Annotated in this window: 42 protein-coding genes (1 of these 42 only partly in view); 27 read left to right on the forward strand and 15 right to left on the reverse strand. The window is 48.3% G+C overall.

Going from position 1 to position 57,671, the window contains the following annotated elements; genetic code table 11:
• Window positions 1–100 precede the first annotated feature (100 nt).
• From I6E40_RS01490 to I6E40_RS01535, 10 genes are all read right to left on the reverse strand, one after another.
• Window positions 101–7,774, reverse strand: coding sequence for a hypothetical protein (locus I6E40_RS01490; protein ID WP_235385080.1), 7,674 nt, complete (start codon window positions 7,772–7,774; stop codon window positions 101–103).
• Window positions 7,775–8,306: 532 nt separating this feature from the next.
• Entirely contained in the window at window positions 8,307–9,317 is a 1,011-nt protein-coding gene (locus tag I6E40_RS01495) for a class II fructose-bisphosphate aldolase (RefSeq protein WP_235385081.1), read from the reverse strand.
• Between the two features lie 286 nt (window positions 9,318–9,603).
• On the reverse strand, window positions 9,604–11,271 hold the full coding sequence (gene asnB, locus I6E40_RS01500; protein WP_235385082.1) for an asparagine synthase B: 1,668 nt from the start codon (window positions 11,269–11,271) through the stop codon (window positions 9,604–9,606).
• 608 nt (window positions 11,272–11,879) lie between these two features.
• Window positions 11,880–12,548 (reverse strand): MBL fold metallo-hydrolase, encoded by a 669-nt coding sequence (locus I6E40_RS01505; protein ID WP_235385083.1) that lies wholly within the window; start codon window positions 12,546–12,548, stop codon window positions 11,880–11,882.
• Window positions 12,549–12,578: 30 nt separating this feature from the next.
• A complete protein-coding gene (rsmG, locus tag I6E40_RS01510; protein ID WP_235385084.1) occupies window positions 12,579–13,238 on the reverse strand; it encodes a 16S rRNA (guanine(527)-N(7))-methyltransferase RsmG in 660 nt (219 codons plus the stop codon).
• Window positions 13,239–13,278: 40 nt separating this feature from the next.
• Window positions 13,279–13,617: an L-rhamnose mutarotase gene (locus I6E40_RS01515; RefSeq protein ID WP_235385085.1), complete on the reverse strand. Its 339-nt coding sequence runs from the start codon at window positions 13,615–13,617 to the stop codon at window positions 13,279–13,281.
• 74 nt (window positions 13,618–13,691) lie between these two features.
• On the reverse strand, window positions 13,692–14,828 hold the full coding sequence (gene glf / locus I6E40_RS01520) for a UDP-galactopyranose mutase (RefSeq protein WP_235385086.1): 1,137 nt from the start codon (window positions 14,826–14,828) through the stop codon (window positions 13,692–13,694).
• 101 nt (window positions 14,829–14,929) lie between these two features.
• Window positions 14,930–15,718, reverse strand: a complete 789-nt coding sequence (locus I6E40_RS01525; protein WP_235385087.1) for an MBL fold metallo-hydrolase — start codon at window positions 15,716–15,718, stop codon at window positions 14,930–14,932.
• 47 nt (window positions 15,719–15,765) lie between these two features.
• Window positions 15,766–18,090: a BamA/TamA family outer membrane protein gene (locus I6E40_RS01530; RefSeq protein ID WP_235385088.1), complete on the reverse strand. Its 2,325-nt coding sequence runs from the start codon at window positions 18,088–18,090 to the stop codon at window positions 15,766–15,768.
• Between the two features lie 268 nt (window positions 18,091–18,358).
• A complete protein-coding gene (locus I6E40_RS01535) occupies window positions 18,359–19,810 on the reverse strand; it encodes a Do family serine endopeptidase (RefSeq protein WP_235385089.1) in 1,452 nt (483 codons plus the stop codon).
• A gap of 500 nt (window positions 19,811–20,310) precedes the next feature.
• Between I6E40_RS01535 and ispE the strand changes: the two genes are divergently transcribed.
• The 8 genes from ispE (at window position 20,311) to I6E40_RS01575 (ending at window position 28,740) form a co-directional block, all read left to right on the forward strand.
• Window positions 20,311–21,153 carry a 4-(cytidine 5'-diphospho)-2-C-methyl-D-erythritol kinase gene (gene ispE / locus I6E40_RS01540; RefSeq protein ID WP_235385090.1) on the forward strand — a complete coding sequence of 281 codons (843 nt, stop codon included), beginning with the start codon at window positions 20,311–20,313 and terminating at the stop codon, window positions 21,151–21,153.
• Between the two features lie 84 nt (window positions 21,154–21,237).
• Window positions 21,238–22,017, forward strand: a complete 780-nt coding sequence (locus tag I6E40_RS01545) for an EFR1 family ferrodoxin (RefSeq protein WP_235385091.1) — start codon at window positions 21,238–21,240, stop codon at window positions 22,015–22,017.
• Between the two features lie 299 nt (window positions 22,018–22,316).
• Complete coding sequence (locus tag I6E40_RS01550) at window positions 22,317–22,763, forward strand: DUF4494 domain-containing protein (protein ID WP_262910820.1); 447 nt, start codon at window positions 22,317–22,319, stop codon at window positions 22,761–22,763.
• Entirely contained in the window at window positions 22,760–23,431 is a 672-nt protein-coding gene (locus I6E40_RS01555; RefSeq protein ID WP_410897021.1) for a YggS family pyridoxal phosphate-dependent enzyme, read from the forward strand. The genes I6E40_RS01550 and I6E40_RS01555 overlap by 4 nt, the downstream gene beginning before the upstream one ends.
• A 294-nt stretch (window positions 23,432–23,725) precedes the next feature.
• On the forward strand, window positions 23,726–25,756 hold the full coding sequence (locus I6E40_RS01560; RefSeq protein WP_235385093.1) for a transketolase family protein: 2,031 nt from the start codon (window positions 23,726–23,728) through the stop codon (window positions 25,754–25,756).
• A complete protein-coding gene (rpiB, locus tag I6E40_RS01565; RefSeq protein ID WP_235385094.1) occupies window positions 25,753–26,199 on the forward strand; it encodes a ribose 5-phosphate isomerase B in 447 nt (148 codons plus the stop codon). The genes I6E40_RS01560 and rpiB overlap by 4 nt, the downstream gene beginning before the upstream one ends.
• A 126-nt stretch (window positions 26,200–26,325) precedes the next feature.
• The gene (locus tag I6E40_RS01570) at window positions 26,326–26,601 is read left to right on the forward strand and encodes an HU family DNA-binding protein (protein WP_235385095.1); all 276 of its coding nucleotides are present in this window, start codon (window positions 26,326–26,328) and stop codon (window positions 26,599–26,601) included.
• 513 nt (window positions 26,602–27,114) lie between these two features.
• Complete coding sequence (locus tag I6E40_RS01575; protein ID WP_235385096.1) at window positions 27,115–28,740, forward strand: ribonuclease E/G; 1,626 nt, start codon at window positions 27,115–27,117, stop codon at window positions 28,738–28,740.
• A 421-nt stretch (window positions 28,741–29,161) separates the two neighbouring features.
• Here I6E40_RS01575 and I6E40_RS01580 read toward each other — a convergent pair whose 3' ends face one another.
• The 5 genes from I6E40_RS01580 to I6E40_RS01600 form a co-directional block, all read right to left on the reverse strand.
• Entirely contained in the window at window positions 29,162–29,503 is a 342-nt protein-coding gene (locus tag I6E40_RS01580; RefSeq protein ID WP_235385097.1) for a hypothetical protein, read from the reverse strand.
• A 10-nt stretch (window positions 29,504–29,513) separates the two neighbouring features.
• The gene (locus I6E40_RS01585) at window positions 29,514–30,434 is read right to left on the reverse strand and encodes a DUF4268 domain-containing protein (RefSeq protein WP_235385098.1); all 921 of its coding nucleotides are present in this window, start codon (window positions 30,432–30,434) and stop codon (window positions 29,514–29,516) included.
• Between the two features lie 5 nt (window positions 30,435–30,439).
• Window positions 30,440–31,159 carry an NgoBV family restriction endonuclease gene (locus tag I6E40_RS01590; RefSeq protein WP_235385099.1) on the reverse strand — a complete coding sequence of 240 codons (720 nt, stop codon included), beginning with the start codon at window positions 31,157–31,159 and terminating at the stop codon, window positions 30,440–30,442.
• Window positions 31,160–31,171: 12 nt separating this feature from the next.
• Window positions 31,172–32,971, reverse strand: a complete 1,800-nt coding sequence (dcm, locus tag I6E40_RS01595; protein ID WP_235385100.1) for a DNA (cytosine-5-)-methyltransferase — start codon at window positions 32,969–32,971, stop codon at window positions 31,172–31,174.
• 449 nt (window positions 32,972–33,420) lie between these two features.
• Entirely contained in the window at window positions 33,421–35,106 is a 1,686-nt protein-coding gene (locus I6E40_RS01600) for a VapE domain-containing protein (protein WP_235385101.1), read from the reverse strand.
• Between the two features lie 2,701 nt (window positions 35,107–37,807).
• Here I6E40_RS01600 and I6E40_RS01605 point away from each other — a divergent pair.
• The 19 genes from I6E40_RS01605 to I6E40_RS01695 form a co-directional block, all read left to right on the forward strand.
• On the forward strand, window positions 37,808–38,368 hold the full coding sequence (locus tag I6E40_RS01605) for a UpxY family transcription antiterminator (protein ID WP_235385102.1): 561 nt from the start codon (window positions 37,808–37,810) through the stop codon (window positions 38,366–38,368).
• A gap of 20 nt (window positions 38,369–38,388) precedes the next feature.
• Window positions 38,389–39,480: a polysaccharide biosynthesis protein gene (locus I6E40_RS01610; protein ID WP_235385103.1), complete on the forward strand. Its 1,092-nt coding sequence runs from the start codon at window positions 38,389–38,391 to the stop codon at window positions 39,478–39,480.
• A gap of 171 nt (window positions 39,481–39,651) precedes the next feature.
• A complete protein-coding gene (locus I6E40_RS11000; RefSeq protein ID WP_235385104.1) occupies window positions 39,652–41,292 on the forward strand; it encodes a DUF559 domain-containing protein in 1,641 nt (546 codons plus the stop codon).
• A gap of 52 nt (window positions 41,293–41,344) precedes the next feature.
• The gene (locus tag I6E40_RS01620; RefSeq protein ID WP_235385105.1) at window positions 41,345–41,812 is read left to right on the forward strand and encodes a GxxExxY protein; all 468 of its coding nucleotides are present in this window, start codon (window positions 41,345–41,347) and stop codon (window positions 41,810–41,812) included.
• Between the two features lie 54 nt (window positions 41,813–41,866).
• Window positions 41,867–43,057 carry a non-hydrolyzing UDP-N-acetylglucosamine 2-epimerase gene (gene wecB / locus I6E40_RS01625; protein ID WP_235385106.1) on the forward strand — a complete coding sequence of 397 codons (1,191 nt, stop codon included), beginning with the start codon at window positions 41,867–41,869 and terminating at the stop codon, window positions 43,055–43,057.
• Window positions 43,058–43,154: 97 nt separating this feature from the next.
• Window positions 43,155–44,492 carry a UDP binding domain-containing protein gene (locus I6E40_RS01630; RefSeq protein ID WP_235385107.1) on the forward strand — a complete coding sequence of 446 codons (1,338 nt, stop codon included), beginning with the start codon at window positions 43,155–43,157 and terminating at the stop codon, window positions 44,490–44,492.
• 25 nt (window positions 44,493–44,517) lie between these two features.
• Window positions 44,518–45,543, forward strand: a complete 1,026-nt coding sequence (locus I6E40_RS01635; RefSeq protein WP_235385142.1) for an NAD-dependent epimerase/dehydratase family protein — start codon at window positions 44,518–44,520, stop codon at window positions 45,541–45,543.
• Between the two features lies 1 nt (window position 45,544).
• A complete protein-coding gene (locus tag I6E40_RS01640) occupies window positions 45,545–47,053 on the forward strand; it encodes a P-loop ATPase, Sll1717 family (protein ID WP_235385108.1) in 1,509 nt (502 codons plus the stop codon).
• 475 nt (window positions 47,054–47,528) lie between these two features.
• A complete protein-coding gene (locus I6E40_RS01645) occupies window positions 47,529–47,819 on the forward strand; it encodes a hypothetical protein (protein WP_235385109.1) in 291 nt (96 codons plus the stop codon).
• A gap of 2 nt (window positions 47,820–47,821) precedes the next feature.
• Complete coding sequence (locus I6E40_RS01650; protein ID WP_235385110.1) at window positions 47,822–48,370, forward strand: hypothetical protein; 549 nt, start codon at window positions 47,822–47,824, stop codon at window positions 48,368–48,370.
• Window positions 48,371–48,495: 125 nt separating this feature from the next.
• Window positions 48,496–49,107 carry a hypothetical protein gene (locus I6E40_RS01655; protein WP_235385111.1) on the forward strand — a complete coding sequence of 204 codons (612 nt, stop codon included), beginning with the start codon at window positions 48,496–48,498 and terminating at the stop codon, window positions 49,105–49,107.
• Window positions 49,108–49,121: 14 nt separating this feature from the next.
• Window positions 49,122–50,471 (forward strand): lipopolysaccharide biosynthesis protein, encoded by a 1,350-nt coding sequence (locus tag I6E40_RS01660; protein WP_235385112.1) that lies wholly within the window; start codon window positions 49,122–49,124, stop codon window positions 50,469–50,471.
• Between the two features lie 9 nt (window positions 50,472–50,480).
• On the forward strand, window positions 50,481–51,755 hold the full coding sequence (locus I6E40_RS01665) for a glycosyltransferase family 4 protein (RefSeq protein ID WP_235385113.1): 1,275 nt from the start codon (window positions 50,481–50,483) through the stop codon (window positions 51,753–51,755).
• Window positions 51,748–53,058, forward strand: coding sequence for a hypothetical protein (locus I6E40_RS01670; RefSeq protein ID WP_235385114.1), 1,311 nt, complete (start codon window positions 51,748–51,750; stop codon window positions 53,056–53,058). Before I6E40_RS01665 ends, I6E40_RS01670 begins: the two co-directional genes overlap by 8 nt.
• A gap of 11 nt (window positions 53,059–53,069) precedes the next feature.
• The gene (locus I6E40_RS01675; protein ID WP_235385115.1) at window positions 53,070–54,212 is read left to right on the forward strand and encodes a glycosyltransferase; all 1,143 of its coding nucleotides are present in this window, start codon (window positions 53,070–53,072) and stop codon (window positions 54,210–54,212) included.
• On the forward strand, window positions 54,209–55,117 hold the full coding sequence (locus tag I6E40_RS01680) for an ATP-grasp fold amidoligase family protein (RefSeq protein WP_235385116.1): 909 nt from the start codon (window positions 54,209–54,211) through the stop codon (window positions 55,115–55,117). Before I6E40_RS01675 ends, I6E40_RS01680 begins: the two co-directional genes overlap by 4 nt.
• Window positions 55,110–55,691 carry a serine O-acetyltransferase gene (locus I6E40_RS01685; protein WP_235385117.1) on the forward strand — a complete coding sequence of 194 codons (582 nt, stop codon included), beginning with the start codon at window positions 55,110–55,112 and terminating at the stop codon, window positions 55,689–55,691. The genes I6E40_RS01680 and I6E40_RS01685 overlap by 8 nt, the downstream gene beginning before the upstream one ends.
• 8 nt (window positions 55,692–55,699) lie before the next feature.
• Window positions 55,700–56,821, forward strand: coding sequence for a glycosyltransferase family 4 protein (locus I6E40_RS01690; protein ID WP_235385118.1), 1,122 nt, complete (start codon window positions 55,700–55,702; stop codon window positions 56,819–56,821).
• 12 nt (window positions 56,822–56,833) lie between these two features.
• Window positions 56,834–57,671, forward strand: partial view of a glycosyltransferase family 4 protein gene (locus tag I6E40_RS01695; protein WP_235385119.1) — the 5' portion only. 308 nt of this gene lie beyond the right edge of the window; the window shows 838 of its 1,146 coding nt (coding positions 1–838); the start codon lies at window positions 56,834–56,836; its stop codon lies beyond the right edge, outside the window.

Genomic DNA, 57,671 nt, shown 5'->3' on the forward strand with positions numbered 1-57,671 from the left:
CTTTTTGTCTCTTTGACTCTTAGTCTTTTTGACTCTTAGTCTTTTTGACTCTTAGTCTCTTTGACTCTTAGTCTCTTTGACTCTTAGTCTCTTTGACTTCTTATTTAACGAGTTTCTTTCCGTCCTTGATGAAGATGCCGCTGCGGGGTTCTTCGGCGAGGCGGCGACCCTGGAGGTCGTAGATGCCTTGGCGCGGAGCGGAGGTGACGATGCGGATGTCTTCGATGCCCGTGACTTCGCCTTCGCCAATCACGCTGACGCTGATTTTCCACGGAGCGATGTTGGGTCTTTCTTCTTTAATGATGTCGTCGAGTGCCGTCACGGTGAGGAACCAGCGCTGGGGTTTGAGCGCACCTTCGGGGTGATAGAGGGTACCGCCCGTCATGGTGTAGTCGTTGTCAGCGTTGAAGTCGCTCTTCTCGGAGTAGATGCCGGTGAAAGTGTAGAGGCGTGTGATGCTGGAGCATTTGATGGATTTGCTTTCGGGGTCCTGGAGTGCGACTTCGGTGAGCGTGATGCTCTTTTCGCCGACTTCGAGGGCTCGGATGAGGTAGGGCGTGTTGGGAAGGAGTGTTCCCGTGGTCACCTTTCTCACTTCGAGCACTAGCTTCGAGCTTCCGTCGGCTTCCTCATATTCGTGGAAGTTGTTGATGCACGCCACTTCCAGACCCTGCGGCTTCCAGTCTGCGCTCGACATGGAGAAGGGCACGTAGAGCGGTTGCCAGTTGGTGTGGGTGAAATTGCGGACGTAGGTGAACGTTTTCACATCCTGCGGGGTGGTGTATTCCTCGCCGTCTGTCAGTGTCAGCGTTTCCTTAGTGCTCCAGCTGGCAGTAATGCGGAGGGAGTAGTCTTCATCGATGGCTTGTCCGTCGTATGCACGCACACCGATATAGTAAACCGTGCCTTTTGTGACGGTATAGGTGAATTCAAAGTCTTTGAAAGAACTGCCATCGTGGGTCAGTAAGGTCATGCCGTCACTGCTCCACAGCGAACCGTAGGTGTCGGATGAGCCCCAAGCGCTCACTCCGATGGTGCCGTCGCCGGATGCCACGAAGCGATAGACGTTGTATCCTTCGATTTTAGTATATGTGTCCGGTTCTTTCACGGCACCGATTCGGATGTCGTGCCAGCCGGTGACGATGGTCGGGATGGCTCCTCCGCAGATGGTGCAGACGCCGTTTTCATAGTCAAAGACGTGACCGTTGCCGGGAATCACGGGATCTTTGATTTCCGTGGTCAAGGCTGCATCGGAGAAATAGCGGTGGCAGAGTTCACATTCCCAATGCTCCACATTGCCTTCGGTGCAGGTGGCAGGCTTGGCAGGGTGGTGGATGCCGATGCCGTGGCTGAGGGTGACGCTTCCTTCAGTTTCGGGTTGCGTGTTGGTGAAACCTCCGCCACGAACTCCGCCCTGGCAGTCGATGATGATGGCGCCCTCGGCATAGACCGTGTGGACGGAGCCGAGTTGCGGATAGGTGTCCGTGCCCACTTGCTGTCCCCAGGTTCCCTCGGGTGCGGCGGTTTGGAGGAGATAGGTCACCATGCCGCTTTGGAAATGTGTGGTGTCGTAGCCCACGGCTTCTCCGGTGACGTTGCCGTTTTCAGACTCGTCCACATATCCGATGGCTCGTGCTTCCAACTCTGTTGCGAGGCTTTTCAGGATGGCGTCACTGCGGAACACCATACACTCTGAGAAGACGAGCCCGCCTTGCACGACTCCAACCAACAGACCGTTGGTGCCGGTTACGACTCTTTCGGTCACATTGCCTGTTGAAATCACGTTCGAGAGGTTGGTGGCTTCACCGTAAATTGCTCCGACAATGCCACCCACATGGTAACTGGCTTCCACATTTCCATGGTTGGCGCAGTTGGAGATGTGGCCTCCCTTTTGAGTGCCCGTAATGCCGCCTACACAGTAGCCGGTGCTTTTTACCGTTGCGTAGTTCGTGCAGTTTTCAATAATACCGTCTGAACTGGCACAGATGCTGCCCACGTACTCTTTGCCGGTTATTGTTCCATCTGCCACCGTCACGTTTTTCACGGTGCCGTATAGATTTCGGACAAGTCCCGTGAACATGTCACCCGTGATGTTGACGCCGGTGAACGTGATGTTCTTGATGCAACAATTTCCGGTCTGGTCAAACATGCCTGAATTCTGATAGGTGCTGTTGACGTAGAGGTTTGAAATGGTGTGTCCGTCGCCGTCGAAGGTGCCCTCCCAATTCACGGAGCCCAGTGAAGGCGAGATGGAAATCCAGTTGCCGACGGTTTTGGAGCAGACGCTGCTCATGTCGATGTCGTCGATGAGTTTGGCACAGGCAGTCTTATGTTTTTGGGTAGTCTCGCCGTTGGCGGGCGTGTAGGTTCCGTTCACCCAGTCTCGGAACCATGCCAGTTGCGCGGCATTGGCAAGCAAGAAAGGAGTCTCTGACGAGCCGTCGCCGTCAATGCTCATGAAATTGATGGTGAGAGCGCAGTCGCCGCTGATGGCTTCGCCGCTGCTTTTTCTCACACCGAGGTAGTAAACCGTGCCGTTTGTGACGGGATATTTGAATTTGAAGTCTTTCTTGTTGCTGCTGCTGTTGTCGTCCTCAGTCAGTTTGGTCGTTCCGTCGCCGCTCCAAAGAGCTCCGTAGGTGTCGTCAGAGCCCGTGGCTTCCACCGTGATTTCACCGTTGGAAGGTGCTTCGAAGCGATAGAGGTTGTAGCCATTGGTGGCAGTGTTGTCGTTGAACACGGCAGCAATCTGAATGGTGTGGGTGCCAGCCTCCAGAACCGGAATGGTCTCTCCGCAGACGGTGCAGGAACCGTTGATGAAGTCGTAGGTGTGACCGACGGCGTGCAGCACGGGGTCAGCAATCTCCGCACTCAGGTCAGTGTCGGTGTAGAAGCGGTGGCAGTAACTGCATTCCCAGTATTCCACATTGCCATCGGTGGTGCAGGTCTTCTCCACGGCGTCGTGGTGGATGAGAGTGGCAACGGTGACGGTGCCCTCCGTTTCGGGTTGCGTGTTGGTGAGCGTTCCGCCAATCATCTCGCCTGTACATTCGATGGTGATGTCGCCCTGGGCATAGACGAGGTGGGCAGAGCCGAGTTGCGGATAGGGGTCCGTGCCCAGTTGCTGTCCCCAAGTGGCTTCGGGTACTGCGGTCTGGAGCAGACAGGTCACCATGCCGCTTTGGAGTTGGGCAGTGGTGAATCCTTGGGGTCTGCCGCTGAGATTGCCGCCATTGGCTGTGTCAATCAGACCAATGGCTCGGGCTGTCTGTGCCGTTTCGCCAATGGAGAGGGTGGCGTCGCTGCGGAACACGGCATGGTCTGACAAAGTGAGTTCGGCTTGCACGTTGCCTACCAGCAGACCGGCGGTTTCGTCATTGTTCTTCTTGGTCACATTGCCGGTCGAAATGACGTTAGAGATGCTTACGGCACCCGTAACCAATCCGACAATGCCGCCCACGTTTCCTGCGTCGGCGACTCCTCCCTCAACTGTTCCATGGTTGGCACAGTGGGAGATGCTGCCGCCGTTTTGTTGTCCGACAATGCCGCCCGCACCTAATCGATAGCTTTCCACTGCAGCGAAGTTGGAGCAGAATTCAACAATGCCAGAAGAGTTACCGCAGATGCCGCCTCCATGGTTTCTTACAGCAAGGAGTTTCGCGCGGTTGGTGCAATGGGACACTTTTCCGCCGTTGCTCAGACTGCCGCAGATGCCGCCCACGTCATTCATGCCTGAAATCGATCCATCAGCCACAGTCACGTTGGTCGCAGAACCGGATAGTGTTCCAATAATACCCGCGTGGTCGAATCTTCCCGTGATGCTTGTGGCTGTGAACGTGATGTTTTTGATTTGGCAATTTCCGGTCTGTCCGAACATGCCGAAGTGGTCGGCAGAAGAATTGACATAGAGGTTTGAGATGGTGTGGCCGTCGCCGTCAAAGGTTCCGGACCAGAGAACGTTCAAATCGGCGCGCGAGATGGGTTGCCAACTGCCGTTGGTCTCGTTGCAGACGAAATTCATGTCGATGTCGGCGGTGAGTTTGGCGCAGGCATCCTCGTGTTTTGTGGCAGTCTCGCCGTCAGCGGGTGTGTAGGTTCCGTTCACCCAGTCGCGGAACCAGGCAAGTTGTCCGGAATAGGAGATTAGATAGGGGTTCTCGGGTGTGCCGTCGCCTGCAGGTTTGACATCTTCTTCATACCAGTTTGCGCTGAAGACAACAGGTTGCCTTTGGATGATTTTTCCAAAATAGTCACGCATGCCAAAGAAGTAAACCGTGCCTTTGGTGACGGTGTAGGTGATTTTAAAGTTCTTTTCCTCTCCGCCGTCGTCATTATTGACCAGCAGGGTTGTTCCGTCGCCGCTCCAGAGCGTGGCGTAGGTGTCGTTGGTCCAGCCGTGGCTCTCCACCGTGATTTCACCGTTGGCGGGAGCCACGATGCGGAAGAGGGTGTAGCTGTTGATGTCAGAGAGTTCGCGGGACGTGGCATCCAGCAGATAATTCTTTTCACCGACCTCCAGTGTCGGGAAGACCTGTCTGCAGATTGTGCAGTGGTCGAGGTCATAGTGATAGGCGTGACCGGTGGAGTAGAGCACGGGGTCTGCAATCTCGTTGGTCATGGCTGCGTCGGTGAAGTAGCGTCGGCAAAGCCCACATTTCCAGTATTCCACATTGCCATCGACGACGCAGGTTTTCTCTTGGGCAGGGTAGTGGATGCTGTAGCCGTGGCCGAGGGTGACGGTGCCTTCCTCGTTGGGACGCGTGTTGGTGAAACTGCCGCCAGTCATTCCGTTCTGGCAGTCGATGATGATTTCGCCCTCGGCATAGACCTTCTGGTCAGAACCGAGTTGCGGATAGTCGTCCGTTCCTAGTTGCTGTCCCCAAGTTCCCTCAGGCACTGCGGTTTGCAGTAGGTAGGTCGCCATGCCGCTTTGAAGTTGGGTGGTGGTGTAGCCCGTGGTTTTTCCGATGACTGTGCCGCCGTTGGCGGAGTCAATGCGTCCGATGCCTTGGTCAGTCAGTGTCGTTCCTCCGCTGGTCAGAGTGGCGTCGCTGCGGAACATGGCATGGTCCGGCAAAGTGAGTGCGGCGCGCACGTCTCCCACCACAAAACCGGCGAATCCACTGTTGCCCGTTTCGGTCACATTGCCCGTTGAAATCACATCAGAGATGCTTCCGGCAGCAGAAACAGAGCCGACAATGCCGCCCACACATGCTGCAGCAGTCACATTCCCACGGTTGTCGCAGCGGGAGATGCAGCCTCCTTCTTGAGCACCGACGATGCCGCCCGCATGGTTGCTCGTGGCAATCACTTGTGCGTGGTTGATGCAAAGGGTGACAGTTCCGGTGCTTCCCAAACCGCCGCAGATGCTGCCCACGTGGTTCTTGCCGGTTATCGTGCCATCTGCCACGGTCACGTTTGTTGCAGAACCGTTGAGAAAGGCAACAATGCCCGTATATGCTTCTCCTCCATAGATTCTCACACCGCTGAACGTGATGTTCTTGATGGTGCAATTTCCTGTCTTTCCAAACATGCCGAAATGGGTGGCAGTGGTATTGACATAGAGGTTCGAGATGGTGTGGCCGTCGCCGTCAAAGGTGCCGGACCAGTTCACGTTTTTCGATTGAGAAGAGATGGGAATCCAACTGCCGACGCTGCCGGAGCAGACGGGAGCCATGTCGATGTCGGCGGTGAGTTTGGCACAGGCATCGGCATGGCTTGTGGCAGTCTCGTCCTCATCGGGCGTGTAGGTTCCGTTCACCCAGTTTCGGAACCACGCAAGTTGCGCGGCATTGGTGATTTGGTAGGGATTGGCAGATGTGCCGTCGCCCTGAGGTTTTGCGCCGTCATCATACGCGGTGACAGTGATGGTGAGGGCGTAGTCGCCGCTGATGGCGTAGCCACTGTATTGACGCACACCGATGTAGTAAACCGTTCCTTTCGTGACGGCAATGGTGAATTTGAAGTTGTTTCCATCTCCGCTGCTGTTGTCAGAGGCAAGTTGGGTTGTTCCGTCGCCGCTCCACAGCGAACCGTAGGTGTTGTCTGACCCGACGGTCTGCACCGTGATTTCGCCGTCAACGGGTGCCACAAAGCGGAAGAGGTTATAGCCGTTGATGACTGTGTTTTGTTTGGTCACGGCTGCAATCTGAATGGTGTTCGTGCCTTTCTTCACGGTCGGGATGGTCTCTTCGCAGGTGGTGCAACTGCCGGACGCATAGTCATAATTGTGACCGGTGGCGTGAAGCACGGGGTCTGCAATGTCGGTGGTCAAGGCTTCATCCGTGAAGAAGAGGTGGCAAAGGTCGCATTCCCAGTATTCCACATTTCCATCTGTGGTGCAGGTTCCCGCCACGGCGTCGTGGTGGATGCCGATGCCGTGGCTGAGGGTGACGGTGCCTTCCTCGTTGGGACGCGTGTTGGTGAAACTGCCGCCAGTCATTCCGTTCTGGCAGTCGATGATGATTTCGCCCTCGGCATAGACCTTCTGGTCAGAACCGAGTTGCGGATAGTCGTCCGTTCCTAGTTGCTGTCCCCAAGTTCCCTCAGGCACTGCGGTTTGCAGTAGGTAGGTCGCCATGCCGCTTTGAAGTTGGGTGGTGGTGTAGCCCGTGGTTTTTCCGATGACTGTGCCGCCGTTGGCGGAGTCAATGCGTCCGATGCCTTGGGCAGTCAGTGTCGTTCCTCCGCTGGTCAGAGTGGCGTCGCTGCGGAACATGGCATGGTCCGGCAAAGTGAGTGCGGCGCGCACGTCTCCCACCACAAAACCGGCGAATCCACTGTTGCCCGTTTCGGTCACATTGCCCGTTGAAATCACATCAGAGATGCTTCCGGCAGCAGAAACAGAGCCGACAATGCCGCCCACACATGCTGCAGCAGTCACATTCCCACGGTTGTCGCAGCGGGAGATGCAGCCTCCTTCTTGAGCACCGACGATGCCGCCCGCATGGTTGCTCGTGGCAATCACTTGTGCGTGGTTGATGCAATGGGTGACGTTATTGTTGGAAGTTTGGTTTGAGGCAATGCCGCCCGCATAAGCGCCTTTGCTCAGCACTTTGCCGTAGTTCGTGCAGTATTCGATGTCGCCTATAGCGTCAGCACAGATGCCGCCTGCACCATACTCGGTGGCGGTCACTTGTGCGTGGTTGATGCAATGGGAAATGACACCCGGACCGCCTAACATTTTGCCACAGATGCTGCCCACGAAATACTTGCCGGAAATCGTGCCGCTTGCCACCGTCACGTTTCTCACCGTACAGTTCATTCCGATTCCCACAAGACCGGTGAAATTTTCTTGCCCCGTGATGTTGACATTGGTGAACGTGATGTTTTGGATTATCCCCGAACTTGAACATCCAAACATACCGGTGAAACGGGCAGTGGAGTTGATGTAGAGGTTCGAGATGGTGTGGCCGTCGCCGTCGAAGGTGCCACTCCATCTCACGCCATCCTGAAAGGGCGAGATGAACTGCCAACTGCCGATGCTCTCGGAGCAGACGGTGCTCATGTCGATGTCGGCGATGAGTTTGGCGCAGGCATTCTCGTGTTTTGTGGCTGTCTCGCTGTCAGCGGGTGTGTAGGTGCCGTTCACCCAGTCGCGGAACCACGCCAGTTGCGTGGCATTGGCAATCCGGTAAGGGTCGGCGCTTGAGCCGGTGCCCGCAGCGGGTTGCTCCGTGACAACACTCTGTGCCCACACCGAAGCGGGCAAGACCATGGTCGCCACAAGCAGCAATGTCGTGAGCAACCAACTCTTTCGTAATGATTGAATCATAGGGGTTTGAAGCAATATATATGGATAATAATGTTTGTTCTTATGCGACTAATTACTTATTTCTAATTAGAAGATGTGTTTCCTAGGTAGAAATTAATGTAATAATGCGTTGCAAAGTTATGATTTTACAATTATTCGCTCCGCAGATTCTTTAATTTTTTATTTCGGTATATATTCTTTGAGAACGCTTTGAGGGCGCGGTTTTTCCGCGTCAAGCGGATTCATCCATTGTTTGAGCAGTTACGTTTTGCGGACGCCGTGGCAACGTCTTTTCCTTGGGAGTTGTCATTTTTTTCTTGGGAGTTGTCATTTTTTTCTTGGGAGTCGTTAGTGTTCGCCGTAACGGTGAACACCAACGGGAATAAGGATAGGAATAACAAATCGGCGGACAGGAATGTTGCCACGCCGTCAGCGAACGAGTTTTTTCTGAAAAATGTTTGTTGAAACGGTCGGCAACAAAAAACGCCTCCCGAGGTTCGGGAGGCGTGGAGGAAAAACGAGTGGCGCACGGTGGCGCTACGTCGTGACTTGATTAGTCGAGGTTGGCGAGTTTGTTCTCAGAACCGAGGACTTCAACAATCTTGTGCTCGTAGAGCTTCTTCATGTTGTCGCGAGCGGGACCGAGATACTTGCGCGGGTCAAATTCACCGGGTTTTTCAGCGAAGGTCTGACGGATGGCAGCGGTCATAGCCAAGCGAGAGTCAGAGTCGATGTTGATTTTGCAAACTGCGCTGGCAGCAGCCTTGCGGAGTTGCTCTTCGGGAATTCCGACAGCGTTGGGGAGTTTGCCACCGAACTTGTTGATGGTGTCCACTTCGTCCTGAGGAACGGAAGAAGAACCGTGGAGCACGATGGGGAAGCCGGGGAGTTGCTTCATGATGGCGTCGAGCACGTCGAAAGCGAGGGGAGGAGGCACGAGGCGTCCGGTCTTCGGGTCACGGGTGCACTGTTCGGGAGTGAACTTGTAGGCGCCGTGGCTTGTGCCGATGGAGATGGCTAGGCTGTCGCATCCGGTGCGGGTGGCGAATTCAACCACTTCTTCGGGTTTGGTGTAGTGGCTTTCAGCGTGGCTCACTTCGTCTTCAACGCCTGCGAGTACACCGAGTTCACCTTCAACGGTTACGTCGAACTGGTGAGCATAGTCCACCACCTTCTTGGTGAGTGCGATGTTTTCTTCGAAAGGAAGTCCGGAGCCGTCAATCATGACAGAGCTGAAGCCCATGTCGATGCAGCTCTTGCAGGTTTCAAAGCTGTCACCGTGGTCAAGGTGCAACACGATTTCGGGGTGGTTGCAGCCGAGTTCTTTGGCGTATGCCACAGCACCTTCAGCCATGTAGCGGAGGAGAGTTTGGTTGGCGTAGGCACGTGCGCCTTTGGAAACTTGGAGAATCACAGGGCTTTTCTTTTCGGCAGAAGCCTGGATGATTGCCTGGAGTTGCTCCATGTTGTTGAAGTTGAAGGCGGGAATGGCATAGCCACCGTCAATGGCTCTTGCAAACATGTCGCGGGTGTTTACGAGGCCGAGGTCTTTGTAGTTAATCATAATTGTGTGATAAAATTTAGGGATTGTTCTACGGTCTGCAAAGTTACGCGTTGCAGTCCGAATCTCCAAACGAGCGGGACGGTTTTTGCGCACCACTGTTCTTGATGTGCCAATTTTAGGGATGTTCTATAAATTACGGGATAAGGAACGCTCAAAAGAAAGTGCTTACGTTTTGGTCGCTTTTCGTTTCTTAGCGCGCCCTTTTGTAAGTTTCGTCAGTCAAAATATCATCTCTAAGAAATCCAAAACCAACTCAACCTAATTCCTAGAACATCCTTTTGGTGTCTCAATAGGCTTGTTCGTGAACGCCTGCCACGGCGCGACCGCTGGGGTCGTTGAGGTTTTTGAAGGCGCTGTCCCAGGCAAGCGCTTCGGCGGTGGAGCAGGCAACGGAGGGTACGGAGGGCACGCTGCGGGCAGCACTTTCGCTGGGGAAGTGTTCCTCAAAGATACAGCGATAGTAGTATTCTTCCTTGTTTCTCGGCGGATTGATGGGGAAGCGTTCGGCGGCGTGTTCCATCTGCTCGTCGCTGACGGCGGCGGCAGTGATTTCTTTCAGTGTGTCAATCCAAGAATAGCCGACGCCGTCGGAGAACTGTTCTTTCTGTCTCCAAGCCACGCTTTCGGGAAGATAGTCTGCAAAGGCTTCGCGGAGAATCTTCTTTTCGATGGTTTGTCCCGGGCACATTTTGGCTTCGGGGTTGAGCCGCATGGCGACGTCAAGGAATTCTTTGTCCAGGAAGGGCACGCGTCCTTCCACGCCCCACGCCGAGAGGCTCTTGTTGGCGCGCAGACAGTCGTAGAGGTGGAGTTTTGAAATCTTGCGCACCGTTTCTTCGTGGAAGGCACGTGCGTCGGGCGCTTTGTGGAAGTAGAGATAACCGCCGAAGACTTCGTCGGCTCCCTCGCCGGAGAGCACCATCTTGATTCCCATGGATTTGATGACGCGAGCGAGGAGATACATCGGCGTAGAGGCGCGCACGGTCGTCACATCGTAGGTTTCGATGTGTCGGATGACGTCGTGGATGGCGTCCAAGCCTTCTTGGATGGTGTAGTGAATTTCGTGGTGAACCGTTCCGATGTGGTCGGCGACTTCTCTTGCTTTGGCAAGGTCGGGTGCTCCTTCGAGTCCGACGGCGAAGGAGTGGAGGCGGGGCCACCATGCGTCCTGGCTGTCTCCGCTTTCCACGCGTCGTGCGGCAAATTTGCGTGCGACGGCAGAGATGATGGAACTGTCGAGACCGCCGGAGAGGAGGACGCCGTAGGGCACGTCGCTCATGAGTTGTCTCTTGACCGAAGCCTCGAGTGCTTCGCGCAGTTCGCTGACGGAGGCGGGGTTGTTGGCGACGGCTTCATAGTTTTCCCAGTCGCGTTTGTACCAACGTTCCATGCGTCCCTTGCTTCCGAGATAGTAGTGTCCCGGGAGGAAGGGTTCGTAGCGTTCGCAGAGTCCTTCAAGTGCTTTGAGTTCGCTGGCGCAATAGACTTTTCCGTCCGCGTCAAATCCGATGTAGAGAGGAATCACGCCGATGGGGTCGCGTGCGATGAGGAAGTCGTCCTTTTCTTCGTCGTAGAGCGCGAAGGCAAAGATGCCGTTGAGGTCTTCGAGGAAGTTGATGCCCTTTTCGCGATAGAGGGCGAGGATGACTTCGCAGTCCGAGCCTGTGGCGAAGGGATAGGTGTCGCGGAAGCGGTTGCGGATGTCTTGGTGATTATAGATTTCTCCATTGACGGCAAGCACTTGTTTGCGGTCGGGGGCGAAGAGAGGTTGTCCGCCGCTTTCGGGGTCCACAATGGAGAGTCGCTCGTGGCAGAGGATGGCACTTTTTCCGCAGTGAATGCCGCTCCAGTCGGGACCGCGGTGGCGCAGACGACGACTCATGGTGAGGGCTTTGTTGCGCAAGGCAGAGGGTTCTTCACTTCGGATGTTGAAAATGCAGGCAATTCCACACATGTCAGTTTTCTTGTTTTAGGGGATAGGAAATGTTTTGTAAGTCTTGAACGTCACAGGCGTTCTTTTTGTTAGCATTTGCTGTGTTTTCGCAAACGCGGCGCAAAGATAAGAAGAATTTTTCTGACAAATTGTATAAATCAGACAGAGATTTTAGTAATCCTCAAAAAATAACCTGCATCCTCTTTGAAAATCTTTTCGGTCCATATTTCCTCCCTCATCAGTCACATAGTTACGGCTATGCTGCTTCTTCGGGTGAAAATCTGACCTCGAAAATCTCATTCAAATCTGACGCAACTTATTATTTTCATATTAGGGGTGTTCTATAAATTACGGGGTAAGGAACGTTCAAAAGAAAGTGCTAACATTTTGGTCGCTTTTTGTTTCTTAGCGCGTCCTTTTGTAAGTTTCGTCAGTCACATAGCCCGCTATGCTCCTTCCTCAACTGACAAAAGTTCATCTCTAAGAAATCAAAAATCAACTCAACCTAATTTTTAGAACACCCCATTACTAAAAAAACAGTGGCGGCTTTGGCTACCCGCCGTGACTACCCGCTGACGAAATCGGCGGAAACGGTGGCTTTTTGCAGAAAGACTACGCCCCGACGAGCGTCAGACGTAGGGATTGAAGCGGCGTTCGTGGTCGATGGTCGTGGTGGGACCGTGTCCCGGGAGCACCTCCGTGTCGGGTGGGAGGGAGAGGATTCTTTCTTGCAGGCTCTTCACCAGCAGCGGTCCGTCGCCGCCGGGCAGGTCGCAGCGTCCGATGCTTTCCAAGAAGAGGCTGTCGCCGCTCAGGAGCACCTTCTCTTCGGCGCAGTAGAAACAGATGCCGCCGGGCGTGTGTCCCGGAGTGGCGAGCACTTGGAAGACGTGGTTTCCGCAGGAGAGCGTGTCGCCGTGGCTCACGGTTCGGGCGGCTTGTGGCACCTCCACTCCGAGGTCGCGGTGAAGGAAGAGCGCGGCTTGGCGGGAGGCAGCCTCGAGCGTGGGCAGTTCGTCGGAGGCAATGACGAGCGGTGCACCAAACTTTTCGGCAGCCCATTGCGTTCCCCAGATGTGGTCGAAGTGACCGTGGGTGTTCCACTGTGCGGTGAGGTGCAGGTTTTGGGCTTCGATGCGTTCGGCAATGGCGGCGTGTTCTTCTTCGCTTCGTGCGCCGCAGTCGATGAGGACGGCGTCGCGGGTGTGGGCGTCAAACAGCAGATAGGTGTTTTCCTCAATCATGTTGACGACAAAGCGTTCAATGCAGAGGTTTCCGTTTCGGAGTGTGGTGTTCATAATGTGGATGAATGAAGGGTGGAAAGGGTTTCAACGGGGGAGGTTGGTGGCAGCGGGCACGTAGAGCAGTTTCTTGGTTTCAAAGAAAGGGTGGGCGATGTGGTCGGCGAGCGAGAACTCTTGGATGTTCTTTAGCCCCTGAGTCTCTTCGGTGAGGTCGCCGCCCTTGAGGCAGAGCATGCCGTTGGGCATGGAGGACGCTTTGCCCTTTGCGTCGATTCTTTTGGCGACGAGGGCGTAGAGTTCATCGGCTCGCATGACGGCACGGCTGATGACGAAGTCAAAGCGGCGGCGTTCCTCGGTGACGTTCTCGTGGAGCACCTCCACGTTCTGCAGTCCGACCCCTTCCGCCACGGCGGCTGCGACCTTTGTCTTCTTCCCGATGCGGTCAATGAGGGTGAAGCGGCAGTCCGGAAAGAGCACGGCAAGCGGGATGCCGGGAAATCCTCCGCCGGTGCCGACGTCCAACAGACGGGTGTCGGGTGCGAAGTGGACGAAGCGGGCGATGGCGAGCGAGTGGAGCACGTGGTGAATCATCAGGTTGTCGATGTCCTTTCGCGAAACGACATTGATGCGTGCGTTCCATTCTCTGTAGATCGGTTCGAGGGCAGCGAGGTGTGCGGCGCGTTCGGCGTCAAGTTCGGGGAAGAGCGCGGAGAGAAGTTCGGAGAAGTTTGGAGCGTTGTCCATATAGGGGTGTTCTAAAATATAATAGGGGTGTTCTGAGAAGTTAGTAGAGTCGGAAGATTTGTTCCATGCGTTGCCACTTCTCGGCAGATGAGGCATTTTCGGCGGCTTGTTGGAATTTGGCGGTGAGTGCTTCCCATTCGGTTTGTCGGGGCATGGTTCCCATTTTCGCCATGACCTCGTCGAAGTCTGCGTCGTCGGGCAGTTCGACAATCATGAAGAGGCGTGTTCCTCGCAGCCAGATTTCCATTTCTTGGACTCCGGCGTCACGGATGCCCTGCAGAATCTCCGGCCAGATGCCTTGCGGACTGTGGAGTTCACGGTATTGGCGAATCAGTTCCGGGTCTTCGCGCAGGTCAAGGGTTTGACAGTAGCGTTTCATGCGTATATATATAAATAAGGAGTATATATAAATAAGGAGTATATCTTAAAGTATATCTTAAAAGAGTGTTCTCGTCATTGCGCTTCTTTGCGTGCGGCGTCAAGGGCACAGCGGATGGTCGGTGCCATGTCATAGTAGCGATAGTCCGCGAGTCGTCCGCCGAAGATGACGCGGTCTTGTTGCGCGGCGAGTTGTTTGTAGCGTTCGTGACAGGCGTTTGCCTCCGGTGTGTTGATGGGGTAGAAAGGTTCTGCGCCGGGCGTCCATGCTGCGGGATATTCTTTTGTGATGAGCGTGTGGGGCAGGCGATAGACATCTTCGCCGAAACTCTCGAAGTGTTTGTGTTCAATGATGCGGGTGTAGGGCACGTCGGCTTCCGTGTAGTTCACGACTGCGTTGCCTTGGAAGTTGCTCTCCTCCACTTCGAGATGTTCAAAGCGCAGGGAGCGGTAGGGAAGGTGTCCGAAGCAGTAGTCAAAGAAACGGTCGATGGGACCGCTGAAGACCACTTTCTTCGCCACTTTCATCCATTCCTCGCGCCCTTCAAAGAAGTCTTCGGAAAGTCTGACCTCAATGCCGTTGAGCAGGGAGTCCGTCAGCACGTTGTAGCCTCCCTCGGGGATGCCTTGGAAGGAGTCGTTGAAGTAGTTGTTGTCAAACACGAACCTCACGGGCAGTCGTCGGATGATTTCCGGCGGCAGGGTGTTGGCGGTGCAGCCCCACTGCTTTTCGGTGTAGCCTTTGATGAGTGTGTGGTAGATGTCCTTTCCGACCAGCAGGAGTGCCTGTTGCTCCAAGTTCTGCGGTTGGCTGAGTCCGAGTCGTTGCAGTTCGGCGCGTGCTTCTCGGCGTTGTTCTTCCAACATGGCTTGCGCTTCGGCAGGCGTTTTGACGCCCCACATTTGGTGGAAGGTGTTCATGTTGAACGGCAGGTTGAAGAGTTTACCGCGGTGGATGGCAATGGGCGAGTTGGTGTAGCGGTTGAAGTGGGCGTGTTGGCAGACGAAGTCAATCACCTCGGGGTCGGAGGTGTGGAAGATGTGAGCGCCGTAGTCATGACGGTGAATGCCTCGGATGCAGGGAGAATAAGTGTTTCCCCCGACGTGCGGACGTTTGTCGATGACCAGGCATCGTTTGCCTTGCTGTTTCATCAGATGAGCGAAGACGGAGCCGAAGAGCCCGGCACCCACAATGAGATAGTCGTAGTTCACGGTGAAAAAAGATTTAGATTGGCTTTGGCTTTGGCTTTGGCTTGCCCGTCGACGGAATCGGCGGGAACGGTGGCAATGATGAAATTCCGCCCCGACGAGCGTCAGAGTTCAAAAAGCGGGGTCGGTTCACGTCGCGGCAGCGTGTCCACTTTTGTGTTGAAGCCCTTTTCGGAGAGTGATTCGGAGACGATGCGCCGCGCCAGTTCCGGCAGGTTGTTCTCTGCGCTGAGGTGGCAGAGCCACACCTGTTTCAAGAGAGACGGGTTGGCGTGTTTTGCCACGAAGTCCGCCGTTTCCGTGTTTGCCGAGTGTCCCTTGGGACTCGTGATTCGGTGTTTCAGTCGGGCGGGGTAGGGACCTACTCGCAGCATCTCCGGGTCATAGTTAGCCTCCACGATGAGGTGAGTAGCCCGTTCGATGAAAGGAGCCATTTCGTCGGTGAAGTGTCCGATGTCCGTGAGGAGCACGACACATTTGTCTTCCGTTTCGATGCAGAAGCCGTTGTTGTCTGCGCTGTCGTGTGGCACGTGGATGACGGTGATGCGGAAAGGTCCGAGTTTGAAGCAGTCTCCCTTTTCAAATTCTTTCCGTTGTGCAGCAGGCACTTTTTTGCAGATGTGGTGGTTCACGGCGACCGAGTCGTGGACGGCGGCGGTGGCATAGACCGGCACTTGGAACGCCTCGCTGATGGCTCCGACGCTCTTGGAGTGGTCCGTGTGGTCATGCGTCAGCAGGATGGCTTGGAGGCAGGAGAGTGTCAGTCCATAGTTTGAGAAGAATCGTTTGGTGGTTCTGAAACTCAGCCCGGCATCAAGCAGGATGCCGAAGTTCTCATGAATCAGATAAGCCGAATTTCCGGAACTTCCGGAACCGAAGGAAATATATTCCATGAAAGAATCTGTTCGTTAAGGGGGGTCTCTTCGTCGGCGTCGGTGTCTCAGAACGGCAGTCCGACGGCGAAGTGGAAGGTGAAGTCACGTTTCATTTGCGGATGAATCAGCGGATAGTGTCCTCGTCCGTGAAGTTCGGCGGGGTTCACCGCCTTCATGCCGCCGTCGAAGCGCAGGATGAAATAGTCAAAGTTCAGGCGAAGTCCCAAGCCGTAGGAGACGGCAATCTGTCGGTAGAACGTGTTCCAGTGGAAGAGTCCGTCCTCCATGCCGGCGTAGGAGCGAGTGTTCCAGATGTTGCCCGCGTCAATGAAGAATGCGCCGTGGAGTTTCCAGAAAAGGAAGGTGCGCCACTCTGCGCTGAGGTCCAGTTTGAGGTTGCCCGTTTGGTTGATGAAGTCCACTCTGCCACCTTGTCCGCTGTAGGACCCCGGACCAAGTTCGCGCACGCTCCATCCTCGGACACTGTTTGCGCCGCCCGAGAAGTAGCGTTTCTCGTAGGGCAGAATGTTTGAGTTGCCGTAGGGCAGTCCCAGTCCGAAGGCGGCGTGGAAGGCGAAGGAGTTTCGGGAGTTCAGTCGGAAACTTTTGACGAAGTCGAGGTCAAATTTGACGTATTGTGAGAAATTGATTCCCAAGAAATTGTAGCATCCTTGCGCATCGCGCTCCTTTCCCGAGAGTCGCATGGCGGCGTAGAGGAGATTTCCCGCCGCTTCGACGCCGCCTTTCAACTGAAATCCGTTGGTTTGGTAGAGTCCGCTCGGTCGGTCGGCAGCGTTGCGCATGGAGTTGTAGAGGAAGTTATAGCCTATCTTCATGATGAAGAGGTTCTCGTAACTGTAGCGCAGGACGGCGTAGTGCGGGTCGTCACCTTCGAGATATTGGTTGCGGAACGTTCCCGAAATCCAGGGCATATAGACATAGTCCACGGAGAGCAGGTCCAATTTGTGTTGCAGTCGCGAGTCTGCCGTCTTGAGCCATTTGTAACCCCAGGAAGCGGTGAGCACGCGGCGGTGAAACTCGGGTCGGTCTTGGGAGTCATACATGAGTTTTGCTTCTGACTCCGCTTTCAAGGCTTTGTGAATGCGATATTTGACGAATGGAGCGAGCAGTGTCGGGAAGCGCAGCGAAGCCTCCGCGCTCCATTCGATGAAGTTTTCGTTGGCATAGCCCTCCAAGCCCGTGATGGCTTCAAATGCTCCTCTCAGTTTCAGCGAGAGCAGTTCCGAGCCGCGGAACATGTTTCGGTTGGAGAAGGTCAGCGACGCTGCCGCGCCGAGGTCGCCCGCCGTGTTGGTTCCTTCGAGTTCCAGTCCCACCATGTTAGGCTTCTTTCGTTCGACTCGGATGTCGCAGTCCAGCGCACTGCTGTCGGTCGGCACGGGCGAGATTTTGAAGGTGGCGTGGGCGATGGCAGGGAGTGTGGAAAGGTTGGCATAGGAGTTTCTCACAGCCGAGGCGCGCATCGTGTCGCCCTTTTGCAGATTGATGTGGGAAGCGTAGAGGCGGCTTTTCAGTCGTTGCTTCCCGCTGCTGAAGAGCGTCAGTCCGCGGTAGGTGGTAGAATCCCGCTCCGGCGTTTCGGGCGAGATGTCTTCCCAAATCCTCACTTCGCGCAGATGTTGCACCGTGGTGCTTCGGACGCTGTCGGTTCCCATCGGTACTTCGCAAACCAACGTCAGTGCCACGCCGCGACTGCCTCTCAGCGTGTCAATGTCGAAGGTGACGAACCCATCGTGGATTCCGTAGAATCCTCGGTCGCCCAGTGCTTTCACGATTCTGTTGCGTTCCTCTGCGAGACGGTTCAGGTTCAAGCGCATTCCGCGGCGCAGCAGCGTCTGTGCGGAGTCCTGGCGGAAAGCCTCTCGGTGGGCGGGATTGGTGAAGACGTAGTGCAGATGCTCCACGTAGAAAGGTTCGCCCGGTGTCAACTGATATTCCACCTTCGTCTTGTGTTTCTTTCTGACGACCACCGTGTCGGTGCGAGCGTGGAGATAGCCGTCATTTCGCATGGCACGCGTCAGGTTTTGGGCGGAGAGTGCCGTCAGAGCCTTGTCATAGACCACGGGTGCTTCGCCCATTCTCCGCCAGAAACGCGAAACGCCTTTCTTTGCTTTGACTGAGTCGGCAGAAGAAAGGCAGTAGAGACCAAGCGGCACTTTCCAGAGAGAGAACCACTTCGTGTTGGGCTGTTGACGAACGTAGGGAGAATAGTGTTTCGCAGGAAAATTCTTCTCTGCGGAGGTGAGTTTGATTTCCGACAGAACCGTCTCTCCCTTTGCCAGGAACTTCTTGCTGGAGCAGGAAGTCAGGATGCAGAAGGAGAGAAATGCAAGAAATAGGGTGATGCTATGGAACGTCTGTCGATACATTTCGACCGCAAAGTTAATCTTTTCGCGCCAACCTCGCTTCGTTTTTCGCCCAAACCTCTTCGATGCGCCTCAAAATGGAAGCGAAAGAAGCCAAGTGGCAGTCATTTGACACTCTCTCTTGAACGCTCCTTATTCCATAAGTTATTCTACAGAAAAACAACTGCCCCCAAACCCGGGCGGGCTTGGAGGCAGCGAAGAAAAACTGTATGTTTCAAGTAGAGAAAACACTGTATGTTTCAAGCGAAATCTTTCATCGCGTCGTGTCGTCTCACTTTGAGTTCTTCGTTTCGGGGTCGGAGAGTTCGACGGCGAAAGAGCGTGTGATGCCGCTGAGTGTTTTGGCACGAATCCAGAGCACGCGTTCGGAGCTGAGGTTCGCTTGTTTCACGACGTCTTCGAAGTCCTCGACGGTCTTCATCTCGCGGTCGTTGATTTTGACGATGATGAGTCCCTTGGTCAGTCCGGCTTCCTTGAACTTACCGTCGCGGATGGCGGTGATGAGGAGACCGGAAGAAAGGTTGAGTTCTTCTTTTTCTTTGTCAGTCAGCGGACGCAGGGCGGCTCCCATGGCTTCCGTGTCGAGGTTTTTGAGTGCTGTGGTTGTTCCCTGTGCGTTTCTCAGCGTGAGGGTGACGGTGTGTTCCTTCTTGTCGCGGAGATAGGTCACTTTCACTTTGTCTCCGGGGCGGTGGTTCACGATGGACTCTTGGAGTTCGCCGAATTTCTGGATTTCCTTTCCGTCGATGGCGGTGATGACGTCCCCTTTGCGGAGTCCGGCTTCCTCGGCAGCACCGTCGGCGGTGACTTCGGTGACGTAGATGCCATTGACTGTGCCGTAGTCCGGTGTGCGTCCTTGTTCTTTTTCGGCGTCAATCTGGTTTCTCACTTCGGTTCCTCGGATGCCGATGAGGGCACGCTGCACGGTGCCGTAGGTTTTGAGGTCTTCAATCACCTTGTTCATGATGGAAGTTGGGATGGCAAAACCGTAGCCGCTGTAGGAGCCGGTCTGGGACATAATCATTGTGTTGATTCCGACCAGTTCGCCTTCTGCATTGACCAATGCTCCTCCCGAGTTTCCGGGGTTGATGGCAGCGTCCGTCTGGATGAAACTTTCGATGCTTCCCGCTTTGGCACCGAGGGTGCGCGCTTTGGCGCTGACGATGCCGGCGGTGACGGTGGAGGTGAGGCTGAAGGGATTACCGATGGCGAGCACCCATTCTCCAAGTTTCAGTTTATCCGAACTTCCGACGGTGATGGGTGAGAGGTTTTTGGCTTCGACTTTGATGAGTGCGAGGTCGGTGGTGGCGTCGGTGCCGATGATGCGTGCTTTGTACTCTTGGTTGTCGTTGAGTTTCACGGTGAGTTCGTCGGCGTTTTCAACGACGTGGTTGTTGGTGACGATGTATCCGTCAGCGGTGAGAATGACGCCGGAGCCTGTGCCGGTGCGTTTGGGTGTTTCGATTTTTCTTTCCCGAGTGCCTCCTCCGCGTCCGAAGAAGTCTCCGAATCCGAAGAAGTCTTCGAATGGGTCACGATAGGGCACGGTTTGCATGCGGCTGTTGGTCACGGCTTTGATATAGACCACAGAATTCACGGCACGCTCGGCAGCCACGGTCAGATCAACGTTTCCTGCCACGGGAACGGAGGCTGCCGTTGCCGTGAAAGTGGCAGGTGTCAGAGTGAGAACGAAAGCGGAAAGAATCAGCAGAGTTCGTTTCATGGTGAAAAGTTTTATGTGTTACGGTTGTTTTGAGATTTATGTATTCAAATGATTTATATATTCAAATGATATGTCACTGGCAGGATTTGCGGAGGCAGACAAAAACGCAGAGACAGCCGATGCCCTCCTCAGCGTCAAATCCGCCGCAAAAGTACGATTTCCGTCGCAATGACACTTCAAACCTTGGGTTTACGTCCCCTCGTTTTTTTTCAAAATTAACAGCAGCGCCGTCTGAGATGCTTGCATTGTTAATTATCTGCCGTATTTTCTGTGCTTCTGATGCTTCATTTTCGCTTCGCAGCAGCAAGCGAGAAGGGGCAGGGTGGGGCATATCTCAAAAACAAATACTAATTTTGCGGTCGAATTACACTTGCGAAAGGATTTTCGCGGCTGATGATTCCTATGTCGTTAAGGGGTGTTCTAAAAAATAGGTTGAAAACGTAAACACTTTCTTTTGAACACTCCTTATTCCAATAAGTTTATAGCACACGTCTCAAACCATGCTCACCCTCCCCAACTGCAAAATCAATGTCGGACTGCACGTGGTGGCAAAGCGCCCCGATGGCTTTCATGACCTCGAAACTCTGTTCTATCCCGTGCCCTGGTGTGACGCGCTTGAACTGACACCCGTCATGACCGGAGGGAAGGTGGAGCGCGACAGTGCCATCGAAGGAATCTTTACCCTCAGCGGGCGACGCATCGAGGGGGCGAAAGAGGACAATCTCGTCATGAAAGTCTATCGCGCCATGAGAGAAGAGTTCTCCCTGCCTGCCACCGACATCGTTTTGACGAAGAACCTGCCGACCGGTGCAGGACTCGGCGGAGGGAGCAGCGATGCGGCGTTTACCATGACTGCCCTGAACGAACTCTACGACCTCGGACTTTCGCCCGACGACATGGAACAACGCATGAGCCGTTTCGGTGCCGACTGCGCTTTCTTCGTGAGGAACAAGCCCGCTTTCGCCACCGGCATCGGTGACCAACTCGAGCCGAGTCCTGTTTCGCTGAAGGGAATGTGGATTTTGTTGGTCAAACCCTCCGTGTCCGTCTCCACCGCTGAGGCTTATCGCGGAGTGACGCCTCGTCGTCGCGAGTTCGGACTTCGCGAAGCCCTCTCGCAACCCATTGAAACTTGGTGCGACACCGTCACCAACGACTTTGAAGAACCCGTCTTTGCTGCCCATCCCGAACTTGCAGCCATCAAACAAACCCTCCTCGACATGGGCGCCGCCTACGCCGCCATGAGCGGTAGTGGCAGCACCATCTACGGACTTTTCCGCCGCCCCGTCGAAGAAGCCGAGCGCGTCTTCAAGGACTGCCTCGTGCATGTGGCAAAGTTGTGAGAGAGGGAACCCCCGGTTCCGTCCCTTATATATATAATAATGTGTGGCATGTAAAAATAAATCCCACTTCCTTGACACTCAAACATGATTTTCTATTTCTCCGGCACAGGTAATTCTTTCCGCATCGCCCGCTCGCTGAGCACTGCTCTCGGTGAACGTCTCGCCGACATGACCCGCGTTTCGTTGGAGAATATGTGCGACGACAAGGTCGGTTTTGTTTTTCCCGTCTATGCTTGGGGACTTCCCCGGGTGGTGGAGCAGTTTTTGAAGCGTCTGTCCGGCGTCACCGCTCCGCGCTATGTCTATGCCGTGCTCACCTGCGGCGATGACATCGGACGCACCGACGTCCTGTTGCGAAGGACGCTGCAGAAAGCAGGGTGGGGGCTTCACGCCGTTTTCTCGCTCAGAATGAGAAACACCTACGTCTGTCTTCCCGGTTTTGACACCGACAGCGCAGAAGTGGAGCAAGCCAAAGAGAAGACATGGAAGACCAGACTTGAAGAGGTGATTCAAGTCGTTGAACACGAAGGACGTTCCACTGCTGCCGACCTCATTCCGGGGGCTCTGCCGGGACTGAAGACTTACGTGCTTCGTCCGCTCTTCAATCGTTTCCTCATTTCTCCTTCCCGCTTCCGAGTCGATGAGGCACGGTGCAAACACTGCGGCGCGTGTGCCCAAGTTTGTCCTTTGCAGAACATCTCGCTGGAAAATGCCGACCGCCTGCCGCACTGGGGAAACCACTGCACCCACTGCCTCGCCTGCTATCACGTTTGCACCGCCCATGCTGTGAACTACGGCAGTTTCACGCGCCGAAAGGGACAGGTCAAAGTTTTGAACAGCCGAAACGATATAGGGGTGTTCTAAAAATTACGGGATAAGGAACGTTCAAAAGAAAGTGCTTACGTTTTGGTCGCTTTTCGTTTCTTAGCGCGCCCTTTTGTAAGTTTCGTCAGTCGCATAGCCCGCTATGCTCCTTCCTCAACTGACAAAAGTTCATCTCTAAGAAATCAAAAATCAACTCAACCTAATTTTTAGAACACCCCTAAAGCATAAAGTCTTCAAATCTACACCTCCCTCCACTCCCGCACCTCCCTCCACTCCCGCATAATTCCCGCAAAAACATAGAATCATAATAACCCAAAAATCTCAAAATTCCAATCATCATGAACAATCTTTGGTTTGAATGCAAAGTGAAATATGAAAAGACGCTTGAAAACGGCGCCGTGAAGAAAGTCAATGAACCCTACTTGGTTGATGCCCTCAACTTCACCGAGGCAGAGCGCAGAATCATTGAAGAAATCACGCCCTACATGACCGGCATCTTTGAAGTCAGCGACATCAAGCGTGCCCGCTACGCTGAAATCATTGAAAGTTCCGAAGAGAAAGCAGACCGCTTCTTCCGTGCCAAACTTGTTTTCATCGTGCTCGACGAGAAGTCCGGAAAAGAGAAGAAAACCACCCAAAACATTCTCGTTCAAGCAGCCGACCTCCCCGATGCGCTTCAGAAGCTCGAAGCAGCCATGAAAGGCATTGCTATGGACTACAGCATTGCCTCCCTCGCCGAAACATTGATTATGGACATCTTCCACTACAAACCCGCCGAAAACTGAACGAAACCATGATTCATCTCACTGAGGTCCGGGACACCCTTCCTGAAGGCGTCCAACTCGTGGCTGTTTCCAAGTTTCATCCTGCTGAACTCATTCGCGAAGCCTACGACCAAGGGCAGCGCATCTTCGGAGAAAGCCGTGTGCAGGAACTGCGCGAAAAACAAACCGCGCTGCCCGATGACATCGAGTGGCATTTCATTGGTCATCTCCAGCCCAACAAGGTGAAATACATTGCGCCCTTCATCCGTCTCATCCACGCCGTTGACAGTTTCAAACTGCTCTGCGAAATTGACAAACAGGGGCGCAAGGTGGGAAGAGTCATCGACTGTCTCTTGGAACTTCATCTTGCCGCAGAGGAAACCAAGTTTGGCTTCACGAAAGCAGAGTGCCTTGCCATGCTTGAAGAAGGAGCGTGGCGCGAACTCCGGAACGTGCGACTCACCGGTCTGATGTGCATGGCGAGTCACACCGATGAAGAAGCGCGCATTCGTCAAGATTTTCACGAAGCCTCCGTCTTCTTTGACGAAGTCAAAACCCGCTTTTTTGCAGATGAACCCTCCTTCTGCCAACGCTCCTGGGGCATGTCCGGAGACTATCCCATCGCCATTGAAGAGCGTGCCACACTTGTCCGCATCGGCAGTGCCATCTTCGGTGAACGAGAAGGGTGAGCGACAAAAAGAAGAGTGGAAAAAGAGTAGAATGGGGTGTTCTATAAATTAGGTTGAAAACGTAAGCACTTTCTTGTGATCGTTCCTTATCCCGTAATTTATAGAATACCCCTATACCAAAAATAAAGCCCTTATTTCTCCTCAGCAGACTCAAAAATCTTGTGCAAGCAAGCAGTTTTTATTACTTTTGCAGCGTTTTTAATAGAATAACGAAGTCGCCGTGCGAAGAAAACGGCGTGCGACTTCCTTCAAAAGCGAATTTTTCACCCCATTTGATAACTACGACAATAGGTCATGGTACACTCCACAGATTTAATGAACAGTGCCGCCGACAACATCAGAGTGCTGGCGGCAAGTATGGTAGAACGCGCAAAATCAGGTCACCCCGGCGGAGCCATGGGCGGAGCAGATTTCATCAATGTGCTCTACAGTGAATTCCTCCGTTTTGATCCCGACCATGCCACCTGGCGTTGTAGAGACCGCTTCTATCTCGACCCCGGACACATGTCCCCGATGCTCTATGCGCAACTTGCGCTCATCGGAAACTATTCCATCGATGATCTGAAGAGTTTTCGTCAATGGGGCTCTCCCACGCCCGGTCATCCCGAACGCTGCCCCGAACGAGGCATCGAAAACACCAGCGGACCGCTCGGACAGGGACACACCTACGCCGTCGGTGCTGCCATCGCTGCCAAGGCACTCTATGCTCGCACCGGAAATCCCGGTTTCAATGAAGAGAAGATTTATGCCTACATCTCTGACGGCGGCGTGCAGGAAGAGGTTTCCCAAGGCGCAGGACGCATGGCGGGACACCTCGGACTGAACAACCTCATCATGTTCTTCGACGCCAACGAAATCCAACTCTCCACCGAGACCCGCATGGTCATCTCCGAGGACACCGCCATGAAATATAGAGCATGGAACTGGAACGTCATCGAAATTGACGGCAACGACGTGGAACAGATTCGCCAAGCGCTGACCGAAGCAAACCAAGAAGAAAATCGTCCCACGCTCATCATCGGACACTGTGTCATGGGCAAGGGATGCCGCAAGGCAGACGGCTCCAGTTACGAGCACGACTGCAAAACCCACGGCGCTCCCCTCGGCGGAGACGCCTACATCAACACGGTTCGCAATCTCGGCGCAGACCCCGAAAATCCGTTTGTGATTCGTCCCGAGGTGCGGGAAATGTATGACGCCCGCCTCGCCGAACTCCGCATGCTTACCCAAGAGATGCAAGCCCGTGAGCAGGAATGGGAAAAGGAAAACCCCGAAAAAGCCCAACAACTCAACGATTGGATGAACGGCGTGCTTCCCGAAATTCCCTGGGGTGAGATTCAGCAGAAACCCAATTCCCCGACCCGCAACGGTTCCGCAGAGTGCCTGGCACTTCTCTCTCGTTGCGTGCCCAACATGATTGTCTCCTCTGCCGACCTTTGCAACTCCGACAAAACCGACGGTTTCCTCCGCCACACCACCGAAATCACCCGCGAAAACTTCGCCGGAGGCTTCCTCCAAGCCGGTGTTTCGGAACTCACCATGGCTTGTGTCTGCATCGGCATGATGCTCCACGGCGGCATCATCTCCGCCATGGGAACCTTCTTTGTCTTCTCAGACTACATGAAGCCCGCCATCCGCATGGCTGCTCTCATGGAAATCCCCGTCAAGTTCGTCTGGACACATGATGCCTTCCGCGTTGGCGAAGACGGTCCGACCCACGAACCCGTTGAGCAGGAAGCACAAATCCGCCTCATGGAGAAACTCAAGAACCACTCCGGACGTGACAGCGTTCGCGTCTTCCGTCCCTGCGACGTGCACGCCACCACCCACTGCTGGCGCATGGCGATGGAGAACATGGAGACGCCGACCGCCCTCATCTTCAGTCGCCAAAACATCAAAGACCTGCCCTCCGGCACGGACTACGAAAGCGGCGTGAGACGCGGAGCCTATGAAGTGGTTCACGAAGCCAATCCCGATGTCGTTCTCGTCGCCTCCGGTTCTGAAGTGAGCACCCTCGCCGAAACCGCAGCGCTGCTTGCCAACGACGGCATCAAAGCCCGCGTGGTCAGTTGCCCGAGTGAAGGACTCTTCCGTCGCCAACCCAAGGAATATCAAGAAAGACTCCTTCCCACCGACTTCCCCATCTTCGGTTTGACCGCCGGTCTCCCCATCACTTTTGAAGGTCTTGTCGGCAACAAAGGCAAGGTTCACGGTCTTGAAAGTTTCGGCTTCAGCGCGCCCTACAAGGTGCTTGACGAGAAACTCGGCTACACCGCAGAGAACATCTATCGCGAAGTGAAAGAATATTTGGGAGGTTTGGTATGACACAGACACAGAAACCCCTCGGACTCGCTTCCGACCATGCAGGATTCGAACTGAAGCAGTTTGTCAAGACCTATTTGGACCAACATGCCATCCCCTATAAGGACTATGGCACTCTTTCCACCGATAGTTGCGACTATCCCGACTATGCCCACGCCTTGGCACGTGGCATCGAGAGCGGCGAAGTGGAGAAAGGAATCGCCATCTGCGGCACCGGAGAAGGCATCTCCATGACACTCAACAAACACGCCGCTGTTCGCGCCGCCCTCTGTTGGATTCCCGAAATAGCCAAGATGACTCGTCTCCACAACGATGCCAACGTGCTTGTCCTTGCAGGAAGATACACCACTCCGACTCTCGCCGAACCCATCATCGAAACCTTCCTTTCCACCCCCTTCGAAGGAGGTCGTCATCAACGAAGAATTGAAAAGATGTCCTTAAAATGAATTTTTTGAGCGCGAAATTTCGCAGAACGAACTGAAAACTATAATTTTGCACTCCGAAACTTTAAAAGGAAACCTTTCAAAGGGTCAATCTTGATATTTATAATTCAAAAAACATACATTTTTATCATGACTAAGGCAGATATCGTAAAAGAAATCTCTTCCAAGACCGGAATTGAAAAGAACATCGTTTTGGCGACTGTTGAATCTTTCATGGAAACCGTAAAGGAATCCTTGGCAAATGAAGAGAACGTTTATCTTCGCGGCTTTGGTAGTTTTATCCTCAAGAAACGTGCCACCAAAACTGCACGCAACATTTCCAAAAACACGACCATCATCATCCCCGAACACAACATCCCGGCTTTCAAGCCTGCAAAGACTTTCTCTCTCTCCATCAAAAAGTGAGAAGAATCTCTCCACAGAAATCCACATATCTAACAAATAAAAACGTCTAGCCATGCCTAACGGAAAAAAGAAAAAAAGACACAAGATGTCCACTCACAAGCGCAAAAAAAGACTGCGCAAGAATCGCCACAAGAGCAAGTAAAGTCGGCGATGGTCTTGTTCTTCCTTTCACCCAAAAGTGAGAAGAAGAAACAAATGATACGGCGAGTAAACGGGGCTTGTTCATTGGTTTCGGTCATTCATCTTGTGTGACAGAAAACCTAACCACCGTTTACCCGCCGTTTTTTGCTATTTTTTTATGGTGTTCCCGCGAGAGTTCAAAAACTGACGGACTTTCTTTCAAGGGGGGTCTAAAAATTAGGTCGAAAACGGTAAGCACTTTCTTTTGAACGTTCCTTATCCCGTGATTTATAGTACAACTCGTTGAAGAAGAACCTCTCAGAAAAACTCATCGCGAACGACAATGGTCTTGGAACAACCTTATTCATTTTCACTCCTTACAATCAACTCTGAATGACAAGCGAAGTTATTGTGGATGTCTCGCCAAAGACAGTCTCCATCGCACTGCTCGAGGACCAAAGGCTGGTCGAATTCCAGCGCGAAGCACGCGAGGAGCACTTCTCCGTCGGCAACATCTACTTGGCTAAGGTTCGGAAACTCATGCCCGGACTCAATGCTTGTTTCGTCAACGTAGGGTTTGAACGCGACGCCTTCCTGCACTATCTTGACTTGGGACCCCGCTATCACGCACTTGAGAAATATCTTGAACTGCTCGGGAATGGTTCCAAGAATGTCTCTCTCGAGAAAGTTCTCAAAGAACCGGACTTCAACAGAGAAGGAAGCATTCAAAACACGCTCAAGGTCGGACAGGAACTCCTCGTTCAAGTCATCAAGGAACCCATCAACACAAAAGGCCCGCGCCTCACTTGTGAGTTCTCCTTCGCAGGACGTTTCCTCGTGCTCATTCCCTTCACAGACAAAATCTCTGTATCCACCAAAATCAAATCTTCTGCCGAGCGAGCACGTCTCAAGCAACTCGTGAGAAACATCAAACCTCACGGTTTCGGTGTCATCATCCGAACCGTGGCAGAAGGAAAGAGAGTGGCTGAACTGGACAACGAGTTGAAGGTGCTGGTGAAAAGATGGGAAAGCGTCATCGAGAAAGTGCGCACCGCAAGACAAGAGTCGCAAAAACTGCCCCTCCTGACCTACGAAGAAACCGGTCGAACCGTGGCACTGCTTCGAGACCTGCTGAATCCAACCTTTGAGAATGTCTATATCAACGACCCTCACGTCTTTGAAGAAGTGAAGGGATATGTCTCGCTCATCGCCCCGGAAAGTGCAGACATCGTGAAACTCTACAAAGGAAACGTTCCCATCTTCGACAACTTTTCTGTCACCAAACAAATCAAAACGTCCTTCGGGCGCAGCGTCACCTACAAACACGGAGCCTATCTCGTCATCGAACAAACCGAAGCGCTCCACGTGATTGACGTCAACAGCGGAAATCGCTCCAAATCTGCGGAAGGACAAGAGACCAATGCACTTGACGTGAATCTCGGAGCAGCCGACGAAATCGCCAGACAACTCCGACTCCGAGACATGGGAGGCATCATCGTCGTCGATTTCATTGACATGGATGTGCCCGAAAACCGACAGAAACTCTACGAGCGCATGGTTGAAAATCTCAGAAAAGACCGTGCACGCCACAGCATCCTTCCGCTCTCAAAATTCGGGCTCATGCAAATCACGAGACAAAGAGTGAGACCCGCCATGAACGTCGAAGTCGATGAATCCTGCCCCACCTGCGGAGGAACCGGCGTCATCAAATCCAGCCTCCTCTTCACCGACACACTGGAAGAGAAAATCAGAATGCTCGTGTGCGACCTGCGCATCACTCGCTTCAGACTCTATGTGCACCCCTTCGTGGCTGCCTATCTGGAACAAGGCGTCTTCAGCATCCTTCGCCTTTGGCACCTGCGCTACGGCTTCCGCTTCCAGATTATTCCCAACCAACAACTCGCCTTCCTACAGTACGAGTTCTACGATGCGAAAGGTAGAGAGATACAGATGAAACAAGCCCACGAAAACGTAGCGTCTTCACGCAAAAGCACCGCCACCACCGTGCCCACCGTGTGAAACGAAAATCCCAAAGTCTGATTCCAGACATTTCATTCTAACGCACGCCCCCGTCTTCCACACAGGAGACGGGGGCGCGTGTTTACCTTTGGAATGTAAATAAGACCTTCACGTTTTATATTTTTCAAATATATATATTTCAAATAGAAATCTATTGAGGAAATTTTAATGAGGAAATCATTTCCCAAAAAGAGATTTCCACAAATAGATTTCTTGCTTTAGCAATCCCCTTTCACGTTTTATATTTTTCAAATAGAAATCTATGGAGGAAATCTTTCTGAGGAAATAGAGTATAGTAATCTTTAAAAAATAACCTGCATCATCTTTGAAAATCTTTTCGGTCCATATATCCTCCCTCATCAGTCACATGGCTATGGCTATGCTCCTTCTTCGGGTGAAAATCTGACCTCGAAAATGTCATTCAAATCTGACGCAACTTATTTTCAGACACAAGAAAGTAAATCGTTTCGTTGGCAGATGAACATTCCAAGTATTGTTTATCTTTGATTGTTACCATCTGATTAACGTGGAAACATTCTCCATTCTGTATTGATTGAAAAGGGGTTACGTCCTTGACTGCAACTAATTTACCTTTTTCATTCTTGACAAAAAGGAATTTACCAAGAACCTTGATTTGTTGGGCAGCATCATAGAAAGTTACCTCCTTACCAACCATCTCAGCATACGTAGAGAACTTATCATTTTGGCCATATATATACAAAGATGATAGACTGACCAATATTATTAAAATAATTCGTTTCATAGCAAGCAGTTTATTTGTCGATACTTTTGGCAATAAGTTTGAACTTGATGGCATTTTCCAAGTACCAGGCATAGGCTGTGGCCCATTGCTCTTGGTCGGAAACGTCAAAGGGTTCAAAGATGTTGATGCGTGTGGCTTTGGATGCTTCTACCCATTCGATGCCTTTGCCAAATTGTGCCTCAAAGTCGGCCTTGTGCGCCTCGAAGAGGTGGAAGAGTTCTTTGTTGTCGGGAATGTAGATGCCGCAACTCATATGCTTCTTTTGGATGCTGGCCGTGAAGCAAAGATGATATTCGGAGCTGCCAACGCTGATGTCGTACCAATTCTGCGGCTGGGCTTTGCGCGTCTTGAAGTGCTTGGTGAAGTCGGGGCTGGCGTTCATCGTGTCGTTAAACTTCTGCCAAAAGGCGAGTTGTATCTGCTCGGTATTGTTCAAACCAGCCACGCTCTTCATCTGTTTGCCCCAGTCGTTCGGGCGTTCAATGACGCTGAACTTCGGGGCAATGGCGGAGTCATCAATCTGCCACAATTCAATCTCCACGAGAAAGAATCCGAGGTCGGTGTCGGTATGTTGGTTCAGCCATTCGATGGCTTGGCGGTGTTCATCGCGGGCGTGCTTCACCACCCATACCACCACCTCTGCCCCCTTGCCCGAGGCGTAGGTGATGAGTTTGCCCAAGTGGTCGTGGTCGGTTTCTTCAAGTTGGTTTTCAATGATCACCTTGCGTCCCGTACCCTCTTCTTTGGCATAGAGGTCCACATTGAAGTTGCCAACTGACGATTCACGCTCTTCGAGTTCCAACTCAATGCCAATTTCCTCGCCCAATTTGGTGAGGTTGTGCTCATCCGCCAGCCACTTGGTAAAGTCGTTGGCTTCGTGCGGCCAAATAGACCGCAGGTCAGTGATGCGTTTTATTTTCCCGAGTTTCATAGATTCTAATCCTTCAAATATTTATGCTTAACATCCATCCATCGTGGTAGATTAAGTCTTTTGCCATAGTATTTGAAATAACTATCGCAAAGTCGTTCGCTCCAATGGTCTGCTAAATTGTTTGTGTCGTGATACTTGTAAATGGTCTGTTCCAATGCGGCAAGGAAATCTTCCAAGCAGTCAAACGGACGGAAATCAGAACGCTCAGAATACCAAGTTGCAGGACGGATATTGTTAATCACGCCACGCTTGCATTGTACCTTCAAGGGCCAAGCAGAACTTGTACAAGCGATTTCCCACACATTTTTCAGCCAAAAGTCCTCAATGATAACCAATCCGCCGTTCTCTTCCATGTTGTATTTGATGAGGAGATACTTTGCATGAAGTTTCCAAGGATGGTCTATAATTTCATTGATGTAGCTGCGGAATGCGCCAATATCAAAGTTTGGAGAGCCGATGAACGACTTGACTTCTAACCATCCCTCGTTAGACTTTTCCTTGTCAAGCCAAAAGTCGGGTGATGCCTGCCTTTGATTGTGAACATTCTCGATGCCTTCGCTAACCAACCATTTTGCCAACCACTCTTCAAGGATATTACCGACCACATTGTTCTGTTCCACAACGATGTCGTAGTCGCGAAGGTTGAAGCGTATATAGCCATCAGCACCGATAAATTTGAAGTCGCTTTTGAGTTTATGGTAGATTTCTTCTGCTGTTAGTTTCATTGTATTAGGGTATTAGTTGATAATTTCTATATTATCTAAGAGGCGTGCTGCTACTGCTTTAATGACGGGTACAACGACTGTGTTGCCCAGTAAGTCAAAGCCGTCCTTCTCACTTACGTTGAAAGGCATATCGTCTGGGTAACCACAAAGCCGCAGTCCTTCTCTTAAAGTTAGACGGCGCAGACCTCCATTGTCGCCAACGTAAAGCTTTTGCATATCCATTGCAACAAGGGTGGGGGCAATCTCATTGGGAGAAAGCACCTTGTTAATTTCAAAACTGAGTTTTCCTGCAACGATGTTGTAACCTTTGGGTTTTGAAGTGTCGGGTTCGCGGCGCGTTGTAGTTACGTTGCCAACTTTCTCGCGTATGAGTTTTTTGGGATGCTCGAATTTTAGGTAGCCCTTTTCGCTAAGGTTGTTGAGCATTTCCTCCAAATTTGGGTGCTCGTAGAAGGTGCGAATCTGCTCCTTTGTCAAGGGCATTCCGTCCATCCAGTCAATACCGATGATTTCAGCCCATTTCTTTTTGCGCCTTTCGGTCAAGATTTTGTCAAGCAGTTTTTTCTCTTCTTTGGTGACCTCGCCTTTGACACCCAAATCCCAACTATGAATGTTGGTGTCACCGCCTCGTTTGTCCTTGATGGATTTACCATAAAGTTCCTCAACCTTAAAATGCCTGAGAAGGTTTCTGACAAAAGGAGTATCGGTGGTTGGCTGTCCGCTTTCAAGAATACTCGACAAGGTACATTCTACGACTGGGAAGTTGTCCAAATTGGGAGTGGTTTGCAGACTGCCTACGATATAGATACGTTTACGTTCCTGCGGAACACCAAAGAATTTGGAGTTTAACACGCGGTAGTCAAATTGATAGCCCAAATCCCTCAGCCGTTGCGTAATTACTTCAAGCGTGCGTCCACCATCGTGGTTGACCAGTCCTTCCACGTTTTCAAGGATAAAACCCTGTGGTTTTTTGTCTCGTAGAATACGTTCAACTTCAAAGAACATTGTACCGCGTGTATCGGCAAATCCCTGTCTCTTTCCGGCAGCACTGAATGCCTGACAAGGAAAGCCGGCACATAGAATGTCAAAGTCGGGAATTTCATTAGTTGAAACCTTGGTAATATCGCCGTGAATGGTTTCGGCCGGGTGGTTTTCTTGCAGCACCTTGATGGCATGACTCTTAATCTCTGAGGTAAAGACACAAACCGTTTCAATTCCTCTTTCCGCAGCAGCTTGTTCTACACCTTTTCTTATACCACCAATACCGGCAAACAAGTCTATAATTCGTAGAACCTTACGGTGCTGAATAGATGCCAAAGCCGGTAGTGGGGATTGCGGCTTAGCAACCTCTGCAACATCGGCTCCACAAATAATCGTTGGCGAATGTTTGGCACGTCCTGGATTTATTTGTTCTACTTCTTCCATGAGTCGTGGTATATCTACAGCCTCTGCTTGAATTTCATCCCCAAGCAAATAGACCATATAGTCACCATGCGGTGTGGGGTATTTCAACACCTGCATTTCATCTTCGCGTTTGATGCTTTGAGAAATACAAGGAAACAGGTGATAACCTACCTTTGGGTTTGCAGTATCGTAAATTAGGATATAATCGGGCTTCGTGGACGACACAATCCCACCATTTCGTGTAGAGAATATATCGTTATTTAATCGCACGTTATATAGCTTTTCATATCTATGCGTTTTCTGACCAACTATCCAGGAAAGTTGGTCTTTCTCGCTGCGATATGCCCCCAAAAGAATTTTGGCATCCTTTACGTTTGAATAGCAAAACACTTCATTCTTATCGTTCATAATTGGTAATCTGAAATATGAATTGTCCGCCTCATAAAACAAGAAACTTCCAAGTAGCACCTGCGGCTGACCAAAGCCTTTGTAACTACGAGGGAATTTCCTTTATATGGTATGTAATATGTTCTTGGTCTTGTTTGCAGGTCGCGGAAACCGCTACCGCTTGCAAAAATACATAAAATAGTTTAATGCAACTTCCGCTTTGCAGATTTAAAACAAGTGTAACAAATTTGGGACTGGGGCAAAAGAATAAGGGCACGCTCCGCACTTTATACCTTATTTAGAGGTTCATTTTTTCTGCACAATCCCTACACACATCTTTGTAAGCAACTTGATAACAAATGCGTTGGATGTGTGGGATTGGGCGGCAAAGCCCTACAGAAACATATAATGAAGTTTTCTTGCAGGCGCACAGTCGTCCTCCCAAATGGCGGGGAAATGAATAGTGCTCGTTAATCGGGGCGTTGATGAGGCGTTAATTTGCTTTCTGAATACGAACCAAACGTATCAAAGGAATCTTGCGACTCTTCCGGATTCTCAGAAATCTGCGGAATCTGCGGACTCTGCGAGAACACCTTCTCTGAACTCTGCGGAATCTGTGAAATCTGCGAGAAATTTTTCTCTGCCCTCTGCGGACACTGCGGACTCCGCGAGAACTCCTTCTCAGTACTCTGCGGAATCTGCGAAATCTGCGAGAATTTTTTCTCAGAACTCTGCGAGAACTCCTTCTCAGCGACCTCCACTTTCACTTTCTCCACCTCTGCTTCAGCGGGTTTCTCCAGTTTCTTCACTCCATAGAACATGCCCTGGGCGGTGCGCTTCTTGGGGATACCCATGCGGCGCAACTGACGACCTAAGCCCGTCATTTTCAAGCCCTGCAGGGCGCGGCGAGAGTCACGCTTCAAGGTCTCGAAGATTTCAGTGGCAGAAACCCACTGCGCGTTGTCGTCGTCCTCCGCAAAAGTGAAGGAACGGTGAAATGCCTCTGCCAGAGGAGATTGACGATAGAAAGAACGGTTGTGTTCCTCAATCTCTGCCTCCTCCTCATGGCTGAAAAAGGTCGGTTCGCCGTGGCGAATCTCTGCCACTACCTGGGCGTAAAGTTGCTCATGCTCAATCGGTTCACGCGTGATGGGGGCTTCCACTATCTGGCAGAAGAAACGACGCGAACCCGTCGGGTCGGTCAGGAGTTCCGTCATGTTCGACGTACCGATGAATGCCGCCGTGCGCGTCATCTGCATCGCCACCTGGCTGCGCCCTTTCTGTACCTTGACCTCCGTCAACTGCATGAGGTTCTTCAGCGTAGCCATCTGACGCTCGGAATAGCGGTCGAACTCGTCCATGTTGATGAGCGCATATTTTCCCAGATAAAGTTCGGACTTGGCGTCTGCCGTGAGGTCGAACTTGTCGGTGAAATAGGAGCGCAGACAGGACGGCAGAAGCATGCGGCAGAACGTACTTTTTCCCATGCCCTGACGCTCGCTGACCAACAGCGGAGCAATCTGACAATCAAACACTACCATGGAATCTTGCTCGCTGAGCCAGCCCTTCACCGCACCGCGTAGCCAGCGGCGGAAAACGCGCTGCCAGAGGTCGTCACGGGAGACACGCGCTGCCAGTTCGCCGACGCGGTCGCGACCGTCCCACTCGGGCAGGGAGGTGAGATAGGCACGCAGGGGGTGGAACTCGGGTACGTCCTCGGACAAGAGATAGGCATCAATACTGCTGCGGAAACAGTTGGGATAGGTCTGCTGCACGCTGCGCACGATGGAATTGTGGGCACGCACGCTCATGGGTTTCAACCGCGCCTCGGGGTCTTTCCTGTTCCGCACCTCGGGGTGCTGCGTCATGACGTTGAACCGTACTTCCCAATTCTTAAGTACCTCATCTTCCACTTGTTGCGGGGTGATGTATTTGACGCCGGCGTTGGTTTTCGCTTCGGCATTTTCGTCCGCTTTTGGGTTGGCGTTTTGGAAAAACTCGCTGAGGACGCTGAGTGCTTCGCCCGTTTTGGGCGAGAGGAACATTTGCATCATCTTGGGGTTGGAGATGAACTGCTGAAAGAGTTCAAACGGTGTGTGTGCATTTTCTTCCTGGTTTGAAAATGCCTGCTGTTGTTTGAGGGTAGTGTTTGCCATAATGAAAATAATAAATAGTTAGCGTACGCCGACATTCAGTGCCGGTGTTTTGTTTTTGGAGCCCTCTCATGCAGTAGATTGTTGTAGTTGATCTAACAGAAGATACTATCCGCAAGTTTTCCTGCGTCCTGACCATTCACGTCGCTTCTGTTATCTGAGTGCGAAGGTAATAAATTTAGCCGCGAAATGCAAGTGTTTCGGGGTTTATTTTTTGTGTTTTATTTTTAAGTTCATGGAGGAAGAACAGGGAGCGATGGCGGTAAGGAATGTAGGGTTTGTGCGCGGTTCGCTGGTACAACCCCATTCGACATAAAAAGGGAGTGCGAAAAAAACTATGCAAACTATACATTGAATCATACATTCCGCTGATATTTAGTGCGTTGCGGTGTGTATAGTTTGCCCGCAAACTATACACAAACTATACATGAAGCATACATGGAGACAAAGAGACAAAGAGTCAAAGAGTGGGGGAGATAAAGAGACTAAAAGACTAAGAGACTAAGAGACTAAGAGACAGGGCCTACCCCAACCCCTCCCTAAAGGGAAGGGCTTTGTTGCGGCGCTGATGCACCGCACATGGGGGTCTTGTTTTGGAGACAAAGAGAGGAAGAGACTAAAAGACAAAGAGACAAAGAGAGAAAGAGTGGGAGGGAGGGGTTTAGCCTGGAGGGCTGTACTGTGAGTAACCTCGGGCAACGCCCGGGGATAGCAGGAGGCAAGGAAAGATTAGCCTGGAGGGCTGTACGCCCGCGAAGATGGCGGCGCGAGCCGCTTTAAGTTGGCATCAAGTTTTAACTGGGTGCGCACCCAGACCCCGATTTTAAAGGGAAAGTGACGTGATAAGGGAGGCGCTGCGGCTACCGCCGCCATCTTCGCGGGCGTATAGCCTTCCAGGCTGACACTGAGGGAGTTGACGCTGTCCGGGGGCGTTGCCCCCGGTTACTCACAGTACAGCCTTCCAGGCTGGATAGCCTTGCTGGTCTTATCCTCCTCCTAAGACATGAAGCGCAGCGTACCCACACTTGCTGGCGTTGTCACCTGTGCAGCAAAAGTATCTTAGCCTGGAGGGCTATACTGTGAGTAACCCCGGGCGACGCCCGGGGATAGCAGAAGGCAAGGAAAGATTAGCCTGGAGGGCTGTACGCCCGCGAAGATGGCGGCGCGCAGTTTTACTTAGGAGCGCACCTAAGTGAAATTAGGGGAAGGCTAAGAAAAACTAGGGGAAGGCTAGGAAAAACTATGGGAAGGCTAGGAAAAACTATGGGAAGGCTAGGAAAAACTATGGGAAGGCTAGGAAAAATTAGGGGAAGGCAAATAAAAATTTGAAGAAGGGAAATTAAAATTTGAGGAAGGCAAATAATAATTTGAGGAAGGGAAAGAAAAATTTGAGGAAGGCAAATTAAAATTTGAGGAAGGGAATCTTAACTGGGTGCGCTCCTAGTTTTACTTAGGTGCGCTCCTAGTTTTTCCTAGGTGCGCTCCTAGTTTTTCCTAGGTGCGCTCCTAGTTTTACTTAGGTGCGCTCCTAGTTTTACTTAGGTGCGCTCCCAGTTTTTCCTAGGTGCGCTCCTAGTTTTACTTAGGTGCGCTCCTAGTTTTTCCCAGGTGCGCTCCTAATTTTTCCTAGGTGCGCTCCCAGCAAGAATTGTTTCTCCATTAATGCTCATTAATTGTCTTAAAAGAGATTTCCACAAATAGATTTCTTGCTTTAGCAATAACCTTCCTTCACGTTTTATATTTTTCAAATAGAAATCCACGGAGGCAATTTTAATGAGGAAATCATTTCCCAAAAAGAGATTTCCACAAATAGATTTCTTGCTTTAGCAATCCCCCTTCCTTCACGTTTTATATTTTTCAAATAGAAATCTATGGAGGAAATCTTTCTGAGGAAATAGAGTATAAGGGAAATTATTTCTTAAATCTCTCATTAATTTCTGAACAGTCATGTTCAAAAAATCAATTCATGGTCAATTCGTGAATAATTCATGAACATTAATGTTTCAAAAAGGCGGTCCTTTCGTCCTTTCGTCTTTCGTCTCTTCCTCTCTTTGTCTCTTTGACCGTTGACCGTTGACCGTTGACCGTTGACTATTGACCGTTGACTCCCCAACTTTTTGACTCTTTGACTCTTTGTCTCTTTGACTCTCAATGTAGGGTTTTGTGTATAGTTTGTGTATAGTTTGCGCGCAAACTATACACGGGGAAACGTGTTGATAATCAGTGGAATGTAGGGTTTTGTGTAGGGTTTGTATAGTTTTTGTGCATAGTTTGGCGTATGTAATGTAGAAACTGACAAAAGGGACACTAAAAAGTCAGCTAAAACGCAAACACTTTCTTTTGAACGTTCCTTATCCCATGACTTATTGAACACCCCTTAAATGAAAGAATTGCGAGCGTCGTGAAAATAATGATATAATTTTAGCCTGTTTGAAAACTTTTTTCATACCTTTGCTAGCGATTAGATACATCTCTTATTAAGGGATGAAGATAATTGAGAGAAAAAAAGTATAATTTAATAAAAATAGAATGCAAGGTTAAGATGCAATCGCAAGTCGACAGGAAGTTTGACTTTAGGAGTAAACTTTCGTATTATAAATGCGTAACTGCCTGTTTTTCAACTAGTAATTGAGAATAAGCAGGAATAGAAGAAGTACTCTTATCCTCCATTATTTACTCTCCTAAGCTTGCCTTCTTTATCTTTATGGGAGCTGTAAAAACGTCAGAAGACCGTTGGTATGTGTTGCGTGATTTAGCACGTCCGAATGCCAAAAATCCCGCCTACAAACAACTGCAAGCAATGCCTGAGATGGAGGGTTGCGTCTTCGTGCCGCTTAAACAGCGTGTATTCCTTGAACATGGAAAACGTGTGGCGCGTTTCGTTCCCTATATGTCCGACCTTGTTTTCGTTCATAAGTCCAAGGAAGAACTTGACCCCATCGTCCAGAAGATGGAACTGTTACAGTACCGCTATGTGCGTGGTGGCAAGCAGTATGAGGCAATGAGCGTGCGAGCTAAGGAATTCGAGAAGTTCCGTGAAGCCGTTGAACAGACTGACAATGTGGAATACTACAGTTATGAGGAAGTCTCACCGCAGATCTATGGCAAGCAGATACGCATTATCGGTGGTCGTCTCAACGGCTTTGAAGGTCGCCTGATGAGCAAACGCGGCAGCAAATACAAACACTTGCTCATTGACCTTGAAGAATGCAATCTCTCCGCTGCCATACAGGTGGAGACAGAGCTTATCCAGTTAGTGAAATAATTCAATTCATATACATAAACATGAGCATCTTCAAAGACAAAGTCCTGTTGATTACAGGCGGTACGGGCAGTTTTGGTAACGCCGTGCTTCGTCGCTTCCTCGATAGCGACATCAAAGAGATTCGTATTCTGAGTCGTGACGAAAAGAAGCAAGATGATATGCGTCACTTCCTTCAGGCTAACCGCTCAGATGTGGCTCATAAGGTGAAGTTTTATATTGGCAATGTGCGCGAGCGTCAGGCCGTGGACTTTGCGATGTCGGGCGTGGACTATGTATTCGCTGCCGCCGCCTTGAAGCAGGTGCCTTCGTGCGAGTTCTTCCCCATGGAGGCTGTACGCACCAATGTGGAAGGAACGAACAATGTGCTGCTTTCCGCCATTGCTCATGAGGTAAAGAACGTGGTGGTACTCTCCACTGACAAGGCCGCCTATCCCATCAATGCGATGGGTATTTCCAAGGCAATGATGGAGAAAGTGGCAATCGCCCAGGGACGTGCCCTTGGTCCCAACGCCAAGACCACTATCTGCTGCACACGCTACGGTAATGTGATGGCAAGTCGTGGCTCGGTAATCCCACTTTGGGTAGAACAGATGATGGAGGGTAAACCCATCACCATCACCGACCCGAACATGACGCGCTACATGATGACCCTCGACGATGCCGTTGACCTCGTTATCTATGCCTTTGAACATGGAAACAACGGTGACCTCTTCGTACAGAAAGCACCGGCAGCAACGCTCGATGTTCTTGCACAAGCATTGAAGGAAGTATATAGCCAGGTTGACCCGAAATACGGCGAGACCGAGGTGAAGGTTATCGGAACTCGCCACGGTGAGAAACTCTACGAGACACTCGTCACCCGTGAAGAGATGCTCCGCTCTGAGGACATGGGCAACTACTTCCGCATTCCATGTGACAGTCGTGACCTTAACTACGACAAGTTTTTCACCGAAGGCGATGATGCCATCAGTCGTACGGAAGACTATCACAGCCACAATACCCGCCGCCTCGATGTGGAGGGTATGAAGGAACTGCTCCTGAAACTCAACTTCATCCGCGAAGACTTGGGATTGCAGACTCGTGCCAAAGCCCGCGACATCCGCTCTGAATAGTTCTTGGACCACGGATTCCGCACGAGTTCATCCATTAATGTTCATTGATTAACTCATTAATAAGTCATTAATATATTCCGCGGATTCTGCGTGAGACATATAAAATTCATGAATCAATTCGTGAGTAATTCATGAGCATTAATGTTTCAAAAAACGTTCAATAGCACAGCAATGAAGATATTGGTAACGGGTGCCAAAGGGTTCGTCGGCAAAAACCTCTGCTCCCAACTCAATAATATAAAGGAAGGCAAGGCACGTTGGTATGGCGACGTGAAGATTGATGCCGTTTATGAGTACGACATCGACTCCACTCCTGAGCAACTCGATGAGTGGTGCAAGGATTGCGACTTTGTCTTCAACCTGGCAGGTGTGAACCGTCCTCAGGACCCGAAGGAGTTCATGGAGGGCAACTTCGGCTTTGCCACCACTCTTCTCAATACGTTGAAGAAGTACAAAAACAACTGCCCCGTCATGATCAGTTCCTCCATCCAAGCCACCCTGGCAGGTCGTTTCGGAACAAGCGAATACGGTAAGAGCAAGAAAGCTGGAGAGGAACTGATGTTCGAATACGGCAAGGAGACAGGAGCCAAGGTATTGGTCTATCGCTTCCCGAACCTCTTCGGCAAGTGGTGCAGACCGAACTACAATTCAGCCATTGCCACCTTCTGCCACAACATCGCCCACGACCTCCCCATCCAGGTCAATGACCGCAGCGTGGAGATGGAACTACTCTACATCGACGACCTTGTCGATGAACTGATAGGCGCCCTCAAAGGCGAAGAGCACCGATGCGAGTATGCGGGCCTAACCCCCATCCCCTTCCCTAAAGGGCAGGGGGGCTCCTATGCAGACAAGTTTGGAGTACACACAGCAGATCCAACGCTCTATGATGTGTTGAAAAAGCATGCTGAGAACATGCGCAAAAATCCTACAGAAGCCGAAGAAGTTCTCTGGAAAGCGCTTAAAGGGAAGGGTCTTGACCATAAATTCCGCAGAAAGCATATCATCAGAGACCACATCGTTGATTTCTTCTGCAATGATCTGAATCTTACCATAGAATTAGACGGCGGATATCATTCTACCCCGGAGCAGAGAGATGCTGACGATCTTCGTACAGCTGAGCTTATGAAGATGGGATATAGCGAATTGCGATTTAAGAATGAAGAAGTCCTGTTTGATCTGGAGAACGTACTCTCGCAGATTAAATCTGTTTGCGAACTGAAGTCCTCCCATTTAGGGGAGGATTTAGGAGGGGCTTACTGCTACTGTCCCGTCACCCATAAAACCACCCTTGGCGAAATCGTTGACATCATCCATGAGTGTGCAGATGCAGCCGCCAACAAGGACGGCATCAACATGATTGAACTGCCCCAGGGCAGCTTGAAATATAAGCTCATGACCACCTATCTCAGCTATCTCCCCAAGGAGAAGGCCATCTATGACCTCAAGATGAACGTGGATGCAAGAGGCTCCTTCACGGAACTGATGCACACGCTCAACTGCGGACAGGTGAGTATCAACATCTCCAAGCCGGGCATTACCAAGGGGGAGCACTGGCATCACAGCAAGTGGGAAACCTTTATCGTAGTATCAGGTCATGGCCTTATTCAGCTCCGCAAGGAGGGAACGGATGAAATCTGGAACTACGAAGTGAGCGGCGAGAAGATACAGGCTGTGCAGATGCTCCCCGGCTACACCCACAACATCATCAACCTCTCCGACACCGAGGACCTCGTCACCGTCATGTATTGCAACGAAATTTTCAATCCTCAGCGCCCCGACACCTATTTTGATAAGGTAGTGAAGGAATAGACGAACACGAATTATCACGAATATCCACGAATTATTTCATAAATTCTTGGAAATGAAATATTTTGATCAATACAAAGATGACGCGTATAGGATAATTGGAGCAGCCATGAAGGTTCATTCAGAACTGAATTGGGGGCTTTTGGAGCAGATATATCAGGAGGCACTATACCTTGAACTAAAAGAGCAAGGGATTGAGTGCGTACGCGAAAAAGAGATTCCTTGCTATTATAAGCATTATATACTTGATAAAAAATATAAGGCAGATTTAGTTGCCGGAGATATTATTGTTGAGTTGAAAAGTGTGAAGGAATTAAATCCTGCACATCGAGCGCAATTATTCAATTATTTACGATTAACAAAAAAGCCTGTTGGCATACTTGTAAATTTTGGTGCAAGTAGCCTTCAAGGTGAGCGATATGCCTTTATAGAAGAGGAAAACCATTGTGTTCTCTTGGATAAAAATATGAATCTGTTATTTGACTCAGATATTGATTGGGAATACGATATTGAGGACAAATAATTTGTGATAAAATTTGTGGATAATTAATGGAAATTTTTGTCTAAAATTATTTTTATGGAAAAGCAACCGAAGTTTGATTATACTGACATTCACTGGCAAGAAAACGGCAAACTCAAACTCTGCATCATCGTCGGCACCCGCCCCGAGATTATCCGCCTTGCCGCCGTTATCAACAAGTGCCGTAAGTACTTTGATGTGATTCTCGCCCACACAGGCCAGAACTACGACTACAACCTCAACGGCATCTTCTTCCGCGACCTCAAGCTCGCAGAACCCGAAGTATATATGGATGCCGTAGGCGATGATCTTGGCGCCACCTGCGGCAACATCATCAACTGCTCCTACAAGCTCTTCGCCCAGACGCGGCCCGATGCCGTGCTCGTGCTCGGCGACACCAACTCCTGCCTAAGCGTAATAGGAGCCAAGCGCCTGCACATCCCCATCTTCCACATGGAAGCAGGCAACCGCTGCAAGGATGAGTGCCTCCCCGAAGAAACCAACCGTAGAATCGTGGACATCATCAGCGACGTGAACCTAGCATACAGCGAGCACGCACGCCGCTACCTAGCCGAGTGCGGCCTGCCCCGTGAGCGTACCTACGTCACAGGCAGCCCTATGGCAGAAGTACTTCACGAAAACCTGCAAGAGATAGAAGCCAGCGATGTGCACAAACGCCTAGGTCTAGAGAAAGGCAAATACATCCTCCTCTCAGCCCATCGCGAAGAAAACATAGACACCGAAAAAAACTTCCTCAGCCTCTTCACCGCCATCAACAAGATGGCAGAGAAGTATGACATGCCGATTCTCTACAGTTGTCACCCACGCAGTCGCCACCGCCTCGAAGCCAGCGGATTCCAACTTGACCCGCGTGTTCAAGTACAGCAGCCCCTAGGCTTCCACGACTACAACTGTCTGCAGATGCACGCCTTCTGCGTGGTGAGCGACAGCGGCACCCTGCCTGAGGAAAGCAGTTTCTACGCCTCCATCGGCAAACCCATCTCCGCCGTATGCATCCGCACCAGCACCGAGCGTCCCGAAGCCCTCGACAAAGCCTGCTTCATCCTCAGCGGCATTGACGAGAAGGGACTCCTGCAGAGCGTGGAACTCGCCGTCAGCATGACCCGCGACGGCAACCACGGCATCCCCGTGCCCAACTACACCGACGACGTCAGCAACAAAGTCGTCAAGATCATCCAAAGCTACGTCGGCGTTGTCAATAAGATGGTGTGGAGGAAAGAGGGGTAAAAAACGTTATTCGGGTAATTCATGGTTTCACGCTACAACTATTCTCGGATTAAGGAAGCGGAGTATTGAGCATTTTAAAACCGAACATAATCATACAATGAAAGCCTATAAAGATTTGAAAATTGCCGTAGCAGGCACCGGCTACGTCGGTCTCAGTATGGCCACCCTGCTGGCTCAGCACCACAGTGTGACGGCTGTTGACGTCATCCCCGAAAAGGTGGAAAAAATCAACCACCGTGTTTCGCCCATCCAGGACGAATACATTGAGAAATACTTCGCCGAAAAGGAGTTGCAGTTGACCGCCACTCTTGATGGTAAAGAGGCATACAAGGATGCCGACTTTGTCATCATCGCAGCTCCCACCAACTACGACCCCGTCAAGAACTTCTTTGACACGCACCACATTGAAGACGTCATCGACCTGGTTTTGGAAGTCAATCCCGATGCCGTGATGGTCATCAAGAGCACCATACCTGTAGGCTATACCCGTTCCCTCTATAAGAAATATGCCTTGCAATTCCTGCTTAAACCAGAGTTGAAGGGCAAGCATTTCAATTTACTTTTCTCGCCAGAGTTCCTGCGCGAGAGCAAAGCCCTCTACGACAACCTCTATCCCAGCCGCATCATCGTGGGCTACCCCAAGATGATAGAAGGATCGGAGTTTGACGAAGAGAACGCTGCCATCAAAGCCATCGGCAACCCCGAGGCAGAAGAATATGCCAAGACTTTTGCCAAACTGCTACAAGAAGGAGCAATCAAGGAAGACATTGACACGTTGTTTATGGGAATGAAAGAGGCAGAGGCAGTCAAGCTCTTTGCCAACACCTACCTCGCCCTGCGAGTCAGCTACTTCAATGAACTGGACACCTACGCCGAGGTAAAAGGACTGGACTCTCAGTCCATCATCGAGGGCGTAGGACTGGATCCGCGTATCGGTTCGCACTACAACAACCCGAGCTTCGGTTACGGAGGATACTGTCTGCCCAAGGACACAAAGCAGTTGCTGGCAAACTATGCCGACGTGCCCCAAAATATGATGTCAGCCATTGTTGAGAGTAATCGCACGCGCAAGGACTACATCGCCGACGCCGTGCTGCAGAAAACTGGGTATTACCATGAAAATGCCCGCTGGGATGCCGATAAAGAGAAAGATGTGGTCATCGGCGTGTACCGCCTGACGATGAAGAGCAACTCCGACAACTTCCGCCAGTCGGCCATCCAGGGCATCATGAAACGCATCAAGGCCAAGGGTGCAACGGTTATTATATATGAGCCAACTTTGTCGGACGGCGACTCCTTCTTCGGCAGCAAAGTTGTTAACGACCTCGATACATTCAAGCTGCAATCCGCCGCCATCATCGCCAACCGCTATGATGCCTGTCTGGATGACGTGAAAGACAAGGTATATACAAGGGACATTTTCAAGAGAGATTAGCCTTATGCTGGAATACAATATAGATTTGAGCGGCAAGACCATTCTGGTCACAGGTGCCGCGGGCTTTATCGGCAGCAACCTGTCGAAACGGCTGTTGAGCGACTTTGAGGGCATCAAGGTCATCGGCATCGACTCCATCACCGATTACTATGATGTCAATCTCAAATACGAGCGGCTTCAAGAGATAGAAAGCCTGTCAAAAGATTGGACATTCATCAAAGGCAATATAGCCGACAAGGCACTCATCGAGCAGGTATTCACCGAGCACAGCATAGATGTTGTGGTCAACCTCGCGGCGCAGGCAGGCGTGCGTTATAGCATCACCAACCCCGACGCTTATGTGGAGAGCAACCTTATCGGTTTCTATAATATCCTCGAGGCCTGCCGCCACCACGAGGTGGAGCACCTTGTGTATGCCAGCAGCAGCAGCGTCTACGGGAGCAACAAGAAAGTGCCCTATTCCACGGACGATAAGGTAGATAATCCCGTCAGCCTCTATGCTGCCACGAAGAAGAGCAACGAACTGATGGCGCATGCATACAGCAAATTGTACAACATACCCAGCACAGGCCTTCGCTTCTTCACCGTCTACGGTCCTGCCGGCCGTCCTGACATGGCCTACTTCGGCTTTACCGACAAACTGGTAAAGGGGGATACGATAAAAATCTTCAATTACGGCAACTGCAAGCGCGACTTCACCTACATTGATGATATTGTAGAGGGCGTGGTGCGCGTGATGCGCCATGCGCCCGAGAAGCGCACGGGCGAGGACGGCCTGCCCATTCCCCCTTACAAAGTCTACAACATCGGCAACAACCAACCCGAGAACCTGCTTGACTTCGTGTCCATCCTCCAAGAAGAATTGATCCGCGCAGGCGTGCTGCCCGCAGACTATGACTTCGAAGCCCACAAGGAACTCGTGCCGATGCAGCCTGGCGATGTACCCGTCACATACGCAGATACAACCCCCTTGGAGCAGGACTTCGGCTTTAAGCCCTCCACGCCGTTGAGAGAAGGATTGAGGAAGTTCGCGGAGTGGTATATAAAATAATATGGATAAGATTTCTATCTTTAATAGAAACAATATGGATACACTACAAAATATTACCTTTACAGATGAGGTCGTAAGCAAGCTTTTCGGAAAGGAAGCAGCAGAGGATGAGGACTTTGCACGACTACAAGCCTACTATATAAAGAGCCGGACGCATGAACGACTGACGGCAGATCTTCCTTTGCGGATACTTGTTGGACACAAGGGAATCGGGAAATCCGCCATCTTCACCATTGCTCGGCATGAAGATAAGGAAAACAACCGTGTTTCTATACTCATCAGACCTGACGATATAGCGAATTTAGGAAAGAACGAGGATGATTTCGATAACCTCATCAGATTGTGGAAAACAGGTCTACTTCAGATAATCACCAATAAGATTTGCGAAAGCATACATCTTCAATTCCCCATCAGTCAGGATATTAAAGAATATGGGAGATTAGTAACACAATTCCTGCCGTTTGTCAAACAATTTTTCCAGAAGAAATTGGAAGATAAAGGTATATCTGGGACCGATAAATTGGTAGTGGAGAATTTTCTGAGGATAAACAGAATTATTGTCTATGTGGATGATTTGGACAGGGGGTGGGAAAGCAAGAAATCCGACATACGAAGGATTTCCGCCCTTCTGAATGCTGTCAGGGATTTGTCCAATGACAACAGGGGGCTTCAGTTCCGCATTTCTTTGCGGACGGATGTATTCTATCTTGTTAGGACTTCGGATGAATCGACAGATAAAATTGGCGATTCCGTCATTTGGCACAACTGGACGAATCATGAGATACTGCTTCTGCTCATCAAACGCATAGAAACATACTTTGGTAGAGGGTTTGATGTTGACAAGAACAGGCATGTGGAGCAGCGAAATCTAGCCAACTACCTCAATCCAATTTTTGAGAAATATTTCACGGATAGAGGAAAATGGGAGAACAAACCAATGTATGTCATATTGATGTCCCTCATTCGAAAGCGTCCGCGTGATTTGGTGAAGCTTTGCAATGCTGCTTCAAAATGCGCATACGAAAATGACAAGAACAAGATTGATACGGATAGTCTGAAATCTGTTTTTGTAAATTATTCACATGACCGTATACAGGATACCGTTAATGAATACAGGTCGGAACTGAAAGATATTGAACGCTTATTGCTGAACATGAAGCCATCGTCACAGGAACGTAAGGCAGGTAAAGGATACATATATACCACCACAGAACTTCATGCTAAACTGAACTGCATCATGCAGCAGGGCTCATTCTTCTTTACTAACGGAAAAGTGGCTACGGCAAAGAGCCTTCATCATTTCCTTTATAAAATAAACTTCATAACGGCTCGCAAGGAACGTAAAGACGGATTTATCGACCGAAAATATTTTGAGGAGAATAAATATCTGACATCTGGTATTGCAGATTTCGGATACGACTGGGAAATTCACCCCGCATTCCGATGGGCACTATCCCCAGATGATATTGGTAGCATACCCTTCAGTGTTGGATTATCGGCGGATAATTAATCCTTATGTGGGATAAATTTGCGTTATATATATAAAGGACAATGGCCATGTGAACACCCTTTGCCTACTGGAATTTTTCCCCTCTTTTGTAAGTGTGCTTATTCCGTTAGGAACGGTTTCACTTGAGTCTTATTTGACAAATATTTATATTAACCACTTTTTCCGAACCCTTATACCATCCCGAATCAACCATGGAATCTTTCATGGCAGATATTTAGAATATATTATTGTTATAGTATTGGGACTTGCGATTGCTTTTTGGATCAATAGAAAGTCTACTAAGATTATCAAGACTGTGATGCAAGCGTAATGTGGAAATTTCATTATATTGAATACTCTCTATTCGGATTAAGTTCTCACAAATTGAATAAAGCAAATGATAGAAAAGCTCAAAAAATTTTTGACATTAAATCATATACAGTTTCAGATGCCTTCGGACAATATTATTACATTTTCAATTAATAATCTGCATTATGTGGCAGAATATCACAAGGAAAAAGATCCCACATTTTTTAGAATGTGGCTACCAGATATTGACAACATTGAGGATAATAATACAGAAAAATGGAGGATAGCTATGAATATAACAAAGCAATATAAATGTGGTAAGGTTGTTGTTATATCTGGTCGACTTTGGATGTCGGTTGAGAGTTTCCTGTTTGGAAATGTAGACGCCCCTAATCTTTTCTCAAACATGATACTTGTCTTGAGAGATATGATATATGAATATAGAAACGATATAAAGCAGCAACATAGGAGAAAATAATTATGGCAAAGATTGAAGAAATTATCCAACTCATCCAATCTACTAAGACAAATGCTCCTCAAGAGAGATGCTTTAGTAAGCACGCCATCATCTATTGCAACCTTGTTTGGATTATAGCGTTGCTTTTAGTTTTATTGGTAGGCATGGCATCATTAAAAGCAACAGATTTAAATTCGGAAAGACTGATTTCCATGTTGTCAAATTTCTCAATGATATTATCCATTATACTTTCTATTTCATCCATACTCTTTGCATACTTTACTTCACGCGACACAAACAATCAGTATATTGCAATGGGAAAGGCGCTTGAAGAGGTTAGAGCCGCAGGTTACCAGTCAATAATCAACAATTCCGATCTTCTTTCACAAGTAGAATCTATTGCAAGAGATGTTAGTGTGTTAAATAGCAAATATGACCTCAATGCAATACTGAGTCAATATCCAATTGGAACTTCTACAACAATGAGTAAAGATGCAGATATTCAAGGAATAAGTAATTCAACTAGTCAATTACAAAAATCCATATATAGTCCCCAAGATTCTCCAATCTAATGTTAAAAGAAACGTCCAAACTTTAATACACTCCATTATAGGCCAGGAAAAGTGCCTATAATGGTGGTATGCCTAAAATTGAGTGTTTATATATGTAGTACCAAAATTTCTTATAGCATCCAGATATGATACGAACTGAGAAAGAATTAGAGTTTTATATTAGGGCTGACTACATGATGAATAGAGGTTATTTCAAACCCTCGTTCAAGCAGAGGTTACGGGAATTTTTTTTCCCTGATTACATAATGGATTATCTAATTTCCATGAGGAAGGTGGACTATTATTCAAATCGGGGAGGTTATTTATTGGTAATCAATAAGATAAAATTTAGAAGACTATCTGTAAAACTCGGGTTTAGCATTCCTCCAGGTGTTTTTGGATACGGTCTCATCTTACCACACTATGGAACGATTGTTGTTGGCCCAAATAATAAAATTGGTAATTATGCTGTTTTACATACATCAACATGTATTACATCTAGACCCAAATCTATTGGAGATAACTTTTATCTTTCAACAGGAGCAAAAGTAATTACTGGGGAGGATCTAGGAGATAATATTATGATTTCTGCTAATTCTGTTGTTATTAAAGGCTGTATTGATGGAAATGCTCTACTTGTGGGTGCACCTGCTTATAGAAAGAAAACTATTCCAGCTTGGTTTGAATATCAAGGAAATACCAATACAATTAATAGAATATTATTAGTGGAGCGTCTAAGAAAGTCTATTGGCTTATAATTGATCTTTACAATATGGGTGCAAGTAACAAAATAATAGAAAAAATTAAAAAAGCCATTACTAAAGGTTCGGAACGATCCGTAAAGGCGAAGAAGAACATCATAAGGATGTTATTCCTTAAAGGCGGAAATATTCTAATTGGATTGCTGCTAGTTCCGATGACTATAAAATATGTTGATAGTGAGAATTATGGAATTTGGCTTACATTAAGCGCTATGGTTTCTTGGATGAGCTTCTTTAATGTAGGACTCAACAATGGTCTAAAGAACAACCTTGGAGAGGCACTTGCAAAGGGTGATATTAATCTTGGGAAAAAGTATGTAAGTACTACATATGCATTGTTATGTCTCATTTTTATACCATTAATGCTAATTATTCTATTTATTGCTCCTTTTATTAATTGGAATTCTGTTCTTAATATTTCTGACTCTGTAGGCAATAGTTTATTAGCTGCTATTTGTATTATTGTAGTATACTTTTGTCTTAATTTTATTCTATCTACAATTAATATGGTTCTTCAAGCAGATCAGAATCCTGCTGGAGCATCAGCAAGAGATTTAGTTCAGCAAGTATTATCACTTACAATCATTTGGATATTGACACTAACAACACAAGGAAGCTTACTGAAGTTGTGTGTCGCTTTATGTGCATCTCCATTAATAATCTCAAGTATCTTTAATATCACTTTGTTTTCAGGACGGTATAAAGCAATAGCACCTTCGATTAAAAGCATTGATTTTAAAGTAGCACCCTCTCTTCTGAACCTAGGGGCTAAATTTTTTGTTATTCAAATAGCGGGGATAATTCAATATCAGATGTCCAATTTTCTTATTTTAAGATATATTGGGGCTACTGAGGTGACAGCATACAATATTGTATATAAGTATATAAGCGTTCTATGGATGGTTTGGTCAATTATGACAACCCCAATTTGGGCTGCAGTGACAGATGCTGTAACTAAAAAAGATTTTGACTGGATTCGTAACACTAAAAAAAAATACTTGAAATTATTAGTCTTATTTACAATCGGTGGTGTACTAATGGTTATTATCTCTCCTTGGGTTTACAAAATATGGATAGGTAATTCAGTATCAATTACACCAATTCTTTCAATATTTGTATTTCTATATATTTGGGTAATGATGTTTGGAAATGTATTTGTTTGCATCCTTAATGGAGCTGGCAAACTAAACCTTCAGATGTATTCTTGCCTTATTTCTCCAATAGTATTTTTGGCTGGTTTTTATATATGCAATAATGTATTTAACCTAGGAGTAATTTCTGTGATTATTGCTTCTATTATATCAAATTTTAATGGCTTTTTGATAGCGCCGATACAATGCCGCAATTTTCTCCGCAAATAATTATCTATTATGAATATACTTTGGATTTCAAATATAGTACTGCCTGAAGCTTTATCTCTTTTAAGAATCAACAATTCTCTGAAGGGGACTGGAGGTTGGATGATTGGTGCAGCGAATTCTATTGTTAGAGATTCTTCGATTAAGCTATATATTGCGTCGCCTACAGACAGAGTATCTGATTTGGTGGAACTCAAAGGCGAAAAGATTATTTATCTTCTTTTCCCTTTGGGTTCAGGTAATCACAAATATAATTCGGCTTTTGAATCTTATTTTCTAAGCATTAAAAACAAAGTAAGACCTGATATTGTACATATTCATGGAACAGAGTTTTCTCATAGTCTTGCATATGTAAAGGCCTGCGGTTCTGATCACGTTGTGGCCTCTATCCAAGGTATGACTTCAGTTTTTGCTAGATTCAAAACGGCAGGATTATCGATTGGGGATATTGTGAATTACCTTTCATTATCGGATATTTTATTGAGACAATCCTTGTTTCATAAGGTAAAAGATCTTAAGGTGTGTGGAGAAAGTGAAATTGCTTTAATTAAGGAATTGAAGCACGTGATAGGACGCACAACTTGGGATAAAGCTAACACATGGGCTATTAATCAAAAAATCAAATACCATTTTTGCAATGAGACTTTGCGCCCAGAGTTCTACACTGGTGAATGTTGGTCTTATAAAAATTGTGAGAGACATACTATTTTTTGTAATCAACCGACTAACACTAATAAGGGATTCCACCAACTTCTAAAAGCACTCCCTTTGGTAGTGAAACAATTTCCTGATACAAAAGTCTATCTTTCAGGGATAAAGGCTTTAAAGGGGGACTCAATTAAGCATAGATTAATTGAAACTGGTTATGTAAAATATCTTAGAAAACAAATTATTAAGGCTGGTCTAGAGAAACATTTAATCTTTCTTGGTCCACTAAATGCCGAGCAAATGAGACAACAATATCTAAAAGCCAATGTATTCGTCAGTCCGTCCACTATTGAAAACAGTCCGAACTCAGTTGGAGAGGCTCAAATTTTGGGTACACCAGTTATTTCCTCATATGTTGGTGGTATTTCTGATATGATAGAAAATAATGTAACTGGATTTCTATATCGTTTTGAGGAAACAAATATATTAGCATATATAATCTGTAAAATATTTGCTGGAGATGTTGATTTAGAAAATATGTCGCTCAATGAAATTCGAGTAGCAAAACAGCGACATGATCCAAGCATTAATACCGATACTTTACTAAAGATATATAACGACATTATTCAAAATGGCTAATATAAAAAATGCACCTCACGTTGTTTGGATGTTTTATGGCATCTTGCTTTACGAGATAGCTGGATTGGGATCGTTGTTTTTTTCATGGTCCAACTATTTGTGTATGCTTGGTGTAATAATTACTATTATTGCCTTTACACGTGCCCCAAAATTGCCAATACCTGTGGCTGCGAAGGTTAGTGTCACACTCCTTTATGCCACAATAGTATTTATGGTTTGTCGTGGTTCATTAATTGGGAATACTCCACATCTTTATGGAGAGGGACCGCTTCCAAATAGTTCCATGTATGACATAATTCGTTTTTTTCTCGTTAATCCTTATTCTACGTTTGCAATACTATTTCCGTTCGTCATATTGGTTGATTGGAGAATAGATGAATTCATGTATTTAAGAAAAATAGCACTTGTTTCCTCCTTTGCGTCTATTGTTGCCTACTTTGTTTTTAAAGATTACATAGCATTAGCTGACGAATTCGGTAGAACACAATTCGCAAATGCAAGTGGTTTTGTCTCTGTTCGTAGTCTTGCCAATCAAATATTTGTTGGATTGGGAGCTGTGCTATGTATGTCTTGGTCATTTCAATACTTAATTCAGAAAAAGATTTATTGGATTCTGTTATTGATATTATTCTTAAACTTTTTTTGTCATGTGTCTGGTGGTGGTCGTGGTAATTCGGTAATTGCTTTGGGGTATATTCTTTTGTTTTTCTTATTCCTTTACAATAGTTCAAAATCAGGATATATTAGAAGAAGTAAAATACGGTCAGTATTTGCTGTTCTATTTGTCGCTTTTGTAGTTGTTGTCTATTACCTTGCAACAAAAACCTCTTTTCTTGATTTATTGATTAGTCGTACTTTCGAGGGTGGTGATATTAATGCAGGTCTCAGAGAATCTTCCCGCGAAGAGTATATGGGTGCAATGATTCAAGATTTTAATACTGATTTTTTAAGTTGGATTTTCGGTCGAGGTGTAAATGGCTGTTATTCATTAGGAAAAAATAATCTTCGTAGTTCATTAGAATGGGGATACATGTGGCTGATTCTTAAGGGTGGTGTTATCTATTTAGTATTATATGTCTATATCCTCATCAAAGCCTTTGCCAATGGATATCGAAAGTCAAAAAATGCTCTCGCCAGATCATTAGGTTTTCTGTGCTTGGTTCAGGTTCTGTTATTAGTTCCGTTTGGGTTACCTACGGTTTCCATACAGTGCTTGTTAGTATGGCATTCTGTACGTTTATTAAACTCCCCTACTTTCTTGAATCTTTCCGATAGCGAAGTACATCGAATGATTAATAAATAAATAAAAATATAATGAGCACATTTTATGTAATTTCTAAATCCTATGACCCAGGATCTGCATCCACTAATCATGCTTTGTCATTTATTCGAGGTTTTGATGCAATAGGTATTAAGGCTAAGTGGGTGTTCATTTTTCCTAATGAGAAATGTTCAAAGGTAGATTTTGAGTTTAAGAACATCTCCGTTGAATACCTATGGTCTGATAGATGCTGCCATCATAAATATTTGCGACAAATCTATAAGCACTACTCATATGGCATGTTTTTCTATCGAGCCTTAAAGAAAGGTGATACTGTTCTGTTATTAGGATCGAATGTTTATCTCCGTAAGTTGTCGAATCGTAAGGATATCCGTGTTTTCCATGAACTTACTGAGCATCCCGATGTGGGCAAGATGTCACGACTTCCTATTTTTACTACTAAGATGTATTTGAAATGGGTTAAGAAAGTTGATGGACTTTTTGTCATCACAAATGCTTTGAAAGATTATTTCGTGGCTCAAGGGGTGGAAGGAAAATTAGTTCATGTGATAAATATGGTAGTGGATGATGAGCGATTCAAGGGGGTAGAGAAAACAAAAGTTGACTATCCATACATTGCTTATTGTGGTAATGCGTCCAATACAAAGGACGGTGTGGATGATCTAATACGTGCTTTTGCTATTGTATCCAAACAGATTGATAATGTCCGTCTTCGCATCATAGGTCCAAAGCCTGTAAAAGGTAGCGTGAATGACCTACTTGTAAAAGAACTAGATATTGTAGATCGTGTTGATTTTGTCGGTTGCGTATCTCCCTCTGAGATGCCTCAACTTCTTGTTAATGCGCAGATTGTAGCTTTGGCACGTCCTGATAGTCTTCAGAATACTTATGGATTCCCTACTAAGATGGGAGAGTACTTGCTCTCGGGTAATCCAGTATGCGTAACTGCAGTGGGTGACATTCCTCTTTTCTTGGCTCATCAACAAACTGCAATGTTGTCAGCTTGTGGGGACTATGAAGCTTTTGCAACGAATCTCATTTGGTGTCTTGAACATATTGAAGAGGCAAGGCAGATTGGGTTGAGAGGGAGAGAAGTTGCCCGACATAACTTTAACTATCTAACAGAATCTCAAAAAATATTGGATGTAATTTTTCCTAAAAAGAAGCAACAATGATACATTTCAGAAGAGTTTTAATAGTTTTATTGAATAAGGCATCCTGCGTATTTCCAGATAGATTTTATTTATGGATGCAGTTCTATCTTCGTATGGGGTATTCTTTTAATCTTGATAATCCAAGGACTTTGAGCGAAAAGATTCAATGGCTTAAGTTAAACTATAAAAATCCATTATATCCGTCTCTTGTAGATAAATATCTGGTAAAGGATATTGTGGCTGGAATTATCGGTAAAGACCACATCATCCCGACCATTGGTGTTTGGGATAATCCCGAGAGTATAGAGTGGGATAAATTGCCTGAGCAATTCGTATTGAAAACGACACATGGTGGGGGAAATAGCGGGGTTGTGATATGTAAAGACAAGAGTCTGATAGATAAGCAGCAGGTTATTGATAAACTGAAGAAGTCTCTGAAACAAGATATCTATAAAACTTTCAGAGAGTGGCCGTATAAGAATGTAAACAAGCGAATTATCGCGGAGAAATATATGGAGCAAGAAGATGGCTCGCCTTTAATAGATTATAAGTTTTTCTGTTTTAACGGAGAACCGAAATACGTATATTTATCTCAATACTCACATGGTAATGATAAAGATATATCTTGTTTTTTGGATTTGACATGGTCACAAGCACCTTTCCAAAGAAAAGGTGAAAAGATAGCGAGTGTCATTCCAACGAAGCCTGAATTATTTTCCGAAATGACAGAAATGGCGAAATTCTTATCAAAAGAGTTTCCGTTCGTTAGAGTTGATCTATATGAAATCAACAACAAGGTGTTTTTCTCTGAGTTGACATTTTACCCGAGTAGCGGAATGCAACCTTATGAACCTATTGAATGGGATAAGAAACTTGGTGATTTGTTAGTCCTTCCAGAACCACTAAACTATAATCAGTATGATTAAGTCAAAAACAGATCTATCATATTACATTGAGCAGGATAGGCTTATGAATGGTTATCCTGCCAGAAGAGGTTTTTGTGAGATTATCAAAAATATGTTTTTCCCTAATGCTGTTTCACATCTGCGTTATTTAAGGAAATTGGAGTACTTTACAAATGTACATACTTTTTGGGGTAGATATTTGAAAGCATATTATGACCTTAAACTTCGCATCTCAGCTAGGAAATTAGGATACTATATTGGTGTGAATTCTTGTGGACCTGGTTTGTCTCTCCCTCATTATGGTACAGTCATAATAAGCGCAGAAGCAAAGTTAGGTAAAAATTGTAGAGTCCATGCTTGCGTAAATATAGGAAGAAGCGCAGGAAAGAAGAAAGCACCTCAAATAGGGGACAATGTGTATATTGGACCAAGTTGTGTGTTATTCGGTGATATTCATATTGCCAACAATATAACTATTGGAGCTAATGCTACTGTAAACAAGTCTTTTGAACAAGAGAATGTTGTTATAGCAGGTACACCTGCGCGAATTGTCAAAACAGACTATCCCAGTTGGATTGAATTCAATAAAGATTAGACAAATATATGAAAATACTAATAGTAGCATATAATTATCCCAGTAAATACTGTAGTGCAGACTTTGTCTTTGTAAAAATGTTGGTTGATGAGTTTGCACGCAAAGGCCATGAGTGTGTCGTGCTGGCTCCTCATAGCGTAAGCCATCATAAATGTCTGCATCACGGCATCGAAGAATATGCTGTAGGAGACAATGTTGTGAAGGTTGTCAGACCCAATTATATTTCAACCTCCAGTCTTACAATAGGCAAATATTACATCTCTAATGAACTCCACAAACTGGTTGTTCGCCATGCACTACGGCATTTGAAGTTTAAGCCCGATGTGGTTTATTGCCATTTTTGGAAACAAGGCATCGAAGCTTTTCCTTTCGCAAAGAAACATGAATTGCCACTCTTTGTTGCGTCTGGAGAATGTGAGATATTCGAGGATAACAGAAAAGGAGAACTGAAGGCGTTTTGTGATTATGTCAGAGGAGTAGTATGCGTATCAACGAAAAATAAAGATGAAAGTGTCAGTCTGAACCTTGCGAAGCCAGAAGATTGCATCGTTGTCCCCAATTCCATTGACAATAGTCTTTTCCGGAAGCGGGATAAGGCAGAATGCCGCAGGGAACTTGGATTGCCCTTGGATAAAACAATTATCGCTTTTGTCGGTTGGTTCGTTGACCGCAAAGGCAGTTTGCGTGTATCAAAGGCCATAGAGGAAATACCTGAAAATGACGTATATTCCATCTTCATAGGTGAAGGCCCGGAAGAGCCTAAAAATCCAAATATCTTGTTCAAGGGAAAGGTATTGCATGATAAGGTTCCATTGTTTCTGAATGCAGCCGATGTCTTCGTGCTTCCTACACTTCAGGAGGGGTGCTGCAATGCTGTGGTTGAGGCCATGGCATGTGGCTTGCCTGTTATCTCATCAAATCTTCCATTCAATTGGGATGTACTCAATAAGGATAATTCCATCATGGTGGATCCTCTCAATGTGGAAGAAATCAGGCAGGCTATCATCAAACTGCGCGACAATGTGCGGTTACGTTCAGAAATGAGCAGTGCCGCGCTTGAAATGGCCAAGGAGCTAACTATTCAGGAACGGGCTCATAAGATTATTTCATTTATGCAGGAACGTATGTAGAAAACCAAGGTTATGAGGATTGCATATTTTTCAAATTATTTCAATCATCACCAAAAGCCTATAGGTGATATTTTTAATACATTGCCAAATGTAGAATACATTTTCGTGGCAACTGAAAAAATACCTGATTTTAGGGTAAAGTTAGGATACAAGCAAATATCTGCCGACTACGTTATTGATACAACAATATCTAAAGAGAATAAGAAAAGGGCAATCAATCTTGCGAAAGAAGCGGATGTTGCCATATTCATGGCTGGCGGTCTTGAAGAGTATATTATACCTCGTCTTAAATTAAATAAGCTGACATTTGAAGTTTCCGAGCGTAGATTCAAACGTGGTTATATCAATATGCTTTCGCCAAATTTGATCAAGCATCAAATAATGTACTTCCTGTTTGGTCGGAAAGCCCCATTATATCTACTTTGTAGCAGTGCATACGCCGCAAATGACTATAACTTTTTGGGTTCTTATATTGACAGATGTTTCAAATGGGCATACTTCACCCATGTGGATTGCAATTATTCATTATCTACCAACAGGAATGATGGTTTTGTCAAAATCATGTGGTGTGGAAGATTTATTGACTGGAAGCATCCTGAACTCCCCATATTACTTGCTTCAAGATTGAAAACCATGGGATATCAATTTTCTATTGATATGTATGGAAATGGCAAGTTGTTAAAGGATATGATGGAATTAGCAAAAGATAATTCTGTTGATGATGTCGTGCACTTTTGTGGAAACCATCATAATGAGGCAATCCTTGAAGCAATGCGAGCACACCAGATTTATTTGTTTACTTCAGATAGGAATGAAGGTTGGGGGGCTGTCGCTAACGAGAGTATGAGTA

The sequence above is a fragment of the Prevotellamassilia timonensis genome (assembly GCF_021531665.1).
Classification (GTDB): Bacteria; Bacteroidota; Bacteroidia; order Bacteroidales; family Bacteroidaceae; genus Alloprevotella.

Coding starts and splice junctions, on each gene's coding strand:
- I6E40_RS01675 (WP_235385115.1), top strand. CDS start 53,070: ATGAGCACATTTTATGTAATTTCTAAATCCTATGACCCAGGATCTGCA.
- I6E40_RS01525 (WP_235385087.1), bottom strand. CDS start 15,718: ATGGAATATATTTCCTTCGGTTCCGGAAGTTCCGGAAATTCGGCTTAT.
- I6E40_RS01575 (WP_235385096.1), top strand. CDS start 27,115: ATGACAAGCGAAGTTATTGTGGATGTCTCGCCAAAGACAGTCTCCATC.
- I6E40_RS01650 (WP_235385110.1), top strand. CDS start 47,822: ATGGCAAAGATTGAAGAAATTATCCAACTCATCCAATCTACTAAGACA.
- I6E40_RS01530 (WP_235385088.1), bottom strand. CDS start 18,090: ATGTATCGACAGACGTTCCATAGCATCACCCTATTTCTTGCATTTCTC.
- I6E40_RS01670 (WP_235385114.1), top strand. CDS start 51,748: ATGGCTAATATAAAAAATGCACCTCACGTTGTTTGGATGTTTTATGGC.
- I6E40_RS01580 (WP_235385097.1), bottom strand. CDS start 29,503: ATGAAACGAATTATTTTAATAATATTGGTCAGTCTATCATCTTTGTAT.
- I6E40_RS01545 (WP_235385091.1), top strand. CDS start 21,238: ATGATTTTCTATTTCTCCGGCACAGGTAATTCTTTCCGCATCGCCCGC.
- dcm (WP_235385100.1), bottom strand. CDS start 32,971: ATGAACGATAAGAATGAAGTGTTTTGCTATTCAAACGTAAAGGATGCC.
- I6E40_RS01495 (WP_235385081.1), bottom strand. CDS start 9,317: ATGATTAACTACAAAGACCTCGGCCTCGTAAACACCCGCGACATGTTT.
- I6E40_RS01665 (WP_235385113.1), top strand. CDS start 50,481: ATGAATATACTTTGGATTTCAAATATAGTACTGCCTGAAGCTTTATCT.
- I6E40_RS01620 (WP_235385105.1), top strand. CDS start 41,345: ATGAAATATTTTGATCAATACAAAGATGACGCGTATAGGATAATTGGA.
- I6E40_RS01515 (WP_235385085.1), bottom strand. CDS start 13,617: ATGAAACGCTACTGTCAAACCCTTGACCTGCGCGAAGACCCGGAACTG.
- I6E40_RS01535 (WP_235385089.1), bottom strand. CDS start 19,810: ATGAAACGAACTCTGCTGATTCTTTCCGCTTTCGTTCTCACTCTGACA.
- I6E40_RS01605 (WP_235385102.1), top strand. CDS start 37,808: ATGGGAGCTGTAAAAACGTCAGAAGACCGTTGGTATGTGTTGCGTGAT.
- I6E40_RS11000 (WP_235385104.1), top strand. CDS start 39,652: ATGAAGATATTGGTAACGGGTGCCAAAGGGTTCGTCGGCAAAAACCTC.
- I6E40_RS01590 (WP_235385099.1), bottom strand. CDS start 31,159: ATGAAACTAACAGCAGAAGAAATCTACCATAAACTCAAAAGCGACTTC.
- I6E40_RS01655 (WP_235385111.1), top strand. CDS start 48,496: ATGATACGAACTGAGAAAGAATTAGAGTTTTATATTAGGGCTGACTAC.
- I6E40_RS01660 (WP_235385112.1), top strand. CDS start 49,122: ATGGGTGCAAGTAACAAAATAATAGAAAAAATTAAAAAAGCCATTACT.
- rpiB (WP_235385094.1), top strand. CDS start 25,753: ATGACACAGACACAGAAACCCCTCGGACTCGCTTCCGACCATGCAGGA.
- I6E40_RS01600 (WP_235385101.1), bottom strand. CDS start 35,106: ATGGCAAACACTACCCTCAAACAACAGCAGGCATTTTCAAACCAGGAA.
- I6E40_RS01610 (WP_235385103.1), top strand. CDS start 38,389: ATGAGCATCTTCAAAGACAAAGTCCTGTTGATTACAGGCGGTACGGGC.
- I6E40_RS01680 (WP_235385116.1), top strand. CDS start 54,209: ATGATACATTTCAGAAGAGTTTTAATAGTTTTATTGAATAAGGCATCC.
- I6E40_RS01690 (WP_235385118.1), top strand. CDS start 55,700: ATGAAAATACTAATAGTAGCATATAATTATCCCAGTAAATACTGTAGT.
- ispE (WP_235385090.1), top strand. CDS start 20,311: ATGCTCACCCTCCCCAACTGCAAAATCAATGTCGGACTGCACGTGGTG.
- I6E40_RS01560 (WP_235385093.1), top strand. CDS start 23,726: ATGGTACACTCCACAGATTTAATGAACAGTGCCGCCGACAACATCAGA.
- wecB (WP_235385106.1), top strand. CDS start 41,867: ATGGAAAAGCAACCGAAGTTTGATTATACTGACATTCACTGGCAAGAA.
- asnB (WP_235385082.1), bottom strand. CDS start 11,271: ATGTGTGGAATTGCCTGCATTTTCAACATCCGAAGTGAAGAACCCTCT.
- rsmG (WP_235385084.1), bottom strand. CDS start 13,238: ATGGACAACGCTCCAAACTTCTCCGAACTTCTCTCCGCGCTCTTCCCC.
- I6E40_RS01585 (WP_235385098.1), bottom strand. CDS start 30,434: ATGAAACTCGGGAAAATAAAACGCATCACTGACCTGCGGTCTATTTGG.
- I6E40_RS01490 (WP_235385080.1), bottom strand. CDS start 7,774: ATGATTCAATCATTACGAAAGAGTTGGTTGCTCACGACATTGCTGCTT.
- I6E40_RS01550 (WP_262910820.1), top strand. CDS start 22,317: ATGAACAATCTTTGGTTTGAATGCAAAGTGAAATATGAAAAGACGCTT.
- I6E40_RS01640 (WP_235385108.1), top strand. CDS start 45,545: ATGGATAAGATTTCTATCTTTAATAGAAACAATATGGATACACTACAA.
- I6E40_RS01505 (WP_235385083.1), bottom strand. CDS start 12,548: ATGAACACCACACTCCGAAACGGAAACCTCTGCATTGAACGCTTTGTC.
- I6E40_RS01570 (WP_235385095.1), top strand. CDS start 26,326: ATGACTAAGGCAGATATCGTAAAAGAAATCTCTTCCAAGACCGGAATT.
- I6E40_RS01685 (WP_235385117.1), top strand. CDS start 55,110: ATGATTAAGTCAAAAACAGATCTATCATATTACATTGAGCAGGATAGG.
- I6E40_RS01630 (WP_235385107.1), top strand. CDS start 43,155: ATGAAAGCCTATAAAGATTTGAAAATTGCCGTAGCAGGCACCGGCTAC.